Source organism: Arthrobacter sp. 10T425 (assembly GCF_056393985.1).
Map to the genome: position 1 here is coordinate 57,672 of NZ_JBFTGZ010000005.1, position 57,671 is coordinate 115,342.

Below are 57,671 nucleotides of genomic sequence, written 5' to 3' on the forward strand. Positions count from 1 at the left end.
CGTGGCCTACGCCGACGGCGAGCGGATCGGGGCGCTCCCGATGACCATTGAGGTCGTTCCGCGGGCCGTCTGCGTCCTGGCGTAGTGGCGTGGCCCGGCGTCTTCGCCCAGCTGCCGGGACCAGTTGCCGGGACCCGCCGTCTGGCCTAGCTGCCTGGCGTCGCGGCCGGCACGGCCTTGCGCGGGGACAGCCTGTTCAGCGCCAGGGCACCCACGAGCAGCCCGAAGTCACGCAGAGCGACATCGTAGAAGCCGCCGAGGACGATCAGGTTGATGATGATGCCCAGCAGCCAGGCGGCCACGAGCACCGATCCGAAGCGCGGGCGCAGCGCCACCGCCACGCCGGCGACGATTTCCACCACGCCAACGATGTACATGATCGTCTGGGCCGGCAGCGGGACCACCTGGGTCACCACGGGCGCCAGGTACATCGTCCAGTCGGTCAAGAGGTTCGTGAACTTGTCCAGGCCGAACAGGATCGGCGCAACCGTAAAGACGGTCCGCAGCAGCAGGAAGGCCTGACGGTCCGCCGTGAGCTGCTGTGCGGGATTGGCGAGGGCTGGGGAAACTTTCATGGCATTGCTCCTTCTAAAAATAGATATCTCGATTTTAGAGGGCCCCGCAGCAATTAAGCAATGATTCTTGTTTTTAGAGATATTCTTGTGTCATGACCAAGCTTCCGTGGAACCACAGGCTGGCGGCGGTCGCGTCGCTGGGAGACGAGAGCCGCAGGAGGCTGTTTGACTTCGTCGCCTCAGCGGCAGATGCCGTTGGCCGGGACGATGCCGCGCAGGCCGTGGGCCTGGCGCGGAGCACTGCCTCGTTCCATCTGGACCGGCTCGTGAAAGACGGGCTGCTGGCCGTGGAGTTCCGCAAGCTCGGAGGGCGGGAGGGCCCGGGGTCCGGCCGGCCCGCCAAGCTGTACCGGGCCGCCGTGGATGAGGTCGCGGCCTCGGTGCCCGATCGCCACTATGATCTCGCCGCCGAGCTGCTGGTGTCCGCGATCGAGGACGCAACCAGCGGCGGCGGTTCGCCGCGGGAGGCCCTGCTTCGGGCTGCCCGCGCGAGGGGGCAGTCGGCGGGTGAGTCGGCAGCCCGCGCAGCCGGCCGCGAGCCGGCGGGGGCCACCGGGGCGGAGCCTGCGGACTCCGCCGGCAGCCCCGATGGCGCCGGCCCGTTCGAGGACTTCCTGGCGGGGCAGGGCTATTGCCCGGCGGACGACGGCGGCGGGGGACTGGTGCTGCTGAACTGCCCGTTCCATCGCCTCGCCGCCGGGCACGCAGACGTGGTGTGTGCCATGAACGGAGCCTTTCTCGGCGGGGCCTCAATGGCCCTGGGGATCGAACCGGGCCGGATCGAAGCCCTCGCCATCGAAGATCTCAGGGAGCAGGGCGGCGCGCGGCCCGGGCAGTGCTGTGCCCGTATTCTTCCATCGTGACCGGACTGCCTGCGTGAGCCTGCCCGCCTGCAGCGGCGGCGGGCGGCCCGGCTTGGGCCCTGCCGGCGGGGTGGCCGGCGTTGCGGGCCTGGCCCTTGATTCCGGTCAGCAGCACGCCGGCGATCACCAGGAGGCCGCCTGCGATCTGCACGAGGGTGAGCGGGGTCCCGAACAGCACGGTGATGATCGCGGTGAAGACCACCATCAGGTTGAGGTAGTTTCCGGCGGTCCCGGACGGGGTGGTTTTCAGCGCCAGGTTCCAGAGGAGATAGGAACCAAGGGACGGGAACAGGGCGATATACGCCATCGACCAGCCTTCGGCCGCGGTATCGGGAAACCGCACGTTCATGGCGAGAGCAAACGGCGCCAGAGTCACGGTTGCGATCACCACCTGCACCGCTGTGGCCGCGACGGGCGGCACATCCAGCCGGCGGGCAACGATGGTGTAGAAGCCCCAGACGATGATCGCGCCAATCATCATGAGCTCACCGGTGTTGATGGCGAGGCTGACCACGCGGGCCAGCTCGCCCTGGGTCAGGACCAGCAGCACACCCAGCAGGCCAAGGCAGATGCCGAGCCAGCCCAGCCGTGTGGTCTTCTCACCGAGCAGGACGATCGCCATGACCACAATGAGGGCCGGGTTTGCGGCCGTCACCAGCGAGGCGTTCATCGCGGACGTGAATCCGAGCGCGCCGTAGAGCAGCAGTGTGTAGCCGCTCATGCCCAGGACACTCAGCAGCAGAAGCACGGGCCAGCGGCGCAGCACCGCGCCCCAGTCGGGCCGTTCAATGAGGTGGGCCAGGATCAGCAGCGGCACGGCGGCCAGGCTCCAGCGCCAGAAGGTCAGGTCCAGCGGTGTCATTGAGGCTCTGGCGGTCTGTCCGACGACGAAATTGCCGGACCAGAACAAGGTGGCCAGCACAAGGCAGAGTGGCGCTTTCACCGCTTGAATGTACACCAGCCCCGGGTGCTTCACTGTGCCCTTCACTGTGCCTCCGGCCGGTGCCTTCGCCCTGACACTGTGCCTCTGCCCTGAGACTGTGCCTTCGCCCTGGCACCGCGGCAGCCCGGGCGCGCGCAGGTAGAATTGGGCTGTGCCTGTCTACCTCGATCACGCCGCCACCACCACCCTCGCCCCGGAAGCGCTGGCCGCGCTGACGCGCGAACTGGCCCGGACCGGCAACCCGTCCTCGCTGCATGGATCGGGCCGCCGTGCCCGGCGCTCCGTGGAGGACGCGCGGGAAGTACTCGCGGCGGCCGCCGGCGCCCATCCCTCGGAGGTCATCTTCACCTCCGGCGGGACCGAGGCGGACAACCTGGCGGTCAAGGGCCTGTACTGGGCCCGCCGTGCCGAGGACCCGGCGCGGACCCGCATCCTCTGTTCCGCCGTCGAACACCACGCGGTGCTGGACACCGTCGAATGGCTCGAACGGCATGAAGGCGCTGACGTGTGCTGGCTCCCCGTGGATGAGGCGGGCGTCGTGGACCTGGCCGTGCTCGAAGCCGAGCTGTCCCGGGATCCGGGCTCGATCGCACTGGTGAGCGTCATGTGGGCCAACAACGAGGTCGGCACCATCCAGCCCGTCGCCCGGGTTGTGGAACTGGCACACGCCGCCGGCGTACCCGTCCACTCCGACGCCGTCCAGGCCTTCGGCTCCCTGCCCGTTGACTTCCGCGGGACGGGCCTGGACGCCATGTCCGTCTCCGGGCACAAGATCGGCGGACCGGTCGGCGTGGGCGCGCTGATCCTGGGCCGGGCGGTGAAGCTGACCCCGGTGCAGCACGGCGGCGGGCAGGAACGCGACGTCCGCTCCGGGACGCTGGACACCGCCTCGATCGCCGCGTTTGCCGCGGCCGCCGAGGCCGTTGCCGCGAAACTCCCCGAGGAAGCCGCCAGGATCGCGGCCCTTCGGGACCGGCTGATTGAGGGGGTCCGTGCGGCCGTCCCCGAAGCCGTCCTGCGGGGCGCCCCGGGCCCCGGGCGGTTGCCAGGCAATGCGCATTTCACGTTCCCCGGCTGCGAAGGGGACTCGCTGCTGTTCCTGCTGGACCTCGCCGGCGTCGAATCCTCCACGGGCTCCGCCTGCACCGCCGGTGTTCCGAGGCCCTCCCATGTGCTGCTGGCGATGGGCCTGGACGAGGACACGGCGAGGGGGGCGCAGCGATTTACGCTCGGGCATTCCTCAACCGACGCCGACGTCGATGCCCTGCTCGCGGCGTTGCCGGGCGCCTACGCGCGGGGCCGCCAGGCCGGCATGGCCGGGCATGAGTCCAGCATCCAGACCGCCGGAACGGTCGCGCGCGAGGCCGCCCGTCAGGCTTCCGGCAGGAGCTGATCCAGGAGCTAATCCAGGAGCTGATCCAGGGGTACCGACGAGTCGGCAAGCAGGTCCGGGCTCACGGCGGTGCGGGCGTTGATGAGCGCCTTGATCGCCTTCTGCGGCTTGGCGGCGCGGGGCCAGTTGACATTCATTCCGGCGATCACCTGGCCCTCGCGCTGCCAGAAGGCAATGAACTCCTTGTCCGCAAGCGAGCCGCGGATGACCGGCGGGCCGGCAACGAGCGTCGGGAAGCCCGAGTACTCCATGCTGACGTCGTACTGGTCCGTGTAGAAGTACGGGATGGTCTCCAGCGTGGCGTCGAGGCCGAGCATCGCCTTGGCTGCCACCTTGCCGCCATTGAGGGCATTGGACCAGTGCTCGCTGCGGTGGTGTTCCCCGGTGAACGGGTGCAGGGCGTTGGCGACGTCGCCTGCGGCGAAGATCCCGGGCGCCGAGGTCCGCAGCGACGCGTCGGTGAGGATGCCGTTGCGGATCCCGAGCCCGGCCGCCTCGGCCAACCCGACCTCCGGCACAACGCCGACGGCGATGACCACGAGGTCGGCGGGCAGGACTTCGCCCGAGTCGGTGACCACTGCCGTCGCCCGACCAAACCACCCCTGAATCTCGGCAGCGGACGCCGGAAGCCTGAACCGTACCCCGTGGGCCTCGTGCAGCCCGCGGAAGAAACCGCCCAGGTCCGGGCCAATCGCCGCGCCCAGCGGCACGTCCTCCAGCCCCATCAGGGTGACGGTGTTTCCAAAGGTGCTGGCGGCAGCGGCCAGTTCCATCCCGATCCAGCCGGACCCGACCATGACCACGTGCAAACCGCCGCCGGCAAGGCGGGCGTGCAGGCGCCGGCTGTCCTCGACCGTCCGGAACGTGCTGACGCCCTCGAGACCGCTGCCGGGCAGCGGGATGGTCCTGGGCCGCGCTCCCGTGGCAAGCAGGAGCGAGCCGTACTCCAGCCGCCGCCCGTCATCCAGAACCACAGCCCGGGCAGCCGGGTCCACCGCCGTGACCTGGACGCCGAGCCTGAGGTCGACGTCGTTCGCGTCGTACCAGTCCTCGGGCACCACAGGCAGGGCGTCGTCGCCGGCCTTGCCCAGCAGGTACTCCTTGGACAGCGGCGGGCGCAGGTACGGCTGGTGGGACTCGGCGGCCACCAGCACCACCGGACCGCTGAAGCCCTCCGCCCGCAATGTTTTGGCGGCGGTGGCGCCGGCCAGCCCGCCGCCCACGATCACGATGTTCCCGACAGCCATGTCCGCTCGATTCCCGCGTCGGTGCGCTTCCGTTTTCTAAAACCGCTTGTCCTGACGCTAGAAGGGGGAGGCGGTCCCGTCAAGGCCTTTTGGGGAGGATTCGGCGTGGCGATAGAATGGCGGGGCAGGCATTGTGCTATTTCCGGGGGCCAGCAGTAGCACTGCGGTTCAACCCAGCAGTGAAAGCCCGGCAGTAGCCCAGCACTAAAAGCCCAGCAGCACCGCAGCTGCGAACAGCAGCCCCGGGGCCTGTGACCCCCGAACCCTAGAGAAAGCCAGTATGCGAGTTCTTGCAGCCATGAGTGGCGGCGTCGATTCCGCCGTTGCCGCCGCCCGCGCCGTCGAGGCGGGGCACGACGTCGTCGGCGTCCACCTCGCGCTGTCCCGGATGCCGGGCACCCTGCGAACCGGCAGCCGCGGCTGCTGCACGATCGAGGACTCCCGCGACGCCTGGCGTGCGTGCGACATCCTCGGGATCCCGTACTACGTCTGGGACTTTTCCGAACGGTTCAAGGAAGATGTCGTCCAGGACTTCATCGATGAGTACGCCGCGGGCCGCACCCCCAATCCCTGCATGCGCTGCAACGAGCGGATCAAGTTCGCCGCCCTGCTGGAGAAGGCCATCGCCCTGGGCTTCGATGCCGTATGCACCGGCCACTACGCGAAGGTCATCACGGACGCCGACGGCAACCCCGAACTGCACCGCGCTGCGGACTGGGCCAAGGACCAGAGCTATGTGCTGGGGGTGCTGACCCATGAGCAACTCAAGCACTCGATGTTCCCGCTGGCCGAGACGCCGTCCAAGGCCGAGGTCCGCGCGGAGGCGGAGCGCCGCGGCCTCTCCGTGGCGAACAAGCCGGACAGCCACGACATCTGTTTCATTCCCGACGGCGACACCGCCGGCTGGCTCGCAGAGAAGATTGAAATGACCACGGGGGACATCGTGGACGAATCCGGCGCGAAGGTCGGCGAGCACCCGGGCGCCAACGCGTTCACCGTGGGCCAGCGCCGCGGGCTGAAGCTCGGCACCCCGGCCGCGGACGGCAAGCCGAGGTTCGTGCTGGAGATCCGGCCCAAGGAGAACAAGGTGGTGGTGGGCCCGGAGGCCCTGCTCGCCATTGACGAAATCCGAGGCATCAAGGTCTCCTGGGCGGGGCTGCCCATCGCCGAGGTGGCGACCGGAGAAGAGTTTGACTGCTACGCCCAGGTCCGCGCCCACGGCGACCCCGTCCCTGCCCGCGCGCATATGGCGGACGACGAGCTTGTGGTCACGCTCACCGAGCCGCTGCGCGGCGTGGCCCCCGGCCAGACGGTGGTGCTCTACCAGGGCAGCCGCGTGCTCGGCCAGGCCACGATCGATGCCGCGCGCTCGCTGCAGCGGGCCGCGCTCTAGCTGCCCGCCCCACCGACTCCAGCGAAGGGTCCCGCCAGTTGGCGGGGCCCTTCGTCGTCTGTACCCTCCGTCGTCGTCAGACTACCCGGCCGTCCACGGTGCCCGGATGCGCAGGACCCTGCCGAAGATCCGGGCGGAATCCTGCAGAAAATGAGAGAAACCTTCGAATCGTGTAAATTTTGTGTCTCAACTCACAAAATGCAACGTTTCACCGAATGATCGTCTGGTTGAATCTAGGAATCAGCAAAGCGTGCCGCCCGACGAGTCAGTCGTTTCACTTCGGGCTGCGCTAGAACGCATCGAACAGAAAGTTCACAGATGGCAATGAACAAAAAGGCCTGGCACAGCGTCATCGCGCTGGCCGGGGTTTCCGCCTTTGCACTGACGGCCTGCACAGGGCCGACCGGGGGCGCTGGCGGGTCATCAGCCGCAGCTAGCGGTCCGATCGCCTACGGCACCACGGACAAGGTCACTGCCTTGGATCCGGCGGGCGCGTATGACAACGGTTCGTTCATGGTGATGAACCAGATCTACTCCTTCCTCCTCAACTCGAAGCCCGGCAGCGCAGATCCCATGCCGGACCTGGCCGAGTCCGCGTCCTTCACCTCGCCGAACGAGTACACGGTCAAGCTCAAGCCGGGCCTCAAGTGGGCCAACGGCCACACGCTCGACTCCAAGGACGTCAAGTTCTCCTTCGACCGGCAGACCAAGATCAACGATCCCGCCGGTCCCGCAAGCCTGCTGACCAACATCGAAAGCATCACCGCCCCCGATGCCAACACCGTGGTCTTCAAGCTGAAGCAGGCGAACGACCAGACCTTCGCTCAGATCCTCAGCAGCCCCGCCGCGCCGATCGTAGACGATGAAGTCTTCCCGGCCGACAAACTGCTTGACGACGACTCGATCGTCAAGGCCAAGGCGTTCTACGGCCAGTACGTGATCGACACGTACAAGAAGAACGAGCTGGTCAGCTTCAAGGCATTCCCTGACTACCAGGGGGTTCTCGGCAAGCCGGCCAACGACGCCGCCACGATCAAGTACTACGCCGACCCCACCAACATGAAGCTGGACATCCAGCAGGGCAACATCGACGTCGCGAACCGCAGCCTGAGCGCCACCGACGTCGATGACCTCAAGAAGGACTCCAAGGTCAAGGTCAACGTTGGCCCCGGCGGCGAAATCCGCTACATCACGTTCAACTTCGACACGATGCCGTTCGGTGCCAAGGCTGCCGACGCCGATCCGGCCAAGGCGCTCGCCGTCCGCCAGGCCATCGCGAACCTCGTTGACCGCCAGTCCATCGCGGACCAGGTCTACAAGGGCACCTACCTGCCGCTGTACTCCAACGTTCCCAACGGCTTCCTGGGCGCCAACGAATCGTTCAAGGACGCCTACGGCGACGCCGGCAAGCCGAGCCTGGACAAGGCCAAGAAGGTCCTCGCCGACGCCGGTGTGACGACCCCCGTCTCGATGAACCTTCAGTACAACCCGGACCACTACGGCAAGTCCTCCGGCGATGAGTACGCCATGATCAAGGACCAGCTGGAGAAGTCCGGTTTGTTCAAGGTCAACCTGCAGTCCACGGAATGGGTCACCTACAGCAAGGCCAGCCGCGCCGACGAATACCCGCTGTTCCAGTTTGGCTGGTTCCCCGACTTCAGTGACGCCGACAACTACCTGACCCCGTTCTTCCCGGAGGGCGGCTTCCTGAAGAACCACTACAACAACCCCACCGTCAACGACCTGATCAGCAAGCAGCTCACCACCGTCGATAAGACTGAACGCGAGTCCACGATCAAGGATGCGCAGAATGCCCTCGCCAAGGACATCTCCACGCTTCCGTTGCTCCAGGGCGCGCAGGTTGCCATTTCCGGCAGCGGTGTCAAGGGTGTCGATTCCACCCTCGATGCCTCCTTCAAGTTCCGTTTGGGAACTCTTTCCAAGTAAGGCTGCAGCCCTGCTGTCCTGACCAGCCTGCGAGGCGGGGCGCCCTCGAGGCGCCCCGCCTTTGCTGGTCATTGCCGCATCCTGCAGTTCACGCCGGCCCGCCCAAGGCCGCGACAGCACAATCTTAGGTACCAATGACAACATTGACTGAGGCGCCGCTAAACGACGCCGACGGACTTCTTCCGTCCAAGAAAAAATCCTCGGGTGGGGGCTTGGGGACCTACATCCTGATCCGGTTCTTCCTGATCATTCCGACCATTTTCATTCTGGTGACTTTGGTCTTCTTCCTGATGCGGGTCATCGGCGACCCCATCACCGCAGCCCAGGGCGGCAGGCTTCCGCCGGAGGCGCTCGCGCAGCGCATCCACGACGCCGGCTACGACCGCCCGATCCTCGTGCAGTACCTCGAATACGTTGGCCAGGTGGCGACCGGCAACTTCGGCACCACCATCACCGACCGCCGCCCTGTGGTCGAAATGATCATCACGTTTGGCACGGCAACCCTGGAACTGGCCATCAATGCCCTCATCGTGGCGCTGGTGGTCGGCATCCCGCTCGGCCTGATCGCCGCCTACCGGCGCGACAAGGCCCCGGACGCCTTCCTGCGGTTCTTCGCCATCCTCTGCTACGCGACCCCGGTGTTCTTCGCCGGCCTGCTGATGAAGCTGGCCTTCTCCGTCTGGCTGGGCTGGCTGCCCGTCGCAGGACGGGCCTCCACCAGGACCGAGCTGGCCATGGGAAGCCTGGCCGCACCGACCGGGATCTACTGGCTGGATGCCTTGCGCAGCGGCAACATGGCCGCGTTCGGCGATGTCGCGGCCCATTCAGTCCTCCCCGCACTCACCCTGGGGCTTTTGACGGCAGGGGTCTTCCTGCGGCTGGTCCGCACCAACGTCATCGGCACGCTCGGCAAGGATTACGTCGAGGCCGGCAGGTCCCGTGGCGTCAGTAATTACAGGCTCGTGACCAAGCATGCCTACAAGCCTGCCCTCATCCCGATCATCACTGTCATGGGGCTTCAGATTGCCCTCCTGCTCGGCGGCGCCGTCCTCACGGAGTCCACCTTCGAGTGGAAGGGCCTCGGCTACCAGCTGGTGCAATACCTGAACGCCCGCGACTTCGTCGCCGTCCAGGGAATCGTCGTGATGCTGGCGGTCATCGTTGCCGTCACGAACTTCATCGTGGACGTCGTCGCAGCCCTGATCGACCCGCGAGTGAGGTACTAGCCATGAATGCAACCAAAGTAAGCGGGCGCAAGCAGCCCCTCATCTACCGGCTGCCGGTGATCTCGCATTTCCGCTCGAGCGTCGGGCTGCAACGCGGCATGCTCGTCACGGGCATGGTGCTGGCCGCCGTCTTCCTGCTCGTCGCCGTGTTTGCGCCGTGGATCGCGCCCTACGGGTTTGCCCAGCTCAGCGACGCCGCCGGTCCCTTCCCGACACAGCAGCCCCCCAGCCCGGCCCACATCTGGGGCACCACGGTTGGTGGCTATGACGTCTATTCCCGGGTGCTCTGGGGTGCCCAGACGGCCGCCGTGGTGATCATCGTGGCCGTCGCGATGTCGATCTTCCTCGGCGTAGCCCTCGGCCTCGTCAGCGGCTACTTCGGCGGCTGGCTGGACCGGGTGTTCGTGGTGATCGCCGATGCGATCTACGCTTTCCCGTCCCTGCTGCTGGCCATCGTGATGTCAATCGTCATCAGCCACGGCCAGTCCAGTTTCTGGGGAGGCATTGTTGCCTGCTCCATCTCCATCTCGGTGGTGTTCGTCCCGCAGTACTTCCGCGTCATCCGGGCCGAGACCATCCGGCTAAAGGCGGAGCCGTACGTCGAGTCAGCCAAGGTGGTGGGTGCCTCCAGCATTCGCATCATGGGCCGGCACATCTTCAAGAACGCAACCCGCACGCTGCCCTTGATTTTCACGCTGAACGCGTCCGAGGCCATCCTGACCCTGGCGGGCCTCGGCTTCCTGGGCTTCGGCATCGAACCGACCTCCGCCGCCGAGTGGGGGTACGACCTGAACAAGGCCATAGCAGACGCCTCCTCGGGCATCTGGTGGACCGGTGTCTACCCCGGTACAGCGATCGTCCTGACCGTGCTTGGGCTGACCCTCGTCGGTGAGAGCATCAACGACCTCAACGATCCCCGCCTGCGGGGCCGCAAGAAGGCTGTGGCAGGCAAGGGTGGACCGGACTCAACCGCCGGTGCCCAGGCTGCACTCGAAGCAGAATCGAGAGTTCTATGACCATCAACATCGACAAACCCGGCGCAGGCACAGGCCCGGTCCTTGACATCGACCGCCTTAAAGTCACCTTCGCCACCGACGCCGGGGATGTGTATGCCGTCAAGGACGTCAGCCTCACTGTCAACCCCGGCGAGGTCGTGGCCATCGTTGGCGAATCGGGATCCGGCAAGACTGTGACGGCCAAGACCATCCTGGGACTGCTGCCGGAGACGGCCATCAGCCAGGGCGCGGTCCTGATCAACGGCAACAACGTCATCAGCGTCAGCGAGGCGAAACTGCGGGAGATCCGGGGCCGCGATGTGGCCATGGTGTTCCAGGAACCATCCACCGCACTTAACCCGGTCTTCACCGTGGGCTGGCAGATCGCCGAAGGAATCCGCGCACACGCCGGCTCTGGCGGCCGCAGCAAGGTCTCGGCCAAGGAAGCCAAAGCGCGGGCAATTGAAGCCCTCCGCAAAGTGGGCATCCCGGACCCGGAAACGCGGGTCAACTACTACCCGCACCAGTTCTCGGGCGGCCAGAAACAGCGCGTCGTGATTGCCGCAGCGCTGGCCCTGAACCCTGGCCTCATCGTGGCCGACGAGCCGACGACTGCCCTGGACGTCACCGTGCAGGCCGAGATCCTTGAACTGCTGCGGGACCTGCGCGACAACTACGGAACGTCCATCGTGCTGATTACGCACAATATGGGCGTTGTCGCCGACCTCGCCGACCGCGTCGTGGTCATGTACCAGGGCGACGTTGTGGAGGAGGCATCCTCACGGGTGCTCTTCGCCCAGCCCAGGGAGGACTACACCAAGAAGCTCCTCGCCGCCGTCCCGCACCTGGGCCGCAACTCCGCCTCGGAGGGCATGGTCGAACGCGCCCACCAGGGCGGCAAGGTGCTGGTCGAGGCCAAGAACCTGACCATCGAGTATCCGGGGCGGCTCGGCAGCCCGGCGTTCAAGGCCGTCGACGGCGTCAGCTTCACCGTGTCCGAAGGCGAAGTCTTCGGCCTCGTGGGGGAGTCCGGCTCCGGCAAAACCACCATCGGCCGGGCGATCGCCGGCCTGAACCGCACCACGGGCGGCAGCCTGAATGTGCTGGGCTACGAGATGCTGAACTTCAAGGAGCGCACCTTCAAGCCGCTCCGCAAGGAGATCGGCTTCGTTTTCCAGGACCCGGCGGCCTCGTTCAACCCGCAGCTGACCATCGGCGATTGCGTGGCGGAACCGCTGATCATCCACTCCAACCCGACCGCGGCCGAGGCACGCAAGAAGGTCGGGGAGCTGCTCGAGTCCGTGCAGCTGCCGGCGTCGTACGCTGACCGGTTCCCGCACGAACTCTCCGGCGGGCAGCGCCAGCGCGCCTCCCTGGCGCGGGCGCTCATCCTGAACCCGAAGCTGCTCATCGCCGACGAGCCGACCTCGGCCCTGGACGTGTCCGTGCAGGCCGTCGTGCTGGAGCTGTTCAAGGAGATCCAGCAGGAGTTCGGCTTCGCGTGCCTGTTCATCAGCCACGACCTCGCCGTGGTGGACATGCTCGCCCACTGGGTCGGCGTGCTCTACAAGGGCAAGATGGTGGAGCAGGGCCTCGGCAACCAGGTGATGGGCAACCCGCAGCACGACTACACGAAGAAACTCATCGCCTCCCTGCCTGTTCCGGACCCCGACGAACAGGCCAGGCGCCGCGAGGCGTTCAAGGCCGTGCTCCACAGCTAACTGCCGGAACCGGGCACCTGCCCGATCCGGCGCGGCCCGATCCTGCGCCGGCCAGGGCTCCGGCAGGGCCACAGCCAAGGGGCATGCCCACCGTTCGCCACGAACGGTGGGCATGCCCCTTGGTGTCTCCGCGGGCGCCTGCAACGGTGCTTAACAGCGGGAGGCATTGGCCGCGGAACCCCTAGACTGGGTCAATGACCGAGCAGAACCCCACTCTTCCCGAAACCGATTCCTACGACCCGGCGGCAAGCTCCCTGGCCGGTTCCGTGGATCCCGCGGTCATGGCGGAGCTGCTGTCGATCCGCTCCAGCATAGACAACATCGATGCCACCCTCGTCTTCCTCCTCGCCGAACGCTTCAAAGCCACCCAGAAGGTCGGCTTCCTCAAGGCCGCGCACCAACTTCCCGCCGGGGACCCGGGCCGTGAAACGGCGCAGATCGCCCGGCTGCGGCACCTCGCCGCCGAAGCCCACCTGGACCCGGCCTTCGCGGAGAAATTCCTGAACTTCATCATCGGCGAGGTCATCCGCCACCACGAGGCCATCGCCGAGGACCACCAGGCCGCCCAGGCCTCCGGCTCCGCGGACGCCGCCCGCGCCGCAGACGCCTAGCCATGGCAGCACCAGACGCGCCCGCACCGGGCCAGGTGACCGCGACCGCCCTTGGCCCCTGGCCGGGCGAGGACCCGGCCGAGGCCGCCCGCATCATCCGCGGTGAACTGGGCAGCCCGCACCTGCCGTTCCTCGCCGAGCTTCCCGATCGCGGCGTCGGCTCCGATGCCCTGGGCCGGACCGCCTCTTTGCTCGTCGAACTAGCCGTCGACGTCCAGCCGCATGGATGGCGGTTCGTGGACCGGCCCGGCAAGGACCTGCAGCGGGCCAAGTCGGCCCTGTCCACCGACATCAACATCCTGGCGGACGTGATCGGCGTCGAGGAAGTGCCGTCGGACGATATCAAGATCCAGCTGCGCGGGCCGCTCAGCCTTGCCGCCGGGCTGCACCTGCACAACGGCGAGCGGGCCCTGATCGACTACGGTGCCCGCCGGGACATCGCGGATTCGCTCGCAGCGGGCGTGGAAGGCTACCTCAAGCGGGTGGCGGCGGCTGCCCCCGGTGCCCGGATCGTCGTCCAGATCGATGAACCTGAAATTGCGTCGGTGCTGGCCGGCACCATTCCCACCGCCAGCGGTTACCGGACCCTGCGTTCGGTGCCGGGCCGGGAAGTGACCGAGTCCTGGCAATTGGTGATCGACGCGCTCCGGGCCGCGGGCGCCGTCGAGACCGTTGTGGCCGTCTCCGAGGTCGAGGCGCCGTTCGAGCGGATCCTGGCGGCAGGCGCGGATGGAATCGCCGTGCCGCTTCGGGCCCTGACCTCGCGCCAGTGGGAACAACTCGCGGGCGCGGTGGAGGCCGGCAAGCGGCTCTGGGCCGGCGCGCTGGACGTGGCTGATCCTGCCGCGTCACTGCCAAGGGTCCGCGACGTCGTGGAAAACGTATGGCGCCCATGGCGGCAGCTGGGTCTGCCGGCGTCCACGCTGGGGGCGCTCCGGGTCACGCCGTCCGAGGGCTTGGAGCGGCACTCACCCGCCGCTGCAGGGGCGGCCCTGACCCGGCTGACCCAGGTGGCGGACGGGCTCAACCAGCTCGCCCTCGGCTAGCGCGGCACCTTCGGCCGCCGGCGGCCCGGGCGCAACCGTGCCCGCGGTGCCTCCGCTGTGCCCTGCTGGCCCCGGTCAGACCCTGCTTTCCCAGGCGTCCGGTCGGGCGTGCCCTGGCAGGTAGCCCGGCGCCGCAATACCGCCGGGGTAGGGCTCGAGCCGGTAGTCGAAATGGCCGGCGTAGACCAGCACCAGCCCGAGCTGGGGCTGGATCACCTTGACCTGGATCCGGTGCCTGCCGCCGTCCTGCGGCTCCCACCACTGCTCGGCGTAGGCCTTGGCGTCGAGGGCCGCCGGCAGCGGAATCCGGAGCGGTCCCACGAACAGCCGCGACGCCTCGGACACGCCGCGCAGCCGGCCCTCCGGCGTGACGCTGAGATTGAGGTCGGTGACGAGCCGCCGGTACCGGCCCACGTAGTCCACGAGCCCGGGCCCGAGCCCGCCGTTATCGCGCCCGCCGTCATCAAAGCTGGTCGTGTCCTGGAACAGCCGGGTGGTGCCCGGGAAGAAGATTTCCCGGCGGGCCGTCAGGCTGGACCTGCCGAACGGGTCCAGGTGGGCGTGGTTCTCGATCCGGAAGCGGACGCCCTCGCCGTACTCGGGGAAGAAGGCCTGCTCGCCGGTGGTGAGCCGCAGCAGGGGACGCAGCCAGGCCTGCCGGCAGCCGACGACGTCGAACACCCCCTCGCCGACGCCGTAGTGGCCGGATCCCGGTGCCAAAGCAAAGTATTCTTGAAGCTCCGGCTGTAGTCGGGCAAAGTCGCTGCCAAGGGCTCGCTGGTAGATCGGGGTGTTCACGGGTTCCTCCTGCGGTCCGGGCCGGTTCACTGGGCCTTTCCACAGCATGCAGGACAACGCGGCAATTGTCACAGCGTCCCGTGCATCGGCGCGGTTCCGGGCCGGTTCCGGCGGGGTTCCGGCGGCCGTGGCAGGCCCGGTTGCACCATGCCGGCGGGCCGCCCGATACGACAAAGCCAATTCAATGGGGGAATATATAACTATGAAGGCACGCATTCTGGTAGTGGATGATGACGAGGCTCTGGCCGAGATGATCGGTATTGTGCTGCGCAATGACGGCTTCGAACCCGTCTTCTGCGCGGACGGCGCACAGGCGCTGGACGTGTTCCGCTCCTCCAAGCCGGACCTGGTCCTACTCGACCTCATGCTGCCGGGGATGGACGGCATTGAAGTCTGCCGCCAGGTCCGAGCCGAGTCCGACGTCCCGATCGTGATGCTCACGGCCAAGGCGGATACCTCGGATGTGGTCCGCGGCCTCGAGTCCGGTGCCGATGACTATGTGCCCAAGCCGTTCAAACCCGCCGAGCTCGTCGCCCGGGTCCGGGCCAGGCTCCGCCCGGGTGACCAGAAGGCACCGGAAACCCTGCGGATCGCCGATGTCACGATCGACGTGGCCGGCCACCTGGTCAGCCGCGGCAACGACCGGATCTCCTTGACGCCGCTGGAATTCGACCTCCTCGTCGCCCTGGCCCGCAAGCCGTGGCAGGTGTTCACGCGCGAACTGCTCCTGGAGCAGGTCTGGGGCTACCGGCACGCCGCCGACACCCGGCTGGTCAATGTCCATGTCCAGCGGTTGAGGTCCAAGATCGAACGCGACCCGGAAGCCCCCGAAGTTGTATTGACGGTCCGTGGTGTCGGCTATAAAGCAGGTTCCTGAGCCTGCGGACCGCAGTGTCCGGCAGTCCATAGCAACGGATACGGCGGCGCCGGCCGAGTCGTCCGCGCCGGCCGACTCATCTGCGCCGCCGTCGGCCGAGTTATCCGCGCCGCCGGCAGAGTCATCGGCGGCCTCATCGCCGGAGACGTCCATGCCCCGCGCGCCCGAAACGCCCCGCGGCGGCCCGGGCCCGTGGCGGCGTCTGGCCTTCCGGACCCGTTTGTGGGCCAAACGCGCGAGGATCGTTGGCGTCCGGGTCGCGCGGCTGGTCCGCACCGGGATGCAGCGCCTGTGGCCCGGCATCCTGTACCTGCTCCGGGCGGTACAGCGGAAGTGGCGGCGTTCGCTGCAGTTCCGGACGGTCCTGACCACGCTGATGCTGGCCATGGGCTCGTTCGCGGTGGTGGGCGCCTACTTGTCCAACCAGATCGCCAACAACCTGTTCCAGGAACGGCTCGCCCAGGCCGAATCGGAGACGCGGTACAACGTCAAGCAGGTCCAGGACACGTTCGACGGCGCCCAGGTCACCGACCAGTCCAGCGTCATCACCCTGGTCTATGACACCCTGAACGCGGTCGAAGGCCGCGGATCCGTGATCCAGCGGCGCTACGTCTTCGAGGCCATGCCGGAGCAGACCAAGCCGCGCAACCGTTGGGTTGAATCCCGGGCCTCGGACCAACTCACCATCGGCGTCATCCCCCCGGACCTGCGCAAGGCTGTGCAGGACTCGGGCAAGGACCAGTACTGGGCGTCCACCCAGTTCCCTGTAGGGACCGAAGACCGGCCCGGCATCGCCGTCGGCAACAAGGTGACCTTCAACGGCACCGTCTACGAGCTCTACCTCATCTATGACCTCAACACGGCGCAGAAGACCCTCGACGAGATCCAGAATGTCCTGCTGGCCGGCGGCGCGCTGCTGGTGCTCATGATCGGCGGCGTCGCCTGGTATGTGACCCGCAACGTGGTCAGCCCGGTCAGCCATGCCGCCGTCGTCTCCGAGAAGCTCGCCGCCGGCCAGCTGCAGGAGCGCATGGTGGTCAAAGGCGAGGACGAGGTTGCCCGCCTCGGCGCGTCGTTCAACCACATGGCCGCAAGCCTCCAGGAACAAATCACCCAGCTGGCCACGCTGTCCCAGATGCAGCAGCGGTTCGTCTCCGATGTCTCCCACGAGCTCCGCACCCCGCTCACCACGGTGCGCATGGCCGCCGAAGTCCTTTATGACGCCCGCGAGGACTTCGACCCCATCAACAAGCGCTCCGCGGAGCTGCTGTACAACCAGGTGGAACGCTTCCAGTCGCTCCTGGCGGACCTGCTGGAAATCTCCCGCTTTGACGCCGGCGCCGCCACCCTGGACGCCGAGCCCACCGACATCGTCCAGCTTGTCGCGCATGTCATCGAGGGGGTGGCGCCCGTCGCCGCCGAATACGGGTCCGCCGTCACCCTCAACGCCCCGGCCGGCAGCGTCATTGTCGACATGGACGACCGCAGGATCGACCGGATCCTGCGCAACCTGATTCTGAACGCCCTCGAACACGGCGAGGGCCGGCCGGTCAACGTTTCCGTGGCCGCCAGCGGCACCGCCGTGGCCGTGGCCGTACGGGATCACGGAATCGGCATGACCCCGGCTGAGGCGGCGCGCGTCTTCGACCGCTTCTGGCGCGCCGATCCGGCCCGGGCCCGCACCACGGGCGGCAGCGGGCTGGGACTGTCCATTGCCGCCGAGGACACCAAGCTCCACGACGGCTGGCTGCAGGCCTGGGGGAGCAAGGGAGAAGGGTCGAACTTCCGCCTGACCCTTCCCCTGCGCCGCGACGAGCCGATCACCAGGTCCCCGCTCCAGCTCGAACCGGTCAACGTCGGGCTCCCCGAGGCAGGCCGCCAGCGCACCGTGGTGTTGCTGGACCCGCTCCGGACCGCGGGCCGCGGGACCGGTGTTGAGGGTTCCTCGGACGGATTCGCAGACGGCTTCGATGACGACTTTTCTGACGACGGCGGCAGCGGTGCCGCCGGCGGGGCTATCCCGGACGGCGGCCCGGCCGGCCCCCGGGGGACCGGGACGGAGGGCAGGGCATGAGTGGGGTTTCGGGCAGGTTTACCCGCGTGGGGGCTGCGCTGCTGGCGCTCATCCTGCTTCTGTTGACCTCGTGCGCCCAGATTCCGCGCTCGGGGCCGGTGGGCAAGAGCACGGACGAGAGTGCGGGAAACCCGAACGCCCCGGTCTTCTTTCCGGCCGCGCCGCGTCCCGGCGCCGGACCCGAAGCGGTGATCGAAGACTTCTACCTCGCCGGCAGCGGCTACGAGGACGACTACGCCGTGGCCCGGCAGTACCTCACCCAGGGTTCGTCGGTGACGTGGAAGCCGGACCAGCGGGCGCTCGTGTTCCGCAAGGCCACGGTGGTGGCCACCGGCGTCGAAAATGTCTTCAACTACCAGCTCGACCTCGCCTATTCGGTGGACGCCGACGGCGTGGCCACGCAGCTTCCCGAGGGCACCACCGAAAACATACCCGTCACCGTGACCCAGGTGGACGGCGAATGGCGAATCTCCGATCTTCCTGACGGCACGGCCATTCCGGAAGAAACCTTCAAGGTCATTTACGGCGCGTTCCCGATCTACTTCTACGACCCCACGTTCACCTACGCAGTGCCCGACGTCCGGTGGTTCATCCGCAAGAAGACCGTCAAAGCCATGACGAGCGCGCTCCTGGGCGGACCCGCCCCCTACCTCAAGGGCGCCGTCGTCAGCGCGTTCCCTTCAGGCATCAAGCTGGCCCGCGAATCAGTGCCCGTGGTGTCCGGCGCCGCGCAGGTGGATCTCACCGCCAAGGACCTGGTCGAGGCCTCCAACGAGGACCGGCTGCGGATGCAGACGCAGCTTGCCCTGACGTTCCGCAGCCAGCCGGATGTGATCAACGTTGAGCTCCGGGCCAACCAGGACCTGGTGCGCGTCGAGGACAACGGCACGGTCCTGCCTCCGGTCCAGGACGAAAGCGTCCCGGCTTACCAGATCGCCGTCAGCAACAATGACCTGGTCCGGTACGAAAACAACAGGATTTCACCGCTCCCGGACGTCCGGTCCGTCGCAGCCCTCTCACCCCGGGCGCCTGCGGAGTCCACCGAGTCGCAGGCGGCCGCGTTCCTGAACGCCGCCCGCACCACGCTGTACTCGATCGTTCCGGGCCAGCCCGCCAGGGCGCTGACCACGCGGGCCGCGCTGTCCCGGCCTTCGTTCGGCCGCTATGACTGGGTCTGGACTGCCGGGCCGGGTGCCGGCGGCGCCACCGAGGTGGTGGCCTACCGGCCGGTCGGTGTGGCGGAGAACGCCAGCGTACCCACCGTGACCCTGTCGCCGGGATGGCTCGCGGGCCGGACGGTGAAGGAGTTCCGGATTTCCCGGGACGGCACGCGGGCCCTCGTCATTTCGCAGCAGAACGGCAAGAGCAAGGTCCAGATCACCGGGATCATCCGGAACGCGGACGGCACCCCGAGGGACCTGACCGTGCCCCTGACGCTCCTGACCCCCCGGGATCCGGACCAAGGGGTCTGGGTGGATGACACCACAGTCGCGGTCATGAAGGCCTCCGCCAGCGATGCCGTCACCCCCGAGCTGTTGTCGCTGACCTCGGCACAGCCGCAGCAGCTGGCGCCGTGGCCTGGGCTGACGGCCCTCAGCGCGGGCAACGGACCGGCCGAGATCTACGGCCAGTCCGCGGAAGGGATCTTCCAGCGGCTGGGCAACGGCTGGTCACCGCAGCTCAAGGGCCCCATCGACCCCTCGTTCCCCGGCTGACCGGCGTCCCCTCGTTCCCCGGCTGACCGGCGCCCTCGGACAACGGCGACGACGACGGCGGTGCGGCCGTCACCCGGATCCGGTGAAGGTTCCGCGAAGGTTCCGGCCGGGGTGTTGTCCACATAGCGGCCCGCCGGGCTACTACGGGGGGCGCACCCGGTCCAGGATCGGAGGATGGGCAGCCACACCACCCGGGTCCCGGCAGCGGACCCTGACCTTGCCCCGGCCGCGGCCAGGGCGGCGCGACACCGCGGGAGCTACGCGTGGCCGCTGGCGAGGCTGGGCGACCGGACAGCCGAAGCGGCGGCTGAGGTGCTCGCCCTGGCCATTCCAGTGGACTGCGTCTGCTGCGGGGCGGAGGACTCGGCACTCTGCGGCGCGTGCTCCCGTAAGCTGCGCCTGCTGACGCTCCGGCCGTTCCGGGCAGAGGCCCAGGCTCCGGCCCTGATGGACATGGACGGCTCCGTGCTGCTGCCCGTGGTGGCGGCCGGGCCATACCGGGCCGAGCTGGCGCAGTGCCTGCTGTCCTTCAAAAGCCACGGGCAGGCCCGGCTGGGCGCCGAGCTGGCCCGGGGACTGGCGCGCGCCCTCCACGCCGCGTCCGGGCCCGGGCAGGGACTCGTCCTCGTCCCCGTGCCCACGAGCGCCGCCGCTTACCGCAGGCGGGGCTTCAGCCCCGTCCATATCCTGCTCCGCCGGCTCGTCCGCGGGGACGAAATCCCAGGGTTCACCGTCGCGGACGCGCTGCGGAAATCCGTGCCGCCCGCGCGGAACACGAAACCGCCGGCTTTGCCCCTGTGGGGCCGGTTGCGGGACGGCCCCACAGGGGCCGGCTCCCTGTCCGGCGGACAGAAGGGATTGGGCCGGGGTGAGCGCGCCCGGCGCGTGCGCGGATCCATGCGGGCCAGGTCCGGTCGGTGGCCTGCGCGAGTCGAAGGACGTGTCTGCATCATCGTCGATGACGTGCTGACCACCGGCGCCACCCTGGCGGAGGCGGCCCGTGCGCTCCGGGCCGCGGGGGCCATTGTCAGCGGCGCCGTCGTGCTGGCCGCGACACGCCCGCCGGCCGCCGCCGATGTCGGCGCCGCCATCCCCGCGGCGGCGCGGATGATCGGTGGGAGCTAAAAAAATAAACCGTAAAAGGATGAATAACAGGTGTCTATGAACTAACGTCGAAGATGGGTACCAAGAACAGATGTACCTGTCGATAGCGGCTCGGAAAGGGGCTCGACTGTCAGTCAGATCGGCCCCCGGGAAGTACCGCCGTCGTGTCACCGAAGTCATTTGGAGGGCACCATGGAGTTCATGATCAGCGGACGCAACTTGACGGTCTCAGACCGGTTCCGCGAATATGCCGACGACAAGATCTCAAAGATCGCGTCGTTGGGAGACAAGGTCCAGAGGGTAGACGCGAAGGTCACCAAAGAGACCAAAGCCCGCCAGACCGCCGAATCGCTCACGGTTGAGCTGACAGTCCTGGGACGCGGCCCAGTAATCCGCGCAGAAGCGAGTGCCGCCGACAAGTTCGCTGCGTTCGATCTCGCTTACAACAAGCTTCTTGAACGCCTCCGCAGGGCCAGGGACCGCAGAAAGGTCCACCACGGCCGGCATACCCCGAAGTCCGTCACCGAGGCGACGGCAGCCCTGGAGCCGGCCAGCCCCAGCGAACCCCTCTATGTGGAGGCGGCGCAGCAGCAGGAGACCCAGGCGACGGCGGCAGAGAAGTCGCCGTATGAGGTCGAGAACGATATTCCGGCCGGCGACTCGCCTGTACTGATCCGCCGGAAGGTGTTCGCCGCGTCCCAGCTCACCCTCGATGACGCCGTCGACAACATGGAACTTGTGGGTCACGACTTCTATCTTTTCGTGGACAAGGAGACCAAGGCGCCGTCGGTCGTCTACCGCCGTGACGGCTGGACCTACGGGGTCATCTCCCTGGACCAGACGTGCGAGCCCGGACATTCGAGTCTGGAAGACAAAATCCTGGCCTACCGTTCAGAGGATGAGCCCGCCAGCGCATAAGCTGGTGCAGACTTTTCCGACGAAGGGACTAACGTGCAAGCATCGCTGAGCCTGGCACAGGCACGGCGGATCGCGTTGGCAGCCCAGGGACTGGAGAAGGAACGGCCCGCCGGACCCGTGAGTGCACGGGGGGTGGGCCGTACCTTTGCCCGGCTGCACCTGGTTCAGATCGACTCCGTCAATGTGGTGTCCCGCAGCCACTTCCTGCCCTTCTTCTCGCGGCTCGGCAACTACGACCGCACCATCCTGGCGCGCATGGCGGGGACCCACCCGCGCCGGATGATGGAGTACTGGGCCCACGAAGCCTGCTTCATCCGCCCGGACCATTTCCACGATCTCGTGCAGTGGCAGAGCCGCAAATGGGTGGGCGCGCACGCGATGGACCCCGAACTGCGCAACGGGGTGGCGGCCAAGGTCCTGGAAACCCTGGCCGGCGGGAAGCCGCTGACCGCCGCCGAACTGACAGCCCGGCTAGGCCACGTGGAAGACCAGCAGCGGGACAACTGGGGCTGGAACTGGAACGCCGTCAAAAGGGTGCTGGAACATCTCTTCGAAGAGGGCCTTGTCTCCGCATCCTCGCGGACCGACTCCTTCGAACGGCGCTACACCCTCACCGCCCGGGTGCTCCCCGGACCGGGCAAGGAAGCGGTGGCACCCGAACCGGATGCGGCCGCGGCCATGGACCGGCTGATCGACGCCGCGGCCCAGGCCCACGGTATAGGGACGGTGCGATGCTTCGCCGACTACTTCCGGACACCGCAGAAGGACGCCGCCGTCGCCGTCCGGAACCTCGTGGACAGCGGCCGGCTGCAGCCGGTCACGGTATCCGGCTGGGACCGGCCCCTGTACCGCCACGTGGAGGCGAAACTGCCGCGCTCGGCCACCGGCCGGGCGCTCCTGAGCCCCTTCGACTCCCTCGTGTTCGAACGCCGGCGGCTCGAGGAGCTCTTCGGATTCCACTACCGGATCGAGATCTACACGCCCGAGCCGAAGCGGAAGTACGGCTACTACGTCCTGCCGTTCCTGCTCCGCGACGCGATCGTCGCACGGGTCGACCTCAAAGCGGACCGGGCCGGCGGGCGGCTCCTGGCCAGGGCCGCCCACGCCGAACCCGGCGCGCCGGAGGACACCGCCGTCGAACTCGCCGCGGAACTGCAGCTCATGGCAGAGTGGCTGGGACTGGACGACGTAGTTGTCTCGCCAACGGGGAACCTTGCGCCGGCGCTCGCCGAAGCCGTGGCTGCCCGGTAAACCGCACTATCCGCTGTGAGGGAACAGGCGCCACCGGCCTTGCGTCTCTCCCGTAGACTAAACACGCCAGAATTCGGCAGCTTGAGACTGGGAGCAACTTCACGTGGCATCACTTATCGAAAAACTTCTCCGCACGGGTGACAAAAAAACCCTGCGGCAACTGCGGAACTATGCCGATTCCATCAATGCCCTGGAGAGCTCCTTCCAGACCTTCACGGACGCCGAGCTCCGTGAAGAAACTGACCGGCTGCGCGAACGCCACCAGGCCGGCGAGAAGCTCGACGATCTGCTGCCCGAAGCGTTCGCGGCCGTACGCGAGGCCTCGTCCCGTACCCTCGGCATGCGCCACTTCGATGTCCAGCTCATGGGCGGCGCCGCCCTGCACCTGGGCAACATCGCGGAAATGAAGACCGGTGAAGGCAAGACCCTGGTGGCCACCGCTCCGGCCTACCTCAACGCCCTCACCGGCAAGGGCGTCCACGTCGTCACCGTGAACGACTACCTCGCCGAATACCAGTCAGACCTCATGGGCCGCGTGTACCGTTTCCTCGGCCTCACCAGCGGCTGCATCCTCTCCAACCAGGACCCTGCGCTGCGCCGCGAACAGTACGCCGCGGACATCACGTACGGAACGAACAACGAATTCGGCTTCGACTACCTGCGCGACAACATGGCGTGGGACAGCTCGGAACTGGTCCAGCGCGGCCACCATTTCGCCATCGTCGACGAAGTGGACTCGATCCTCATCGACGAGGCACGCACCCCGCTCATCATCTCCGGTCCGGCCCAGGGGGACACCAACCGCTGGTACAGCGAATTCGCCAAGGTGGTCACACGCCTGCAGGCCGAGACTGACTACGAGGTCGATGAGAAGAAGCGTACCGTCGGTGTCCTCGAGGCCGGCATTGAAAAGGTCGAGGACTACCTCGGCATCCACAACCTCTACGAGTCCGCCAATACGCCCCTGATCGGCTTCCTGAACAACGCCATCAAGGCCAAGGAGCTGTTCAAGCGCGACAAGGACTACGTCATCCTCGACGGCGAGGTGCTGATCGTCGATGAGCACACCGGCCGCATTCTCGCCGGCCGCCGCTACAACGAAGGCATGCACCAGGCCATCGAAGCCAAGGAAGGCGTCGAGATCAAGGCCGAGAACCAGACGCTCGCCACCGTGACGCTGCAGAACTACTTCCGCATGTACGACAAGCTCGCGGGCATGACCGGCACGGCCGAGACCGAGGCCGCCGAGTTCATGAGCACCTACAAGCTCGGCGTCGTTGCCATCCCGACCAACCGCGACATGACACGGATCGACCAGGCCGACCTTGTCTACAAGAACGAGACCGTCAAATTCGACGCAGTCGTCAAGGACATCGCCGAACGCCACGAAAACGGCCAGCCTGTCCTCGTCGGCACCACCAGCGTCGAGAAGAGCGAATACCTCTCCCGGCTGCTGGCCAAGGAAGGCGTCCGGCACGAGGTCCTGAACGCCAAGAACCATGCCCGTGAAGCGTCCATCGTGGCCCAGGCCGGCCGCAAGGCCGCCGTCACAGTCGCGACCAACATGGCCGGCCGCGGTACCGACATCATGCTCGGCGGCAACGCGGAATTCACCGCCGTCGCCGAAATGGCCAAGCGCGGCCTGGACCCGGAGGAGAACTCCGAGGAATACGAGGCCGCGTGGCCCGAGGTGTTCGAATCCGCCAAGCAGTCCGTCAAGGACGAACACGAGGAAGTCCTGAACCTGGGCGGACTCTACGTGCTCGGCACCGAAAGGCACGAGTCCCGCCGCATCGACAACCAGCTCCGCGGCCGTTCCGGACGCCAGGGCGACCCCGGCGAGTCCCGGTTCTACCTCTCGCTGACCGATGATCTGATGCGCCTGTTCAACTCCGGCGCAGCCGAACGGCTCATGAACAGCTCGGTGCCCGACGACGTCGCACTCGAATCCAAGCTCGTCTCGCGCGCCATCGCCTCGGCCCAGGGCCAGGTGGAAGGCCGCAACGCCGAACAGCGCAAGAACGTGCTGAAGTACGACGACGTCCTGAACCGCCAGCGCGAGGCAATCTACGGCGACCGGCGCCGCATCCTCGAAGGCGATGACCTCCACGAGAAGGTCCAGTACTTCCTGGAAGACACCATCAACGCCTTCATCGACGAAGCTACAGCCGAGGGCACCGGCGACGACTGGGACTTCAACCTCCTGTGGTCCAACCTCAAGACCCTGTACCCCGTGAGCTTCACCCCTCGCGACGTCATTGACGAGGCCGGCGGCAAGTCCCGGATCACGACCGAGTTCCTCCGGGAAGAGATCCTTTCCGATGCCCGTCTGGTCTACCAGGCCAGGGAGCAGGCGATTGGCTCCGAGAGCATGCGCGAACTGGAGCGCCGGGTGGTCCTTTCCGTCATCGGGCGCAAGTGGCAGGAACACCTCTACGAGATGGACTATCTCAAGGAGGGCATCGGGCTGCGCGCCATGGCCCAGCGTGACCCCCTGGTGGAGTACCAGCGCGAGGGCTTCATCATGTTCCAGGCCATGATGGAGGCCATCCGCGAAGAGAGCGTCGGCTTCCTGTTCAACCTCGACGTCGAAGTGACGCCGGCCGAAGACGTTGTGGTGGCGGACGCCGAGGGCCAGCACACCGAACACCACGAGCCGCAGATCCATGCCGCCGGGCTCGAAGCCCCGGAGAAACCCGCGCAGCTGCAGTACACCGCCCCTGGCGAGGACGGTGCCGCCCAGACCCGGATCGAGGCGAAGGTCTCCGGACGTTCGGGAAACCCGGCCAAGGCCGCGGCGCAGGACATCGGCCGCCGCGCTGCGAAGAAGAAGCGGCGCTAGGCACGACGCAAACACGGGAGGACCGGAGCATTTGCTCCGGTCCTTCCGTGTTTGCGCCTCCTTTCCCTCACATGCCGGGCATTCCCTTGCAGACCGGGCCCGGTTCCGCAGGTTCGTGCCCGTCGCTGCCCTCGGCGGCGACTGGCTTCTGCCGGTTCTCTGCCTGTCTGTTGCCGGCTTTCTGCCTGTTTTCTGCGGACTCTCTGCCTGTTTTGTGCCTCCGGCCCTGCCGTTCAGCCGATCTCCAGCACTGTGACGCGCCAGGCCGCCGTGCCGCGCTCCAGCCGCAGCGCGACCGCGCGAACCCGTGATTCCTCGACCACCACGGCGCTGGCCTCGTAGACGTCATCCGACACTCGGCAGGCCCGGACGGACCTGACGGACGGGTTGCGGTGCAGCCTGCCCGCCGTCGGCGAGCTGCCGGAGGCAACCCGGCGGGTCAATGCGGCTCGGTGCTGCAGGGCCGCCAGACAGCGCGGGTCCAGGCGCCGGGAGAGCTGCTGTGCGGGCCGCGTCCCGGCCAGCACCTCGATCGCCGCCTGCACGGTGCTCCGGGAAATCGCACAAATCTCTCGGGCCTCGTCAACAACGCGCAGCGGCGGCGGGGCCGCAGTGGCGTGGTTGGCCGGTGGTGTAGCCGTGCCGGACACAACCCTGAGAGCGGGGGCATGCGGGACGGGGGTCGCCGCGGCTGAGCGGATCCCGGTGACTGCGTTCATGACGGTTCCTTTGCTGATGGCTGGTGCGGGTGGCTTGCGGCTGGTGCGGGTGGCTGGAACCGGGCGAATCTTCCGACCGGCTTGTCCTGTGGTCTTCGGTGGGCCGGGGCCAGGGCCGGGGCCGGCGCTGCGGCCCGGCCTGTGGTGCGGCGGCCCCTAGCGCGGCGGCGGGAGGACCAGGACCTGTCCGGGCCGCAGGAAGTGCGGGTCGGCTCCGATAGCGTCGCGGTTGCCCGCATAGAGCCGGGGCCACTCTCTGGCGATGTCGGCGTCGGAAGCCAACGGCCCCAGAGCGGCCGCGGCGATGCTCCACAGCGAATCGCCGGACCGGACCGTGACCTCCCTGCGGGCGCCGGGGAAGTCCTGTGTGCGCACATGGCGTGCAGCCAGCGGTCCGGCATCCACGATCGGGCTCAGCGGCTTCCACCGCGGATCCAGCGCGGAACCGGCTCCCGGTCCGTGTGGCTCCGGTGCCAAGGCCTCCCCGGGTGACGGAGTCCAGGATGCCGCTACCGCTGCCGGACCGGGTCTTTCCGGTCCGGGCCCGCCAGGCGCAGTGGCCGCGCTGGCCAGCGGCGCCGTCAGCAGCTGCAGTCCGACGGCGGCGAGCACCAGCCGCCGCATGAACGCCGGGCTGAACCGGCCCGTGGCGGCCGCCGCGCGGGTCCGGCCGAGGCGGTCCAGCAGTGCCGCCGCGACGGCGAAAGCGAGCGACATCACCCACCAGGTGATGACAATCAGCCCGGCTGTATTTGCCACGATCCCGAGCTGGTCCTCGAAGGACAGCGACTGCCGGCGTGCCGAGCCGGACTGCCAGCGCTGAATCAGGAAACTTCCCGTAGCTGCGAGGAAGATCCCGAGCAACAGGATGGCGGCGGCCATGGCGGCGTCGGCCCGGACTGTTTGTCTGGGCATGGGGACGGGCAGGGGCCGGTCCGCGGGTTGCGGCGTCACTGTCCGGTCCATGGGCTGTTCCTCCAGTCGAAATGTGTACCGTTTGATAGTGTTTAATGCCATTTGATAACTTTTAAGCCTGTTTAACTGAGTCTGATCCTCTTGTGCCCCGTTTGTCTAGACGCAGTCCGAGCCTGTGGATAGGGGAGGCCTCGGATTGACCAGTGCGGGAGGGCCGCCTACGCTGGCGCAATGCGGTGGGACGCCTTGTTTGAGGACATGGAGGCACAGCTGGCCGCGCGCCAGCGGCTGGAATTAGAGGCTGAAATAGCCGAGCGTGCACTCGTGGACTCGGCGGGAGTGCAGCTCGCGGACCGGCTCCGCGGGTCCCTCGGGCTCAGTATCCGCGTGCATTTGTCCTTGGGGCGGGTGTTCGAGGGAGTGCTGAGCCACGCGGGCAGCGAGGCGCTGGTCCTTGATGAGCCCCAACACCAGGTACTCATTCCCTACGCCGCGGCCGCGCACTATGGGGGTCTTTCGCGGGTGGCGGTCTCCGAGCCGTCAATCGTCCGCCGGCGGCTCGGTTTGGGCAGCGCCCTCCGGGGACTCGCCAGGAACCGTGCACGGGTGACGATCTTTGCCGGTCACGGGAGGGCAGATGCGGGGCTCCACGGCATCATCGACACGGTCGGCAGGGACTTCCTGGACCTGGCCGTGACACGGGACGGCGGGGAACGGCCTCCGGCGAACGCCCGGCAGGTGATTGCCATCCCCTTCGGCGCCCTCGCGGGCATCAGGTCCGTAGGTGCCGCGGGCGGCTAGTCAGCCCGCCTGGTTCAGCTTCCGGCGGACTTCGCCTTGGCCTCTTCGATCATGCGGCTGGCCTCGGCATAGCGCTCCTGGATGTACTGCTCGAGCATCTTCTCCTCGACGCGCCACTGGCCGCGTCCGCCCACCTGGATTGCCTTCAGCTCTCCGCTGCGAACGAGCGCGTAGGCGGCCGGAGAGTTGATCTGGAGCTGCTCGGCAACGTCAGCGAGAGTCAGGAATCGGGGCATGAATCCATTTTGCCACCGTTGAGGCCTACTGGTGCCGTTATCCACAGTTTGCGCCTGTTTGGTCCCGGATCTTCCACCCGGGCGGCCCGGGCGCAACAATAGGGGTGCCCGGCATCCGGGAATGGACGGCGACGACAGGGGGAGCGGACGCATGAGTGGAAGCGCGGCAGCCGAAGGGGCCCGTTTGAAAAGGCCGTCCTGGAAAGACCCCCGGCTCCTCGTCGGAATCCTGCTGGTCCTGGCATCCGTCGTTGGCGTGGTCTCGCTGGTCGGCGCCGCGGACCAGACCACGGAAGCGTACGCGGCGCGGGAGCCGATCGCCGTCGGCGAGACGCTGACAACTGACAAGCTGCACCGGGTCAAGGTGCGGCTCGGCGAAGTGGAACAGCACTACCTGACCCCGGAGGCCGGCCTGGATGCCGGACTTGTGGCCGTGCAGCGGATCGGCAAGGACCAGCTGCTGCCGCGTGAGAGTGTCGGGCAGCTCGACGGGCTAGACCGCAAGCCCGTGGCTGTCACCGTCGAGGAGACCCTTCCCGCCCAGGCCGTGGCGGGCTCGCGCGTGGATGTCTGGGTGGCGTTGCCGGATACCCGCAACGGCTTCAGCGAGCCCTCCCTGCTCCTCTCCGGCGCCGAAATTGCCCAGATCACCCCGGGCAGCACAGCCCTGGGCTCCTCACGTTCCACGGTGGTCATGGTGCTCGTTCCCGACGCCCAGATGCCCAAGTTGCTGGGGGCCCAGGCCAACAAAGCAAAGATCGCGGTCGTGTGGAACCCGGGCGGTACCTCGCGATGAGCATTCCCGTGGTGACTGTGGGGGACTCCCGCGATGACCTGGTCGGCGGACTGGAGCGGCTGCACGGGCCCGTGTCCGTTGTCCGGCGGTGCAGCGAGCTGGCGGAACTGCTGGCCGCCTGCCAGAGCGGGTTGGCCCGCGCCGCCGTCGTAGCGGCCGGCAGCGAAGAGCTGACGGCCTCGCTGGTGGACCGGCTGTCCGCCGTCGGCGTCGTCGTCATCGCCTTGACCGACAATCCGGAGGAAATTGTCCGCCTGCGGACCATTGGCGTGGCAGCGGAAGCCCGGGCCGTTGACGCCGCGGCCCTGGCGGCCCGGATTTCCGCAGCGGTGGCGCAGCTCAGTGGCACCGGAGAGGGCCCGGGACCGGCCGCGGGTGACGGCGCCGCGCCCGTCGCCGCCGCAGGGCAGGTGCCGCGGTCTTCCGGGGCGCACACCGTCACCGCAAGCCCAGGCGCGAAGGGTCGGATCATTGCGGTCTGGGGTCCGGCCGGCGCGCCGGGCCGGACCCTGGTGGCCGCCAACATCGCGGGGGAGCTGGCCGCGGAAGGCCATTCCGTGCTGCTGGTCGACGCCGACAGCTACGGTGCCAGCGTGGCCGCCCTCCTGGGTCTGCTTGACGAGGCCGCCGGGCTGGCCCAGGCCTGCCGGCTGGCAGACCAGGGCCTGCTTGACGCCGATGCCCTGCTCAGGATCGCCACGACCGTGCCGACCAAGGCCGGCGCGCTGCGGGTGCTCACCGGGATTACGCGGGCGGACCGCTGGACGGAACTGCGCGCCGCGGCCCTCACACTGGTGCTGGAGCGGGCCCGGGAGATTGCGGATGTCACTGTGGTGGACACCGGCTTCTGCCTCGAAGCCGATGACGAGATTGGCTTTGACAGTGGCGCGCCGCGCCGCAACGCCGCGACCCTGCGAAGCCTGGAGCTGGCCGACACGGTCTTTGCCGTCGGGGCGGCGGACTCCATCGGGGTGCCGAGGCTCGTCCGCGGCCTCGCCGAGCTTCGGGCGGCCGTCCCGCAGGCGGCGCCGCAAGTGGTCCTGAACAAAGTCAGGACCTCCGCCGTTGGGCGCTCGCCCGAACGCCAGCTGCGGGCCGCCTGGGAGCGGTACGGCCCCTCGGCGCCGTTGTCGGCGTTCCTGCCGTCCGACCCCGCGGCGAGCGACGCCGCCCTCCTGTCCGGGGCACTTTTGCTCGAATCCGCCCCTGAATCCGAGTTGAGGCACGCGATCGCCATTTTGGTTTGTGCACCTGCCCAGCGAAATAAGAAATCCTTTGTCTTTTCTTCCACAGCACGACGCCGGGCAAAGGGTTAGGGTCAACGTAAGGGCCGCAAAGAGGCGGCTGTGAACTTCTTTTATGGAGGCGTTTCGATGTCGTCTGGGTCCAGCGTGGAGGATCAGCCCGTTTCGATCGGTAGCAGCGAAAGCTACCTCGGGGATTACTACGAGCACCTCGCGGAGGAGGATTTCCGGGCCTATCCCCAGGAAGTCCTGACGGCAAGGACCGAAACCCACCGCCAGATCGCGGCGACGCGGAAGCCGGGCATCGCGAACATCGACCTTCGTGACGAGGCAGACTGCAGCGTCCTGTACATCGTCACCGACGATATGCCCTTCCTCGTGGACTCCGTCAACGCCGAGCTGGTCCGCCAGAACGCGCCCATCCACCTCGTGCTGCACCCGCTTTTCGTGGTGACCCGCAACCGGGAGACGGGCAACCTCGTCAAGGTGGCCCGCGTCCCCTCCCACCTGGGCATCTCCAGCGGTGACACGGCGGCCATGCCGAACCTCTCCCACCTGATCGCCGAGGGCGACAACGCCTCGCACATGGAATCCTGGATCGCCGTCGAGATCGACCTCGTCGGCGAGGAGAAGCGCGCGGAGCTGGTCAAGGGAATCTCCCGCGTGCTTGGCGACGTCCGCGCCGCCGTCGAAGACTGGCCGAAGATGCGCACGAAAGCCCTTGAAATTTCCGCGGATCTGGACCGGGTGGCCAACCGGGCGCAGATTGCCGAGCTGCGCCAGGCCCAGGACCTGCTCCGCTGGCTCGATGACGGGAACTTCACCTTCCTCGGCTACCGCGAATACGACCTCGTGAACGAATCCGGCGAGGATGTCCTGGAACTGCGCGAGGAAAGCGGCCTCGGCCTGCTCCGCGCCGGCGCGGACACCCGCCAGGTCCAGCACCTCACCGAGGCCGGCCGGAAGAAGGCCCGCGAGAAGCGCGCACTCGTGATCACGAAGGCGAACTCCCGCTCCACCGTGCACCGCCCGGCGTACCTGGACTACATCGGCGTTAAAAGCTTCGACGCGGCCGGCAACGTCAACGGCGAACGCCGCTTCATCGGCCTGTTCGCCACAACCGCCTACGCCGGTTCCGTCCGCGATATCCCCGTAGTCCGGGAGAAAGTCGCCGCTGTTCTCAGCGACGCCGGCTTCCCGCCGGACTCGCACTCGGGCAAGGACCTCCTCGGCATCCTTGAAACCTATCCGCGCGATGAGCTCTTCCAGATCGAAATCCCGGACCTCGCCGCCATCGCCACCGGCATCCAGCGGCTGCAGGAACGCCGCCGGACGCGGCTCTTCCTCCGCCCCGACATCTACGGCCGCTTCATGTCCGCCGTCGTCTACCTGCCCCGCGACCGCTACACCACCAACGTCCGCCTGCGCATTGAGCAGGAACTGCGGGAGACCTTCAACGCCGTCTCCATCGACTATGAGGCGCGCATGACAGAGTCCGCTCTGGCCCGCCTCTTCTTCCGGATCCGGCTGCCCAAGGACGCCGACGTCAGCAATGTCAACAGCGACGAACTGGAGAAGCGGCTGGTCCGGGCCGCCCGTTCCTGGGGCGAAGGCATTTCCGAAGTTCTGCGCGCCCGCGGCGACGGCGGCACCAAGGAGGACGGCGCCAAGGAACTGGCAGCGGTCTGGGCCGAGGCGTTCCCGGCCGGATACCGGGTGGACTACGAGATCGAAGACGCGCTGCAGGACATCGACCGCTTCGAAAAGTACGGTGCCGCGGCCGAACGGGCCGGCGAAGCCGTCAAGGAGCACCCGGGCGTCCACGTGTACCTCCCCGACGGCGCCGGAGCCACACTGGAAGAGGACGCCCGCGTCAAGCTCTACATGCTGGAGCCGAAGAGCCTGAGCCAGATCCTGCCGTACTTCCACAACCTCGGCCTCGAGGTCCTGGACGAACGCCCGTTCGAGATCGAGACCGCGGATCACCGGGACTTCTTCCTCTACGACCTCGGCCTCAAGTACCCCGCCGGCGTGGATCCCCAAGCCACCGGCCAGCTGCTGGGCGAGTTCTTCGGCGCCGCCGTGACCGGCGCCGTGGAATCCGACAGCTTCGACCGGCTGGTACTGCGGGAGGGCATGCACTGGCGCCAGGTTGTCGTACTGCGCGCTTACGCCAAGTACATGCGGCAAATGGGCAACACCAACTCCTTCGGATTCCTGGCTGACACCCTGCTGGCGAACCCGGACGTCACCCGGGGACTCAGCGCCCTGTTCACAGCGCGGTTCGACCCGGCGCTCAGCGACTCCGACCGCGTGCTCAGGGAGGTAGAGGTCCTCGCCGGACTGGATGCAGCGATCGAGCAGGTCGCGACCCTCGATGCCGACCGCCTGCTGCGCACGTTCAAGAACCTGATCCAGGCCACGCTCCGCACGAACTACTTCCAGAACAAGCCCCACCTGAGCTTCAAACTGGATCCGTCCCTGATCGGGGGCCTGCCCTTCCCGCGGCCGATGTTCGAGATCTGGGTCTACTCGCCCCGGGTCGAGGGCGTGCACCTGCGCTTCGGCAAGGTGGCCCGCGGCGGCCTGCGCTGGTCGGACCGGCGCGAGGACTTCCGCACTGAAATCCTGGGCCTGGTGAAGGCGCAGACCGTCAAGAACGCCGTCATTGTTCCGACGGGCGCCAAGGGCGGCTTCTACGCCAAGCAGCTCCCGGACCCCGCGGCAGACCGCAGCGCCTGGATGGCCGAAGGTGTTGAGAGCTACAAAACGTTCATCCGCGGACTCCTGGACATCACGGACAACCTGATCGTGACGCCCGAGGGCGAAACCGTCCGGCCCCCGGCCGACGTCGTGCGCCATGACGACGACGATTCCTACCTTGTGGTCGCGGCCGACAAGGGTACGGCGTCATTCTCCGACATCGCCAACGGACTGGCCGGCGAATACGGGTTCTGGCTCGGCGACGCCTTCGCCTCCGGCGGCTCCGTCGGCTACGACCACAAGGCCATGGGCATCACCGCCCGCGGCGCGTGGGAGTCGGTCAAGCGCCACTTCAGCGAACTGGACCTCGACACCCAGGCCGAGCCCTTCACCGTGGTGGGCGTCGGCGACATGTCCGGCGACGTGTTCGGCAACGGCATGCTGCTCTCCAAGCACATCCGCCTGCTGGCTGCCTTCGACCACCGGCACATTTTCCTCGACCCCACCCCTAACGAGGCAACGTCCTACGCGGAACGCCAGCGGCTCTTCGAACTGCCCCGGTCCTCCTGGGATGACTACGACAAATCGCTCATCAGCGAAGGCGGCGGCGTCTTTGCCCGGCAGGCCAAGTCGATCCCCGTGTCCGCGCAGATCCGGACCGCCCTCGGCCTCCCGGAGGGCACCACAGAACTCAGCCCGCCGGAGCTACTGCGCGCCATCCTCCTCGCCCCGGCCGACCTGCTCTACAACGGCGGCATCGGCACCTACGTCAAGGCCAGCACCGAAACGAATGCCGAGGTCGGCGACAAGGCCAATGACGCCATCCGCGTTGACGGCCGCGAACTGCGGGTCAAGGTGGTTGGGGAAGGCGGAAACCTGGGGATGACCCAGCGCGGACGCATCGAGGCCGCGCTGCAGGGCGTCATCCTCAACACGGACGCGATCGACAACTCGGCCGGCGTCGACTGCTCGGACCACGAGGTCAACATCAAGATCTTCGTGGACCGGATGGTGGCGGCAGGCAAGCTTGAGCCCGCCGAGCGTGCGGACTTCCTGGCCTCCATGACCGACGAGGTCGGCCGGCTGGTGCTCGAGGACAACATCGACCAGAACATCCTGCTCCTCAACGACCGGATGCGGGTTTCCGAATGGAGCCCGAGCTACGAACGGCTGATGGACTGGCTGGAAAAGTCGGCGGACCTCAAGCGGGACCTCGAGGCCCTGCCCACCACGGACACGCTGCGCGAGCGCCTGGAACAGGGCCAGGGGCTGACCTCCCCGGAGCTGTCGGTCCTGGCCGCCTACGCCAAGATCGAACTTGCCACCGCTTTGCGCGACAGCGACCTCGCCGATGACCCGTGGTTCCGCATGACGCTGCGGGCCTACTTCCCGGAGCAGCTGCGGGAGAGGTTCGACGCCGAACTGGACACCCACCCGCTGCGCCGGGAGATCATCGCGACCGTGGTTGCCAACGACATGATCAACCTCGGCGGCATCACCTTCGCGTTCCGTGCCATCGAGGAAACCTCGGCCACGGAGGCCGCCGTCGCCAAGGCGTTCGTGGCCCTCCGCGAGGTCTACGAGCTCGACATCATGGTCAAGGAACTCAACGAACTGCCGGCGTCGTTCCCGACCGAACACTGGAGCACCGTCCACCTGGACATCCGGCGGCTGCTGGACCGCGCCGTCCGGTGGCTCCTCGGCCAGGGGTCGGCGTCCCGTCCGATCGCCGAGATCGTGGCCGAATTCAAACCGCTGATGGATCCCATGCGGGCCCGGCTGCTCGACTACCTCCGGGGTGACGACCGCGCCCGCGTGGCCGAATGGCTGGAGAAGGCGCGCAGCTGGGACCTTCCGGAAGACCTGGCACACCGCTGGGCGGAACTGTTCGAGAGCTTCGTGCTCCTGGACATCGCCAAGATCGTCCACGGCAGCAAGGAATCCGTGGCCGATATTGCCCACGTGTACTACACGGTCTTCAACCGCTTCCATGCAGATTCCCTGCTCGAACGCATCACCAAGCTGCCGAGGGAGGACCGCTGGCAGGCCCTGGCCCGCGCAGCCCTGCGTGATGACCTCTACTCCACCGTCTCGGACATGACGACGGCGGTGCTCGAGTGCACGCCGGCCGGGACTCCCGCCGAGGAGCGTCTTGCGGTCTGGGAGGGCCAGAACGCGGAGCAGCTGGGCCGGGCGAAGTCAATGTTTGATGAGGTCAATGCGCTCGAGGCCGATGACATGGCCTCACTGTCGGTAGCATTGAGGCTCTTGAGGTCAATCGTCCGACGCTAAGGGGCTGCCGTCCCTGGCGTCGCAAATGGAGGTGCTGTGGCAATCTTTACGGACCCAATCAGGGAACATGCTGATTTTGGCCCGGGGGATGCCGAATGGCTGCATCTCCTGGTCGGCGACTGGCAGATGGTCGCCGACCTCGCATTCGCCGACCTGGCCCTGTGGTTTCCGCACCCGGAGTTCGGTTATGTGGCACTGGCCCACGTCCGCCCCTCCACCACGCACACGGTGTTCCACGCCGACTTCGTGGGGGAGGGGATCCGGTCGGACCTGCAGCCGCTGGTCGACAAGGCGTGGGAGAGCCGCGCGATCGAACGCTCCAACGAGACCAACTGGAGCAGCGACATGGCCCTGCGGGTCGAGGCGGTTCCGATGGTCCGCAACGGCCGCACCCTGGCGATCGTGACCTCCCATATGGACCTGTCGAGTTCGCGGATGCCCTCGCGGCTCGAGCTAACGTACCGGCAATGCGCCTACGATTTGCTGCGCATGGGAACCCTGGGCCTGTGGCCGGACTTCGCGTCGCCCACAGGCTCGCGCCGCGGCGCGCCGCGTGTGGGGGACGGTCTGATCAGGCTCGACGCCGAGGGGATCGTGCAGTATGCCAGCCCCAACGGGGTCTCCGCGTTCCGCCGCCTCGGCGACGGCGAGTCCCTCGAGGGCCGGTCCCTCGCCGAGGTCACTGCCGGGCTTCTGCGGGACCGGCGCATGGTCGATGAAACCCTGCCGCTCGTCGTCACGGGCCGGATGCCGTGGCGCAGCGAAATCGAGTCACGCGGCGTGAGTCTTTCGCTGCGCGCGATCCCGCTGCGCGACGAGCAGCAGCGGTTCGGCGCCCTGGTCCTGTGCCGGGACGTCTCGGAGCTGCGCCGCCGGGAGATGGAGCTGGTCACCAAGGACGCCACGATCCGCGAGATCCACCACCGGGTGAAAAACAACCTGCAGACTGTCGCCGCCCTCTTGCGGATGCAGTCGCGGCGCATGGTCAGCGACGAGGCCAAACAGGGGCTCGAGCAGGCCATGCGGCGGGTGGCGACCATTGCCCTCGTGCATGAGACGCTCTCGCAGGGCCTGACCCAGAGCGTTGATTTTGACGAGCTCATCGGCCGCCAGTTCCGGCTCTCTGCCGAGGTCGCCTCGCCCTCGCAGCAGGTCAAGACACAGCGTTCCGGGCTCTTCGGCGACCTGCCGAGCGACTTCGCCACCCCGTTGGCCCTGGTCATCAACGAGCTGGTCACGAACGCGGTCGAGCACGGGCTGGAGGGGCGCACCGGTACTGTCTGGCTCATCGCCGACCGGTCGGAGAGCGAGGACGGGGATGAACTTCTCACCGTGACGGTGGAGGACGACGGCGTCGGACTGCCGGACACGCCGTACGTCGAGGGCCTGGGCCTGCAGATTGTCCGCACGCTGGTCATGAGTGAACTCGGTGGCACTATCCACTGGCAGGGAAGGGACGGCGGGGGAACCGCAGTCCAGATTGTCCTGAGCCTGACGCCGCGCTGACAGCCTGACGCCGCACTGATGCCGGGCGCACCGCCGGCTCCGGGCGCACCGGCTTAAACGGACAATGGCCGCGGACCTGTGGGTCCGCGGCCATTGCTGCAGGGTCGTGCGATCGTTGCCGGCACCGTAGCTATCGGTGCTTGGGCAGCAGAATTAGGAGGCGCGCCGTGCCCGTGCTGCGCGGCGCTTGAGGGCGCGGCGCTCGTCCTCGCTCATCCCGCCCCACACTCCGGCATCCTGGCCGGACTCCAATGCCCACTGCAGGCAGGTGTCCACGACCGGGCAGCGCCGGCAAACACTTTTCGCTTCCTCGATCTGCAGGAGGGCAGGGCCGGTGTTTCCTACGGGGAAGAACAGCTCCGGGTCCTTGTCAAGGCAGGCTGCGCGGTTACGCCAATCCATGCTGATCAGTCACTCCATTCCTGGGAACTCGTTAAATGCCTTTGTGAAATTATTCACTAGAGGCTTCATAAGAAAAGGGCCCATTGGGGCCCCCTCGGTCATCTGGATTAAGCGTGTCATGTTAACGCTGTGTAAACAAGGGGTAATAGAGGCCAAGATGCCTCGAGACCGTGAGCGATGCATCACATTCAGTGGCGGCGTCCTCACATCTAGACGACTATGTCCGGTAGTGTGCCAGTGTGTCAAGGCCCCCTGTGAACCCTGAAGATCCCCGTGAAAATGCCGGCGAAAACCCCGGTGAGAATCCCCGCGAAAACCCCGGTGAGAGTCTCCCTGAAAATGCCGGCGGGCCTCCCGAAGCAAATTCACTGCCGAATCCGGGCGAAGCCCCTGGCAGTGGCCTTGTGCGGCCTCGGGGAATTGTTGTCATCGCTGTGGTCGTGGCACTGGAAGCCACGGCGCTGCTCGTGGCTGCCGTCTGGTACGGGACCCAGCTTCTGACCGGGGCGCCGGTACTCTCTTTTTGGGGTGCCGTCTTTACGCTCTGCCTGCTGCTGGCCTTCTCCGTGTGGCTCTTTGCCGTCGCACGCTTCCTGCTGCGGGGGTTCCGCTGGCCGCGGGCCGGTGCCCTGGTGGCCCAAATCTTTGTGCTGACCATTGGCTTCCCCACCCTGACCGGCGGCTATCCGTTGGCCGGACTGGCCATGCTGATCCCCGCTGTGACGGCGATCGTGCTTCTGTTCGACAAGCGGGTCATAGCGTTCGCCTCACGGGCTGCCGGAGCCCCTCCCGCCCTGTAGAGGTCCGTCCCGTGCGGCGTGCCGCCCGGGGGAGATGTGGTCCGGGCCGCCGGCGGCGCGGAGGAGTGCCGCCCGGCCGGCCGGGCGGAGCGCAGCCAGCTGGACGGGCGTCGCGCGGCCGTCGGAAATGACGACGGCGCGTCCCGGCGGAGGACTGTGCTCCGGTTCGAACCGGACCCCGAACGGCTCACTGTCCATGAGCCCGCGCGGACGTATCAGGACCGCCCGCCCCTGGCCGCGCGCGATGGCAGCGAGATCCACCCGTTGCCCAAAGCCCGGGCCAAATCCCGCGGTGAGGATCACCCTCCAGCCCAGGCTGTTCAGGGACGCCAAGGCCCTGTTGGCCTCGGGTGAGAGCAGATCGGCGTCATCTGCGAGCGCAATCGCTGTCCGGTCCAAGGTGCCCGCGAGCGCGCTGGCGTGGAGCCCGGACCAGTACTGGCCGGAAGCGGTTCCCGGCCGCGGCGCGAGCCAGGCGCAAGCAGGGTTCATCCCCGGCAGCGCAGCCAGCAGCGTGCTTTTGCCCGAGCCGGGGCCGCCGAGGACCGCGAGAACGCCGCCGGAGGGCAACTGGATCCCCTGCGGGCGCAGTTCGTCGCCGCCGACCCCGAGGACCAAAGCAACCGCCGGGACCGGGACATCAGCCGGGCCGGGCATGGCGCCGGGCGCGGCAGCAGGCGCCGGAATCCTCTGCCCTGGACCGGAGCCGCACCGGGCCAGCACCTCGTCCACGGTCACCGACCCGGGCAGCGCGTCCACCCGGAAGGGCCTCGTCGAGACGGCCCCACTCGTGGGACGCAGCCCGTCCGCGGCCGCTGGTTCGAACAGCTGGGCCGCATGCCCGGTCGCCACAGGCGCGGGAACAAAAGCGCCGAACACGGCCACGCGGCCGGGGAGAGGCTCCAGCGCGGGAAGCCGCGGCCATGCAAGGCGGCCTTCGTCGGTAGAGCCTAAAGGGAAGAAAATCCGGTTGGGCAGGCCAGCGAAGAACCTCGCGGTCACGAGCTCACGCCCGCCGGAGACGAGGACAGTGATCCCTGCCCGGGAACCGTCCCGCACGATGTCATGAACGAGGTCTTCTGCCCAGGCCAGCGGCCCGGACCGGAATGCCGAAACCCAGGCGCCCCAGCCGCTGACCACCAGGACCAGCCCGGGCCGCGGCCGGCCCGCAGGCGCACCGAGCCGTGACGTGGCTTCTTCGGCAATCCGCCGCAGCACCCTGGCAGCCCGGCGCACTTCGTGCAGGCCGGCTACGGCGCCGACCCGGGATTCCGCTGCGGCGCCGCTGAAAGCGCCGGCGGCGTCAAGTATGTACAGGTGCGACTCCACCCTGCCGGCCAGAAGCTGATCAACCGCGAGGGCCAATACTCGGTCCCCGGCACCTGCTTCAGCGCCGACAAGGCCCAGATGCCCATGCCCGGCGGGACTCCAGCCCAGCTCCGTGACGCGTTGGAGCTCCGGCAGGTCCACCCGCCCCAGCCGGACCATGTCCCGCCCGGCGTGCCCGGAACCTGGGTGCGGCAGCAGGGCCGGCAGCGGATCTGCCACCGGCCGGCGGGGCCTTCGTGTGCCGAGACCCTGCCACACGGCCGCAGCGGCGTCGATCAACGCCGCCGCCCCCTGCGCCGGAGTCAAGGCCGGAGCCAGCGCCGGAGCCGGAACCGGTGCCAGGGCCGCGCCGTCGTCTGCTTCGCGTCCGGCGGAGCCGTCGGCCCGGAAACCGGCGGCTGCCGGTGGCCGGGTCAGCTCGTCCGTGGCCGTGCGAACCGCGACCGTCCCGTCTGACCGCGGGCCGGCCCGGGGCGTCAGGGTGGCTGTCTGGAATTTCTCCGGAGCTTGTGCACCGCGGACCAGGAACGCCCGCCCGGGGCGTGCGATGGGAATCGCGGCCGCGAGCCCGGAGCCCATAACGTCGAAGGATTCGGGGCCGGACTGGACCCGGAGCGCGATGCAGGTGGTGACATTGGCCCTGATGTCGGCGTTCAGGGCTCCCTGCGGGCGCTGGGTGGCCATGATGAGGTGGATCCCCAGTGACCGGCCGATGGCGGCAATCCTCATAAGTTCGGTGAGGGCGCCGGGCGCTTCGTCCACCAGGATCCTGAACTCGTCAACGATGATGACCAGAGAGGGGACGGGCGGTCCGGCGGCCGGTGACGCCTCGTAGGCCGCGAGATCCGGGGCATTGGCCCGGGCGAGCAGTTCCTCCCTCCGGCGGACCTCGGCCCGCAGGGAAACCAATGTGCGCTCCACCTGCGCAGCGCCCAGATCGGTCAGCATGCCGACGCAGTGTGGGAGGCCGGTGAGCGGACCCAAGCCGGAGCCGCCCTTGAAATCTATGAAGAGCAAGTTGACCCGGTCCGGCGGATGGCTGGCCGCGAGGCCGGCAGCAAGAGTCCGCAACAACTCCGACTTTCCGGAACCCGTGGTCCCCGCGACCAGGAAGTGCGGACCGTCAGCCTTCAGGTCGATCCGCACGGCACCCCGGGCCGCCACGCCGACGGGCGTACCCAGCCCGGCCTCCGCGCCGCTCCGGGACCAGCGCCGGGAGATGTCCTCTGCCGCGAGGGGAAGGACGTCGGCCAGGCTGCAATGCCGGGGGATAGCCGGCGGGGGAGCCGGCGGCGTACGCCGTGCGGCGCTGAACCCACGGCAAAAGCGGTCAAAGACCTCGGCCGGGACCAGATCCGGCACGAAGTCCACGGGCGGGGACCCAACCCTGATCAGGGCGCCGCGCCGGCCGAGGACAATGCCGGGGTGTACGCCGGGACCGGGCTCCGGCGAGCACTCGATCACCCTCCACCCATGCGCCGCCGCCATTGCCCTGAATGCCGGGCCGGCGCCAGCAGCGCCGGGACCGGGCGCGGCGCCTGACTGCGCCGGAGTGTCCCAAAGAATGAGGACGCCGCGGTCAAATCCCCCGCCATGACCCGGAGGACCGCCGGGACCGCCGGGATCGCCGGGGCCGCCGGGGCGGCCGGGACCGCCTGGACCGCCTGGACCGCCTGGACCGTCGGGAGCGCCTGGACCGTCGGGAGCGGCGGAACCGGCGGCCAGCACGGCCGCAGTGGTGGCGTCATTCGCGGACAGTGTGACGCCGGGCAGGAAGCGCGCCGGCAACGGCACCGTGTCCGCAGGGCCATGCAGCAGCAGTCGGGTGCTGTCCGCCAGGGGATAGGCGGCCAATTGCAGGATGAACGAGCGCATCAGTCCGGCCGTCGCGGGCGCGGGGCCGTGGACGGTCACCACCGCCGGGACCGGGTCCAAGGTCAGGGGCACCTGGCCGAGCGACGGTGGCCGAAAGCCGGCGTCGGGTGGTTCGGGCCGGATATTCGCGCTCTGTTCCGCCAGCCCGAGCCGCAGGCAGATTTCCGGCGGCTCCCCGCCAGGCGCACGGGCTGCCGGGGGCACCGCAGCCGCGCAACCAATGGTCAGGTCAGCCGCGGAAGGTGCGGCGTGCCGGCGTCGTTCCCTGTCCTGCAGGGCGGCCTCCGCCACAGCGGCCTGGAACTCGCGACGCTGGCGGCGGCCCGAGAGGAACGGGACCAGGACGGACACGCCAGAGACTGCGGTGAAGGCCAGGAACATCCACATGCCGGTGAGAAATGCCACGCCGACGCCGACCAGGAGCGGCAGCACCGCGGCCAGCGCCATGGCGGCCCGGTGGCCTTGGGCGGCGGTGCCGCGGACAACCAGCGGCGCGGCAACGCTGGAGCCTGCCAGCACCGTCACGGCGTCCGGGGCAGCACGGGGCACGCCCGATGGCCCGAGCCGGAGCGAGATAGTGGAATCGCCGCATCGGATCGAGGACGCCGTGGTCACCGGGGCCGTTCGCACGCTCCGGCCATCGACGCTGGTGCCGTTCGCACTGCCGAGGTCCATGATCGTGACGTCCGAGTCCCCGACGTCCAGGCGCGCGTGCTCCCGGGAGAGCGCGGCATCAGGGATCACGACCTCGGTGCCCCCGCGTCCGATCCGGAAGCTTCCCCGCCGCAGGGCGACCAGCGTGCCCGCGCCGGGACCGCTGTCCACGGCGAGCAGCAACGTGGCAGTGTGCCGTCGGCCCGGCCCGGAGCTGAATCCCGCCCCCGATCCCGGCACGAGCCCAGCACCCTCAACCAGCACAGCACCCTCAACCGGCACAGCACCCTCAACCAGCACAGCACCCTGGACCAGGGGAGGCATGCCAACGGTCATGGCGGCGACCGGCGCTCCGCGGACCGACAGCTCACCGGTCCCGTAGCACCGGGCGACGGCAGCCTCCAGGTCCGCGCCCGGGCACGGGTCGGGGACCTCGACGGACAGCTCAATGAGCTGCCCGTCCGGCGTCGTACCTGCTGCGGGGGCGCTCTGCATCAGGCTGCTGGGCGCGAGAGTGCAGTGGTAAATCATCCGCGGCATCCTTTCCGAGCGGCCGTCCTGTTCCCCGGGTCCGGTTCCCCGGGTCCGGTTCCAGAGTAGGGAGGCTCCGGCCCGGCAGCGCCGGGGAAAATGATCCATGTGGAAAACGCTTCGCAGCGGCGCCGCTGCCCCCGCCATGCGGGGCTCCCGGACCCGTGACGGGGGTGGCATCTGATCGCGGGGCCAGCCGCGATTCGCCGGTACCCACAGGGTCTCAGGTAGGCTAGACCAGCAGACAATGCACAACATTGCGCTGCCCGCATTCGAACCAGGAGAGTTTGTGACCGCTGACCTCGTCATCGTAGGGTCGGGCTTTTTCGGCCTGACAATCGCAGAACAGGCCGCCACTGAGCTGGGCTTGAAGGTAGTCGTCATCGACCGCCGGCACCACATTGGCGGCAACGCCTACAGCGAAAAGGAAGAGCAGACCGGCATTGAGGTGCACCGCTACGGTGCCCACCTCTTCCACACGTCCAACGACCGCGTGTGGGAGTACGTAAACCGCTTCACGACGTTCACGAACTACGTCCACAAGGTCTACGGCGTGCACAAGGGCGAGGTCTACTCCCTGCCCATCAACCTGGCCACGATCAACCAGTTCTTCAGGGCCAACCTCACCCCCGGGCAGGCCCAGGAACTGATCAAGGAGCAGGCCGGCGAACTGGCCGGCACCGATCCGCAGAACCTGAACGACAAGGGCATCCAGCTGATCGGCCGCCCGCTCTACGAGGCGTTCATCAAGCACTACACCGGCAAGCAGTGGCAGACGGATCCGAAGGACCTGCCCGCGGGCATCATCTCCCGCCTTCCGGTGCGCTACAACTACGACAACCGGTACTTCAACGACAAGTACGAGGGCCTTCCGACCAACGGCTACACGGCGTGGATAGAGAAGATGGCCGAACACCCCAACATCGAGGTGCGGCTCAACACGGACTTCTTCGATGAGTCCCACGAGTACAGCAAGGGCAAGGTGGTCGGCAACATCCCGGTCGTCTACACCGGACCTGTTGACCGCTACTTCGACTACGCCGAAGGCGATCTGTCCTGGCGCACCATCGACTTCGAAGAAGAAGTGCTCGACGTCGGGGACTTCCAGGGCACGTCGGTAGTGAACTACAACGACGAAGACGTTGCGTACACCCGCATTATCGAGCCGCGCCACTTCCACCCGGAGCGCGACTACCAGACGGAGAAGACCGTCGTTATGCGCGAGTTCTCCCGTGCCGCGGAGAAGGGCGACGAGCCCTACTACCCGATCAACACGCCCACGGACCGCGATCGGCTCCTGAAGTACCGCGACCTTGCCGCGGCCGAGCAGGATGTCCTCTTCGGCGGCCGCCTCGGTACCTATAAGTACCTGGACATGCACATGGCGATCGGCTCGGCCCTGACCATGTTCGACAACAAGATCCGCCCGCACTTCGAAGGCGGCGCAAAGATTGAAAGCGGAGGAGTGGACGCATGAGCGCCGCAACCGACACCCAGGTAGATTCCGCCCAGCAGTGGGACACCCTGCAGCGGGTCATCCTGCCCAACGCCAGCCAGATGGACACGGTTCCCCTGTACATGGACATGGGCACCGCGACCGGCATCCAGCTTCCGACGGTCGGCAGCGGCGACGGCAAGAAGGCCCGGGCACAGTCCTTCAGCAGCTCCACCAAGGAAGCCCACGTTGAAGACTTCCTGTCCCGCAGCTCCACCAAGGTCCGTTCGGGGGAGCGGGTATCGTTCGGCAGCTACTTCAACGCCTTCCCGGCGAGCTACTGGCGGCGCTGGACGTCGGTGGACAAGGTCCGCCTTCAGGTCCGCACCCAGGGCGCCGGATCCGTCATCGTCTACAAGTCCAACGCCCGCGGATCCCTGCAGCGCGTCGACACGCGGCGCGTCGAGGGTTCGGCGGAGAACACCTTTGAGCTGTCCCTTGCGCCCTTCGGCGACGGCGGCTGGTACTGGTTCGACCTCGTGGCGGGCTCCGAACCGCTTGTCATGGTCGACGCCGAATGGCAGGGCCCCGCTGTTGAGAGCACGCCCGGGTCTGTCACCCTGCAGATCACGACGCTGAACAAGACGGACTTCTGCCTCAACAATCTTCGGCTGCTGGCCGAGAACCCGGATGCCCTCAAGCATGTCCAGGAGATCCTGCTGGTTGACCAGGGCACGCAGAAGGTCGAGGACGCGGACGGCTTCGCCGAAGTCCGTGAATCTCTTGGCGGCAAGCTGCGGATCATCAACCAGTCGAACCTCGGCGGCTCCGGCGGCTTTGCCCGGGGCATGTTCGAGGCCGTCGAAAACGGCAGTGACTACGTCCTGCTCATGGACGACGACATCGTGGTTGAGCCTGAAAGCATCATCCGCCTGCTCACGTTCGCGGACCGCTGCAAGACGCCGACGATCGTCGGCGGCCACATGTTCGACCTCTACAACCGGACGGTTCTCCACACGTTCGGCGAGGTGGTCAACCCCTACCGCTTCCAGCCGTCATTGCCGAGCGAGGACATGGTCCTTGGGCATGATTTCCTGTCCTCGAACCTGCGCCAGACCTCCTGGCTGCATCGCCGCTGCGATGTGGACTACAACGGCTGGTGGATGTGTCTGATCCCGACCTCGGTTATCCGGGAAATCGGCCTCTCGCTTCCGCTCTTCATCAAGTGGGACGACTCGGAATACGGGCTGCGCGCCAAGGCGCACGGCTTCCCGACAGTTTCCCTGCCGGGTTCGGCCGTATGGCATGTGTCCTGGATCGACAAAGACGACCTCGTGGGCTGGCAGGCCTACTTCCACGCCCGCAACCGGATCGTGGCGGCGCTGCTCCACAGCCCCTACGAGCACGGCGGCCGCGTGGTGCGCGAATCGCAGTATGCGGACATCAAGCACCTCGTGTCGATGCAGTATGCGACCGCGCACGGCCGTGGCTGGGCGCTTGAGGATGTTCTCAAGGGCCCGACCGACCTGCCGGACCTGCTGCCCTCGAAGCTGCCCGAGATCCGGAAGATGATGGCCGGCTACTCGGACTCGATTTTCCAGGCCGACGCGGACGATTTCCCGACGCCCAAGATGGACAAGCCGCCGCGCCGCGGGCACGGCGTGTCGCAGCCGTCCAGGGTCACCCTCCTTCCTTGGGCTGCCAAGACGGTCGCACGCCAGTTGTTCCGCCCGGTCACCAAGACGAGTGCGGAACGTCCGCAGACCAACATTGCGCACCAGGACAACCGCTGGTGGCGGATCGCGCAGTTCGACAGCGCCATCGTCTCCAACGCTGAAGGAACCGGGGCTTCCTGGTACAAGCGGGACCCCAAGCGCGTGCGGGAAATGCTCACCGAGAGCAGCCGCCTGCACGCTGCCCTGCTCAAGGACTGGCAGTCGCTGAGCAAGCAGTACAAGGCGGCGATGCCGGAACTTACGTCCCTGGATTCCTGGAAGAAAATCTTCGAAGAACACACCCAGAGCGAAGTGAAATAGCGTGACAACCACGATTTCCGGGGAATTGACCCGCCCGGGTCTCGGTGGTGGATTTCGGGATCTTCGCCAGTCCAGTTTTCTGCTGAAACTGCTGGTCCGCAAGGAACTGAAAGTCCGCTACCGCGGCTCCGTTCTGGGTCTCCTTTGGTCCTATGTGAAGCCCGCTGTGCAGTTTCTCGTGTTCTATGTGGCCTTGGGCGTCTTCCTGGGCCTGGAACGCAGTGCACGGAACCCGGACGGCCTCTCGAACTATGCCGTGTATCTCTTCTCCGGAATCGTGCTGATCAACTTCTTCTCCGAAGCCCTCGGGAACTCCGCGCGATCGATCGTGAACAACGGCAACCTGATTAAGAAGATCTATCTTCCCCGGGAGCTGTTTCCGGTGGCGTCGGTCTGGGTATCGGCCGTGCATTTCTTCCCCCAACTCGTTGTCCTGGTAATCGGATGCGTCGTCGCCGGGTGGCACCCGGACGCGTTCCAGCTCCTGGCGGCGGTAGGCGGATTCGCCATTGTGGGCTTCCTGGCCACCGGGCTCGGGCTGTTGTTCGGGGCCGCCAACGTGTATTTCCGTGATTCGGAAAACCTCGTTGACATGCTCCTGATGGTGGCGACCTGGGCATCGCCCGTCATGTACTCCTGGACCATGGTGGAATCAAAGCTGGGACCCGGGCTCTTCGCCCTCTACCAGGCAAACCCCATCACGGTCGGCGTCGAGTTGTTCCACTATGCCTTCTGGTACCCCACAACTGACGGTTCTGCCGCGATGCCGCCGAACCTGTTCAGCCTGTGGCTGCCGGTCGGCATGATCATTTCGCTGGTGGTCCTGGCACTGGGACAGCTAACTTTTCGGCGGCTTGAAGGCCGCTTTGCCCAGGAGCTCTAGATGGCAAACGCGATTGAAGTTTCCAATGTCAGCAAGGAGTTCGTGCTCCGCCACACCCGTTCCATCAAAGAGGCGGTTGTCTGGCTCGTGAAGGGCCGCAAGGGGGATCTTTCCAAGAAGTTCCACGCCCTGAAGGACGTCTCCCTGATGGTGGAAACGGGGGAGACCGTGGCGCTGCTCGGCCTCAACGGCTCCGGCAAGTCCACGCTGCTCAAGCACATCTCCGGCGTGATGCTCCCGGATTCCGGCAGTGTCTATACACGCGGCCGCGTGGCCGGGCTGATCGAGGTCGGGGCGGGTTTCCATCCTGACCTGTCCGGCCGCGACAACGTGTACCTCAATGGAGCGATCCTGGGGATGACAGAGAAGCAAATCAACGAACGCTTCGACGCGATCATCGAATTCTCCGAGATCGGCGAATTCATCGACACGGAAGTCAAGTTCTATTCGTCCGGCATGTACCTGCGCCTGGCGTTTTCCGTGGCAGTCCACACCGACCCCGAGGTCTTCCTGATCGACGAAATCCTCGCCGTCGGAGATGAGCCGTTCCAGCGCAAATGCATAGCCAAGATTCAGGAACTGGCCCAGCAGGGCAAGACTCTGGTGGTTGTCAGCCACGACCTTGACCTGGTGTCGCGGATCTGTTCCCGGGGTGTCTATCTCGAGCATGGCAACGTATTATTCGACGGACCTATTCATGAGGCCGTTGCCCGCCTCCGGGCCTAGGCAGTGCCGCGGCCGGTATCGGCAGCGCATCTGTTGGGACCATGTCCACTGGACATGGTCCCAACAGGTTCCAGGCAAGCGCACACAGCGCAAAATACCGATGACGTTGTTTGAAAACTGAAAGAGAACTGTGACCTCTGTGCCGTCGGCGGCTGTCCTGACCCAGCCCCAGGGCTCCCCCGAGCGGGCCAGGCCCGCCAGCAACACGGGCACTTCCAGGGCGGGAAGGAACGGCCGGCGACTGGACATCCAGGGGCTGCGCACCCTGGCCGTGGGCATGGTGATCATCTATCACGTCTGGCCCGGCATTCTCCCCGGCGGTTTTGTCGGGGTCGACGTCTTTTTCGTCATCTCCGGCTTCCTGATCGTGGGATCGCTCGTCCAGGAACTGGCGCGTACCGGACACATCCGGCTCTCTACCTTCTACGCGAAACGGATCAGGCGCCTGCTGCCGGCTGCCACCACGGTTCTGCTGGCGACCATGCTGGGCGCCGTGGTCCTGCTGCCGCAGAACCGCTGGCAATCCATTTCCCTGGACGTCATCATGTCCGCCCTGCAAGTGCAGAACTGGAACCAGGCCTTCAGCGTGGACAGTTACGCCGCGGCGACCGCCCTGGTGTCCCCGGTGCAGCACTTCTGGTCCCTGGCCGTGGAAGAGCAGTTCTACCTGATCATTCCCGTCATCCTGCTGGCGGGAGTGGCCGTCACCGTGAAACGGCGCCTCCGGATCGAAACCGTCTCCTTATGGATCCTGGCGGTGGTGTCACTGGCGTCGTTCGTCCACAGCGTCGCCTTCTCGTCCTCCCAGCACGACATGGCCTACTTTGCGACCACCACGCGGATCTGGGAGCTGGGCGCCGGGGGCATCGGCGCCCTGCTGATTCCCAAATTGCGCCTGGGCCCGGTGCGGGCCTGGCTTTCGGGCTGGATCGGCCTGGGCGTGATCGTCTATTCCGCGATGGCACTCTCCGTTGCGATGGACTTCCCGGGCAGCATCGCCCTCCTGCCCGTCGCGGGGACATTGCTGCTGCTCACCGCGGGTTCGCCGGCGGCCGAACCGGCCACTCCGGGCAGCCCTGCCGGTTACTCGGCAAGCCGGGTCCTCAGCCTGCGGCCAGTGACCTACATCGGCGATCTCTCATATTCCCTCTACCTGTGGCATTGGCCCGTCGTCGTGATCTACGTCTTCCACCTCGGGCGGGCTCCGGGCGTCATCCAGGGAACCGCCATGGTGGCCATCAGCCTGGCCCTGGCGGTCGCTTCCTACCACCTCGTCGAGCAGAAGTTCCGGCACGGAAGCCCAGCCGCCCAAGGATCGACGCCCGGACGGTGGGGATTGCTGCGCCGGAATGCCTTCGTCCTGGCAGCAGGACTGATCGTGGCGTCGACGGTGGCAGCGGCGGTGCCGTGGGGCGTCGTGGAAGCCAAGTCGCAGCAGCTGAACGCGGCCATGAACCTGCGCGACTATCCCGGCGCGACGGCATTTGATCCCGTCCGGCCCGCCGCCGTCCCCGACGGCGTGCCCGTCCGGCCCGATCCCGCCGTCGCCATGAAGGATGTGCCACTGACCTGGACGGAGACGTGCGGGAAGTTCAACCCGGCCGTCACCGGGGTTGACCAATGCGTTTTCGGCGCGCCGGAGGCCACCCAGACGGTGGTCGTCGTCGGGGACTCACACGCCGCGCAGTACGTGGATCCGCTAGTGATTGCCGGCGCAGACGGGGGCTGGAAAGTACAGGCCATGGTCCGGAACGGATGCCCCTTCACGGCAGCGCCGGCCGCCAATGGCACCACGGTGTACCGCAGTTGCTCGGAACAGAACAAGGCCACATTGCAGCGCATCCTGACGCTGCGTCCACGGTTGGTGGTGGTATCGGGAATGGCGCCGGCCGGCTACCGCGAAGCCCTCAACTGGACGTGGGGCAGCCCGGAAGAACTCGTCAACGGCTATGTCCAGCTCCTGAAGCCGCTCCGGGAAGCCGGGATCCGCGTGGCCGTCGTGCCCGACACGCCGTATCCGGAATTTTCGGCACCGGACTGCGTCCAGGCCAATGGACCAGGCTCGCCCGCGTGCCAGTTCAGCGCATCCGACGCCGGCACCGCCGCAGACCCCCTGCAGCTGGCCGGAGCACGCGTGCCCGGCGTCGAGGTTCTGGATATGTCCGCCTATTTTTGCCGGCAGGGGATCTGCCCGGCCGTGATCGGCAACGTGCTCGTGTACCGGGACAACCACATGACCAACACCTTTGCCAAGACGCTGGCACCGGCACTGGCCCGGCAACTCAGTTTCTAGGCAGCGGCCGCGGAGGTGCCCCCGGAGCCTGCCCCGCGGGCCAGGGACCGGCGCAGCCTGCGGGCAGGTTGCGGGCAAGGTGCCGCTGCAGGCTGCGGAACCTGCCCCGCAGCCTGCAGCACGCCGGGGTTCAGTTCCCGCAGGCCGTGACCTTGTAGAGCTTCGCCTCGCCCTGGCTGTCAATGAGCTGCACACCGGGGTTCGCTGCGAGATTCCGCAGCCCGGCGGGAGTGTGGTCTCCGCCGTGGACTTCGACCGGGCCGAAGTCCAGGATGTAGTAGGCATTCGCCGCGCGGACTGCCTGGCAGACGCTGGCGTCCGTCGTCACGTTGCCCATCGAATCGTAGATCCGCTTCACATCCGGAGAGACGTAGCTCATGACATGCAGCTGGGCCGACTTCCGCTCGCCCAGCGCGTAGGACAGCGCCGCACCGGTGTAGGGATTATCGATCAGCAGGGCATTTTCGGGGACAGTCTGGGGCAGGCGCTTCATGAGCTGGAGCTCGTCGGTGGAGACCAGCGGCGAATCGGCGGCGAGCCTGTAGTTCCTCGAGCCCTGCTCAACCTCCAGCTCCAGGCCGCCCTGCTGTCCCAGGGCGATGGCGGCCAGCACGACGGCGGCGATGCCCACGGTCCGGTAGGCCGCGGTTCCGGCGCGCCCCCAGCGCGGAGAGCCGTCAAGGGCCACCGCGAGGGCCTTGGACCGGCCGCGCACCGTCAGGATGCGGCGCCCTGCCCAGTCAATGCCGACGGCGACCAGCAGGACCGCAACCAGCGGCAGCAGGGCGGCAATCCGGTAGCTGTCGTTGTACCAGACGCCGGTGAGGAAGTCCCGGGTTTCCGACCTGGTGAAGCCGGAGACCACAACGAACAGATAGCTGAACAAGGCGAAGACGGCGGCGATCCACACACGCTGCCAGCGGTCCTGGAAGCACGCCCAGAGGCCGAGGAATACCAGCGGGGCCACGAGCCAGGCCAATGCCAGGCCATCGGGGGAGATGGTGACGGCTTCGCCGATGGCCTTCGGAATGCTCTGGTAGGGGCCCCAGAACGAAGCCTCCAAGGGCGGGCGCAGATTGGTCCACAGCAGGTCGAACGCGACGGCGTACCCGGCGACCGGCAACGCCAGCCTCAAGACGTACGAGCGGGCGCGGGCCTGCTTCCGCCGAAGGGCAGCCGCAGAGCGCCACACCAGCGTCACCACCATGGGCAGTGTCCACGTCAGCCAGGCCATGAACGTCGTGGGATGGGCGACAATCAGGCCGGTGAGCGCCAGCAGCAGGGCAAGTATCGACGCGAGATCGCGGCGGACCAGTCCGGGCGCCAACCCGGCACACGCCGCCGCCAGGGCGACGCTGGAGGGCAACACGCTAATGGCCAGCAGATTGGGATACAGGACCCCAAAGTCCATCATGAGCAGCGGGAAGGCACCCAGCGACGCCGCCGCAATGCCTGCGGCGACCAGCGCGGCCGGGCGTCCCCCCACCACGGACCGCGCCAACAGGAGGCATCCCAACGGCCAGAACACGGCCGCAAGGACGATGCTGGTGATATTGACGGCGAGCGGGACGCTCGCGCCCGTTGCCATGGCGACGAGGGTGGCTACAGCGTTCCAGCCGGCCGGGTAGGCGCCGCCGCCGGTCATCGCACCCAGGGTCAACGACGACGCCTGGCCGGTATCCAGGGCAAACCTGACCGAATTCAGGTGGAAGACGGCGTCATACGTCTGGGAAATGGCCTGCGGGCTGCCGATGAGGTGGACGGTGTGGACGGCGAGGAGCCCGCCGGCGATGACGGCTCCGGCCAGCGCCGCGAGGTCGCCGCGGACGTCCGGCACCCTCAACGGATTCAGGCCGGTTGCGGCCGGGCCGGAGGGCCGGAACCGCGCCGCCCACAAACCGAGCAGGGACAGAGCCACCGCCACCACGGCCACGGGGAGCAGCCCGAACTTAACCTTTAGGAACGGGGCCAACGTGGAGGTGATGACCACAACACCCACGGTCAGTGCAGGGGCCAGCGCCAGGGCGCTGAATCCCCTGAATCGCAGGGCAACGGAGATGATCAGCCCGGGCAGGACCAGGACAGCGCAGGCGATCAGGACCTGCGGTAAGACGGACATCCACATGAAGGGTTACGGCTCCAGGAGTTCGAGGAGGTACGCGCCGTACCCGCTCTTGACCAGCGGCTCGGCGCGCTGGCGGAGTTCATCGTCGCTCAGGAAGCCCTGGCGCCAGGCGATCTCCTCCGGGGCGCCGATCTTCAGGCCCTGCCGGTTCTCGACCGTCCGGATGAAGTTCGACGCGTCGTTGAGGTCATCGAAGGTTCCGGTGTCCAGCCAGGCCGTGCCGCGGGGCAGGATTTCGACGCGGAGCTTGCCCCTTTCGAGGTAGGTCCGGTTGACGTCGGTGATTTCCAGCTCGCCGCGGGGCGAGGGCTTCAGGTCCTTGGCGATCCCGACGACGTCGTTGTCGTAGAAGTACAGGCCGGGCACGGCGTAGTGGGACTTGGGCCGCTCCGGCTTTTCCTCCAGCGAGACGGCCTGGCCGGCGTCGTCGAACTCCACGACACCGTAGGCTTTGGGGTTCTTGACCCAGTAGCCGAAGACGGCACCGCCGTCGATGTTTTCATGCTTGCGCAGCTGGGTTCCCATCCCCTGGCCGTAGAAGATGTTGTCACCCAGCACCAGGGCAACCGTCTCGTTGCCGATGTGCTCCTCGCCGAGGATGAAGGCCTGCGCCAGTCCGTCGGGGGAGGCCTGCTGGACGTAGCTGAGGTTGATGCCGAACTGCGAACCGTCGCCGAGGAGGCGCTTGAACTGCTCGGCGTCATGCGGGGTGGTGATGATCAGGATGTCCCGGATGCCGGCCAGGATCAGCGTCGACAGCGGGTAGTAGATCATCGGCTTGTCGTATACCGGGACGAGCTGCTTGCTGATGCCGTGGGTGATGGGATGAAGACGAGAACCGGTCCCGCCGGCAAGAATTATTCCGCGCATGGTATACATACTCTCCTACCGGTCTGCACTCGGCCAAACCCGTGGAGGCCCTGCCGGCCCGCGTGCCCGGTGGTGTCAGGCCGAATGCCGGCGCCCGGTCCGTCCGCGGAGGCCGTCGGCGGTGCCGCGGAGCGCCGAGCCGAGCCGGGCGGTGCGGCCGGGCGCCAGCAGGGTCACGATCAGCAGGTGCCGCAGATCGCCCCACATCCCGCCGGCCACCCAGGCGGGATACCGCACCGCGTACCGGCGGCCCGTGACGAGGCGGTTCCTGAAGATGTAGTAGTAGCGCCAGGTCGCGGCGGTGCGCACCTGCAGCGGGCGGCCGCCCGCCGGGACGGGCCGGCCGAACACCTTGGCCTCCACCATCGTTCCCAGGGAGTGGTCGAACTCCGCCGCCGCGAGGACGGTGGGCAGGCCCGCGGCGAGTGCGCGGTAATAGTACTCGGTGTCGACCAGGTCGATGAAGAGCTCTTCCCAGAACCCGCCAAGGGCGTCCAGCGTGCCGGCCGGGATCAGGAGGCCCGACTGGATCGGCTCCCGGCCCAGGGCGACGCCGTTCCGGGTCCCGGCGCGCAGCACCGGGTTTCCGTGGATCCTGGACGGGGAGATGAGACCGGGCTCGAGGCCGGCGGCCCGCGCGTCCGCAGCGGCACGGCGCAGCGCCTGCACATAACCCGCGGGCAGCAGGGAGTCCTGGTCCACGGTCAGGATGAAGTCCGGGTTCCCGTGCCGGCGTGCCGTGCGGATGCCGGCGTTCAAGGCGGCGCCGATGCCGGCGTTCTCCGGGAGGCGCACCACTTCTGCGCCGGCCGCGGCCAACGCGGCGAAGATCGGCTCGAAGCCGGGGCCGCCGCCGTCGTCAACCACCACGACGGCGTCCACCTGCTCCCGCAGCGATTCGACGTTGCCGATCAGCGCCGCCGTGGGCCGGAACGCGGTGACGACGCCGGTGACGCCGGTGGCGCCCGTGGCAGGGACGGGGGACTCGCCGGTCACGTGGGGTTCGCTCACTTTCCGAAGGAATGCCGCAGGAGGATGCCGAGCGTCCCGGAGGCACTTTGCCGGAGCGTGCCGGCGAGGATCAGGAGTGCGTGCGCACGGGACGTGAGCCGCAGCCGGGCCGCGCGGGCCGCCTTGCGCCAGCCCTTCGCCGTGCACAGCGCCGCGGCCAGGTCGAAGAAGTCGCGCTCACCGATGAAGCGGGACCCGTCGACGAGTTTCGCGGACGACGCGCTGTGAGTGTGCCGGCGGTATTCGAAGCAGATATCCGGGACGATCAGCAGCTCGGCCCCGCCAAGCACCATGTCCATGACGAGGGCGAGATCCTGGATGACGGGGAAACCGTCACGGAAATCGTAGTCCCGGATCCGGTCGCGGCGGAAGGCCAGGGAGGGCCAGTAGAGCCAGTCGCCGTGCAGGAGGCTGACCGCCAGCCGCTCGCCGCCCACGAGCCGGGACCCGGTGCCGCGCGGTTTGACCAGCCGCTGCTTGACGATGTCCACCAGGGGAACGGAGGGTTTGCCGTCCTCGTCGATGATCTGGACGCCGGGCTGGATAATCCAGGCGTCGGGGAATTCGGCGTGGGCGCGGAGCACGACGTCCACGAAGTTCGGCAGCAGAAGGTCGTCGCATCCCATGACCACCAGGACGTCCTGGCTGGCCAGCGAGACGCAGGTCCTGAAGTTCTCGGTGATGCCCTCGTTCTTGTCCTTGCGGATATACGTGATCCGGGGATCGTCCGCGGCCTCGACGTAGCGTCTGACGTCGTCGCCCGGGTAAGCGTCGTCAACCACCGTCAGGCGCCAGTCCGGGCTGGTCTGGGCCAGGACGCTGTCGACGGCCAGTTTCATGTAGTTAACGTCGCCCCAGTAGGGGATAAAGATGTCCAGTGCCACCGGGGCCTCCTACTTCGTCGTCGGCGTCGCCGGAGCGTCGCCGTCCCGGGAGGACATGTCCTCGACCATGGTCCGGAGGATGGCCACTTCCTCCGCGAGGGTGCGGGTCTCGTCCTCGACCACGGACAGCTCCCAGGACAAGTGCAGGCAGACACCGAGCAGCAGCAGGATGCTGATGATGAACAGCAGATTGGACGGCAGCTGGACGCCGACGCGTTCGGCCACGATCGTCAGCAGGCTCGGAAACGCGGCCAGAACCAGCGTGCCGATGCCCACGAAGAGCCAGAGTGCTGCGTATTTCTCGCGAAGCTTCTTCCGGCGGAGCATCTCGAAGACGACGCCGACGATCGCCAGGGCAAGGAAAAAGGCGGGCCAGTTGCCCATTAGACGGCTCCTTTGGCGGCCAGTGCGGGGTCGGAAATGGTGGACCGCTTGCGGGTCAGCGCGAACATGAGGGCGAAGACGGACCGGCCGAGGTAGACGGCGGACTTGACGGGGTTGTGACTGGGAGTCCCGCCTTGGCGCGGGCGCATTTCCACCGGGACCTGGGTGACCCGGCAGCCGGAGCGGATCGCCACCACCAGGGAGTCGATGGTGTCACCCAGATACTCCGCAGGGTAGTGGTCCAGGTACTGGTTGATGGCGCGCCCGTTCGCGGCCCGGAAGCCGCTGGTCACGTCCGTGAGCCGGGTCTTGGCCAGTCCTGAGATGACCTTGGCGAGGAGCTGCATGGCCCACTTGCGGGGTCCGCTGACCGAATAGTCGCCGCGGTCGGCAAAGCGGGCACCGATGGAGATGTCCGCGTGCTCCAGGCCTGCCAGGACCTCGTGGATATTGCGGGGATCGTGCTGTCCGTCGGCGTCCACCTGGATCACGCGCTGGTAACCGAGGCGCTGGGCGTACTTGAAACCGGCCCTCATGGCACCGCCGACGCCCAGGTTGAACGGCAGCGTCAGGACGGTGGCGCCAGCGTCTTTCGCGACCGTCGCGGTGGCATCCGCAGAGCCATCATTGACCACCAGGACATCGTAGGGCCGGCCGACGCTGAGCACTTCCCGGACGGTATTCCCCACGGACTCGGCTTCGTTCCACGCCGGCATTATGACCAGCACACGGGTCGAGTCAAGAATTTTCATAGTTCTCCAATATATCAACGGCCCGGAGGCGGCTGACGGAGTGGGCGGCGTCCGGCTCGGGATTCGTGATCACCCGGGGGCATGCGGTGTTGACGGCGGCGACCGGCCGCGGGCATCCGGCGATCACGCTGCTGATCCTACCTTCCGGCCCCGGCCGCGGGCGCCCGCTGGCAGGATCCGGAGGGAAGGGCGCAGCAGGCCCAGGAACAGGAGGGCCTCGCTCACTGCCATGCCCAGGGCGATGCCGGGAACGTTGGCCGCCAGCCCGGCCGCCACCATGAGCAGCACGCCGACGACGGCGGAAACCGCGGTCCACATCAGCACCGACTTCTGGCGCTGGGCCGGGATCAGCACATTCCGGATCAGGGGCGTCGATGAGGAGATGAAGAAGAAGGACACCCCGTAGAACAGGCAGGTCAGGGTGTCCGCGCGGACAGCTTCGCCGAACATCACGCCGGAGACCCACGGGCCGAACAGTGTGAGGAAGATCCCGCCCGCGAGCCCCAGGGCCGCGTGGGCAGCCATGGCCGCGAAGTGGCGGCGGCGCGGGTCGGCGGCATCGTGCTCCAGGGTCCAGCCCTGGAACGTGTTGCCGAGCGCCACGATCGTGAAGAGCCCCAGGCGGTAGATGGCGTCCGCCGAGGCGAAACCGGCCGTGGCAGCGGCCGACGGCACCGTCGCGGTGGCGATCGGAACCGGGGACGAGCCGTAGGCGCTTCCCGTGAAGTTGATGCCGGCCGTACCCGCGGTGGGCACGATCTCCCGCACGACGGTCCGCGGGCTCCGGGGCAGCCAGGTCCGGGGTTCGCCGAACCGGCGGTGGAATGCGATCAATGCCACGAGCGTCGTAAAGACCGAGACCAGCCCGTAGGTCCAGACTTGTCCGGTGAGCAGGATGACCGGGGCGCTGATGATGGCCGCGAAGAAGCGGGGGAGGGTGTCGTAGACGGCGAGGATCCGGGGCTGGCCGGTGCCGATGCCGTACCACGCCGGCGAGAAACCGGTCAGCGCCGTGGCCCAGGCCATGGTGATGGCATCGAGGCGGAAACCCTCCCGGGCCACGAGCGCGACGATCACGCTCATGACGGGCAGCACGACGACCGCGAGCAGGATCCGCGAACGGACGCTCCTGGAATAAAGTGCCGCCCGCAGCGGGAAGGCGCCGGCACGGGCAATCTCGACCGGGCCGGAGATGTTCCAGCTCCAGAGAATGATGGTCGACGCAAAGATGCCAATGGCCTGGCCGGAGGTGATGCTGGACCAACCGGCGGCCCCCACGACGCGCGAAACGACCGGGAGGAGCAGGAACGGCAAGACCAGTGCCAGCAGCGGCAACAGGGTGAAGCCTGCAAGCCTGAACAGAACGGGTCTCATGCGGTACGGTCCTCGTGCTGGGGGGCTTGACCTAACGATGATACGCGATTGCCCCGCACCGGCCCCTGGCCCAGGAGTCGCCTAGAGTGGTTCGCATGAACGACGAGAATGGCCCCGGCGTGCCGAAGATCAGGGCTAGCGTGTGCATGGCCACCTACAAGGGTGCGGCCTTTGTCCGGGAGCAGATAGCGTCCATCCTCGCCGAGTTGGGTCCCGACGACGAGCTCGTCGTGGTCGATGATGCGTCCCCCGACGAGACTGCCGCGATCGTGGAGGGGATCGATGATCCGCGGATCCGCCTCGTCCGCTCGCCTGTCAACCGGGGGTACGTGCGCAGCTTCGAGGAAGCGATCCGGCTGAGCCGGGGGGAGTACGTGTTCCTGTCCGACCAGGACGATGTCTGGATTCCGGGCCGGCTGGAGCTGATGCTCGCTGCCTTGTCCGGTTCTATGGTGGTCGCCAGCAATTTCGACATGCTGGGCGGCGGGAGCCGGCCCTGGATTCCGCGGCTGAAGTCCGCGGACTCGCGGCGGCACGTGGCAAACTTGTTCGCCAT

Annotated in this window: 45 protein-coding genes (2 of these 45 cut by a window edge); 29 read left to right on the forward strand and 16 right to left on the reverse strand. The window is 67.4% G+C overall.

Features of this window, described 5'->3' with window-relative positions; all coding sequences use genetic code 11:
* A protein-coding gene (locus tag AC1DDH_RS07615) for a diacylglycerol/lipid kinase family protein (RefSeq protein WP_476871335.1) crosses the window boundary here: on the forward strand, nt 1-85 show its final stretch. It extends 833 nt beyond the left edge of the window; only the last 85 of its 918 coding nucleotides appear in the window; its start codon lies off the left edge, out of view; it ends in the stop codon at nt 83-85.
* Between the two features lie 61 nt (nt 86-146).
* Here AC1DDH_RS07615 and AC1DDH_RS07620 read toward each other — a convergent pair whose 3' ends face one another.
* Nucleotides 147-575, reverse strand: coding sequence for a hypothetical protein (locus tag AC1DDH_RS07620; RefSeq protein ID WP_476856673.1), 429 nt, complete (start codon nt 573-575; stop codon nt 147-149).
* A 92-nt stretch (nt 576-667) separates the two neighbouring features.
* Here AC1DDH_RS07620 and AC1DDH_RS07625 point away from each other — a divergent pair, with 92 nt between their 5' ends.
* Nucleotides 668-1,438 (forward strand): helix-turn-helix transcriptional regulator, encoded by a 771-nt coding sequence (locus AC1DDH_RS07625; protein ID WP_476946868.1) that lies wholly within the window; start codon nt 668-670, stop codon nt 1,436-1,438.
* Here AC1DDH_RS07625 and AC1DDH_RS07630 read toward each other — a convergent pair.
* Complete coding sequence (locus tag AC1DDH_RS07630; RefSeq protein ID WP_476848775.1) at nt 1,380-2,381, reverse strand: DMT family transporter; 1,002 nt, start codon at nt 2,379-2,381, stop codon at nt 1,380-1,382. The two genes, AC1DDH_RS07625 and AC1DDH_RS07630, sit on opposite strands and share 59 nt — an antisense overlap.
* A 151-nt stretch (nt 2,382-2,532) precedes the next feature.
* Here AC1DDH_RS07630 and AC1DDH_RS07635 point away from each other — a divergent pair, with 151 nt between their 5' ends.
* Complete coding sequence (locus AC1DDH_RS07635) at nt 2,533-3,774, forward strand: cysteine desulfurase family protein (protein WP_230009524.1); 1,242 nt, start codon at nt 2,533-2,535, stop codon at nt 3,772-3,774.
* Between the two features lie 8 nt (nt 3,775-3,782).
* Here the strand turns inward: AC1DDH_RS07635 and AC1DDH_RS07640 are convergent, their stop codons facing one another.
* On the reverse strand, nt 3,783-5,021 hold the full coding sequence (locus AC1DDH_RS07640; protein WP_476848776.1) for an NAD(P)/FAD-dependent oxidoreductase: 1,239 nt from the start codon (nt 5,019-5,021) through the stop codon (nt 3,783-3,785).
* Between the two features lie 280 nt (nt 5,022-5,301).
* Between AC1DDH_RS07640 and mnmA the strand changes: the two genes are divergently transcribed.
* The 7 genes from mnmA (at nt 5,302) to AC1DDH_RS07675 (ending at nt 13,960) form a co-directional block, all read left to right on the forward strand.
* Nucleotides 5,302-6,414: a tRNA 2-thiouridine(34) synthase MnmA gene (mnmA, locus tag AC1DDH_RS07645; protein ID WP_476856678.1), complete on the forward strand. Its 1,113-nt coding sequence runs from the start codon at nt 5,302-5,304 to the stop codon at nt 6,412-6,414.
* Between the two features lie 318 nt (nt 6,415-6,732).
* A complete protein-coding gene (locus tag AC1DDH_RS07650; RefSeq protein WP_476955180.1) occupies nt 6,733-8,361 on the forward strand; it encodes an ABC transporter substrate-binding protein in 1,629 nt (542 codons plus the stop codon).
* A 134-nt stretch (nt 8,362-8,495) separates the two neighbouring features.
* Nucleotides 8,496-9,587, forward strand: coding sequence for an ABC transporter permease (locus tag AC1DDH_RS07655; RefSeq protein ID WP_476858887.1), 1,092 nt, complete (start codon nt 8,496-8,498; stop codon nt 9,585-9,587).
* Nucleotides 9,588-9,589: 2 nt separating this feature from the next.
* Nucleotides 9,590-10,603, forward strand: coding sequence for an ABC transporter permease (locus AC1DDH_RS07660; RefSeq protein WP_476946870.1), 1,014 nt, complete (start codon nt 9,590-9,592; stop codon nt 10,601-10,603).
* On the forward strand, nt 10,600-12,303 hold the full coding sequence (locus AC1DDH_RS07665) for an ABC transporter ATP-binding protein (protein ID WP_476955181.1): 1,704 nt from the start codon (nt 10,600-10,602) through the stop codon (nt 12,301-12,303). Before AC1DDH_RS07660 ends, AC1DDH_RS07665 begins: the two co-directional genes overlap by 4 nt.
* 194 nt (nt 12,304-12,497) lie before the next feature.
* Complete coding sequence (locus tag AC1DDH_RS07670) at nt 12,498-12,914, forward strand: chorismate mutase (protein ID WP_230011813.1); 417 nt, start codon at nt 12,498-12,500, stop codon at nt 12,912-12,914.
* A gap of 2 nt (nt 12,915-12,916) precedes the next feature.
* A complete protein-coding gene (locus AC1DDH_RS07675; RefSeq protein WP_476858884.1) occupies nt 12,917-13,960 on the forward strand; it encodes a uroporphyrinogen decarboxylase/cobalamine-independent methonine synthase family protein in 1,044 nt (347 codons plus the stop codon).
* A gap of 75 nt (nt 13,961-14,035) precedes the next feature.
* Here AC1DDH_RS07675 and AC1DDH_RS07680 read toward each other — a convergent pair whose 3' ends face one another.
* Nucleotides 14,036-14,758: a DUF4166 domain-containing protein gene (locus AC1DDH_RS07680; protein ID WP_476858883.1), complete on the reverse strand. Its 723-nt coding sequence runs from the start codon at nt 14,756-14,758 to the stop codon at nt 14,036-14,038.
* Nucleotides 14,759-14,960: 202 nt separating this feature from the next.
* Between AC1DDH_RS07680 and mtrA the strand changes: the two genes are divergently transcribed.
* From mtrA to secA, 7 genes are all read left to right on the forward strand, one after another.
* Nucleotides 14,961-15,635, forward strand: a complete 675-nt coding sequence (gene mtrA / locus AC1DDH_RS07685) for an MtrAB system response regulator MtrA (protein ID WP_026538469.1) — start codon at nt 14,961-14,963, stop codon at nt 15,633-15,635.
* Nucleotides 15,636-15,786: 151 nt separating this feature from the next.
* Nucleotides 15,787-17,709 (forward strand): MtrAB system histidine kinase MtrB, encoded by a 1,923-nt coding sequence (gene mtrB, locus AC1DDH_RS07690; RefSeq protein WP_476873213.1) that lies wholly within the window; start codon nt 15,787-15,789, stop codon nt 17,707-17,709.
* Nucleotides 17,706-19,424, forward strand: a complete 1,719-nt coding sequence (locus tag AC1DDH_RS07695) for an LpqB family beta-propeller domain-containing protein (protein WP_476858881.1) — start codon at nt 17,706-17,708, stop codon at nt 19,422-19,424. Before mtrB ends, AC1DDH_RS07695 begins: the two co-directional genes overlap by 4 nt.
* Before the next feature lie 174 nt (nt 19,425-19,598).
* A complete protein-coding gene (locus tag AC1DDH_RS07700; protein ID WP_476955182.1) occupies nt 19,599-20,549 on the forward strand; it encodes a ComF family protein in 951 nt (316 codons plus the stop codon).
* Between the two features lie 171 nt (nt 20,550-20,720).
* Nucleotides 20,721-21,446, forward strand: coding sequence for a ribosome hibernation-promoting factor, HPF/YfiA family (gene hpf, locus AC1DDH_RS07705; protein ID WP_028276003.1), 726 nt, complete (start codon nt 20,721-20,723; stop codon nt 21,444-21,446).
* A gap of 33 nt (nt 21,447-21,479) precedes the next feature.
* The gene (locus AC1DDH_RS07710; RefSeq protein ID WP_476955183.1) at nt 21,480-22,697 is read left to right on the forward strand and encodes a winged helix-turn-helix domain-containing protein; all 1,218 of its coding nucleotides are present in this window, start codon (nt 21,480-21,482) and stop codon (nt 22,695-22,697) included.
* A 103-nt stretch (nt 22,698-22,800) separates the two neighbouring features.
* Complete coding sequence (secA, locus tag AC1DDH_RS07715) at nt 22,801-25,539, forward strand: preprotein translocase subunit SecA (protein WP_028276005.1); 2,739 nt, start codon at nt 22,801-22,803, stop codon at nt 25,537-25,539.
* Between the two features lie 233 nt (nt 25,540-25,772).
* Here secA and AC1DDH_RS07720 read toward each other — a convergent pair whose 3' ends face one another.
* Together AC1DDH_RS07720 and AC1DDH_RS07725 are read right to left on the reverse strand one after the other, a co-directional pair.
* On the reverse strand, nt 25,773-26,258 hold the full coding sequence (locus AC1DDH_RS07720; protein WP_230008799.1) for an Rv3235 family protein: 486 nt from the start codon (nt 26,256-26,258) through the stop codon (nt 25,773-25,775).
* Between the two features lie 156 nt (nt 26,259-26,414).
* On the reverse strand, nt 26,415-27,275 hold the full coding sequence (locus tag AC1DDH_RS07725; protein ID WP_476858878.1) for a LysM peptidoglycan-binding domain-containing protein: 861 nt from the start codon (nt 27,273-27,275) through the stop codon (nt 26,415-26,417).
* A 129-nt stretch (nt 27,276-27,404) separates the two neighbouring features.
* Between AC1DDH_RS07725 and AC1DDH_RS07730 the strand changes: the two genes are divergently transcribed.
* Nucleotides 27,405-27,974 carry a hypothetical protein gene (locus AC1DDH_RS07730; protein WP_476946876.1) on the forward strand — a complete coding sequence of 190 codons (570 nt, stop codon included), beginning with the start codon at nt 27,405-27,407 and terminating at the stop codon, nt 27,972-27,974.
* A 14-nt stretch (nt 27,975-27,988) separates the two neighbouring features.
* Here AC1DDH_RS07730 and AC1DDH_RS07735 read toward each other — a convergent pair whose 3' ends face one another.
* Entirely contained in the window at nt 27,989-28,210 is a 222-nt protein-coding gene (locus tag AC1DDH_RS07735; RefSeq protein ID WP_018775212.1) for a helix-turn-helix domain-containing protein, read from the reverse strand.
* A gap of 151 nt (nt 28,211-28,361) precedes the next feature.
* On the opposite strand from AC1DDH_RS07735, the gene AC1DDH_RS07740 reads away from it, so the two are divergent.
* From AC1DDH_RS07740 to AC1DDH_RS07755, 4 genes are read left to right on the forward strand one after another with little or no spacing between them, the layout of a single operon-like run.
* On the forward strand, nt 28,362-29,006 hold the full coding sequence (locus AC1DDH_RS07740; RefSeq protein WP_230008166.1) for a CpaB family protein: 645 nt from the start codon (nt 28,362-28,364) through the stop codon (nt 29,004-29,006).
* Nucleotides 29,003-30,322, forward strand: a complete 1,320-nt coding sequence (locus tag AC1DDH_RS07745) for a CpaE/TadZ family protein (protein ID WP_476955248.1) — start codon at nt 29,003-29,005, stop codon at nt 30,320-30,322. Before AC1DDH_RS07740 ends, AC1DDH_RS07745 begins: the two co-directional genes overlap by 4 nt.
* Nucleotides 30,323-30,379: 57 nt before the next feature.
* Nucleotides 30,380-35,245: an NAD-glutamate dehydrogenase gene (locus tag AC1DDH_RS07750; RefSeq protein ID WP_476955184.1), complete on the forward strand. Its 4,866-nt coding sequence runs from the start codon at nt 30,380-30,382 to the stop codon at nt 35,243-35,245.
* Nucleotides 35,246-35,281: 36 nt separating this feature from the next.
* Nucleotides 35,282-36,751: a sensor histidine kinase gene (locus AC1DDH_RS07755; RefSeq protein WP_223916150.1), complete on the forward strand. Its 1,470-nt coding sequence runs from the start codon at nt 35,282-35,284 to the stop codon at nt 36,749-36,751.
* A gap of 153 nt (nt 36,752-36,904) precedes the next feature.
* Here the strand turns inward: AC1DDH_RS07755 and AC1DDH_RS07760 are convergent, their stop codons facing one another.
* Complete coding sequence (locus AC1DDH_RS07760) at nt 36,905-37,153, reverse strand: WhiB family transcriptional regulator (RefSeq protein ID WP_003804966.1); 249 nt, start codon at nt 37,151-37,153, stop codon at nt 36,905-36,907.
* A 440-nt stretch (nt 37,154-37,593) separates the two neighbouring features.
* On the opposite strand from AC1DDH_RS07760, the gene AC1DDH_RS07765 reads away from it, so the two are divergent.
* A complete protein-coding gene (locus tag AC1DDH_RS07765) occupies nt 37,594-37,953 on the forward strand; it encodes a hypothetical protein (protein ID WP_476856692.1) in 360 nt (119 codons plus the stop codon).
* Here the strand turns inward: AC1DDH_RS07765 and AC1DDH_RS07770 are convergent.
* Nucleotides 37,921-42,342, reverse strand: a complete 4,422-nt coding sequence (locus AC1DDH_RS07770; RefSeq protein ID WP_476955185.1) for an FtsK/SpoIIIE domain-containing protein — start codon at nt 42,340-42,342, stop codon at nt 37,921-37,923. The genes AC1DDH_RS07765 and AC1DDH_RS07770 overlap by 33 nt on opposite strands.
* Before the next feature lie 289 nt (nt 42,343-42,631).
* Between AC1DDH_RS07770 and glf the strand changes: the two genes are divergently transcribed.
* The 5 genes from glf (at nt 42,632) to AC1DDH_RS07795 (ending at nt 49,715) form a co-directional block, all read left to right on the forward strand.
* Nucleotides 42,632-43,819, forward strand: a complete 1,188-nt coding sequence (gene glf / locus AC1DDH_RS07775) for a UDP-galactopyranose mutase (RefSeq protein WP_223916143.1) — start codon at nt 42,632-42,634, stop codon at nt 43,817-43,819.
* Nucleotides 43,816-45,813: a glycosyltransferase gene (locus AC1DDH_RS07780; protein WP_476848793.1), complete on the forward strand. Its 1,998-nt coding sequence runs from the start codon at nt 43,816-43,818 to the stop codon at nt 45,811-45,813. Before glf ends, AC1DDH_RS07780 begins: the two co-directional genes overlap by 4 nt.
* A 1-nt stretch (nt 45,814) precedes the next feature.
* Complete coding sequence (locus AC1DDH_RS07785) at nt 45,815-46,696, forward strand: ABC transporter permease (protein WP_476848794.1); 882 nt, start codon at nt 45,815-45,817, stop codon at nt 46,694-46,696.
* The gene (locus AC1DDH_RS07790) at nt 46,697-47,422 is read left to right on the forward strand and encodes an ABC transporter ATP-binding protein (RefSeq protein ID WP_243181203.1); all 726 of its coding nucleotides are present in this window, start codon (nt 46,697-46,699) and stop codon (nt 47,420-47,422) included.
* 130 nt (nt 47,423-47,552) lie between these two features.
* Nucleotides 47,553-49,715: an acyltransferase family protein gene (locus AC1DDH_RS07795; RefSeq protein ID WP_476856694.1), complete on the forward strand. Its 2,163-nt coding sequence runs from the start codon at nt 47,553-47,555 to the stop codon at nt 49,713-49,715.
* Between the two features lie 130 nt (nt 49,716-49,845).
* Here AC1DDH_RS07795 and AC1DDH_RS07800 read toward each other — a convergent pair whose 3' ends face one another.
* The 7 genes from AC1DDH_RS07800 to AC1DDH_RS07830 form a co-directional block, all read right to left on the reverse strand.
* Complete coding sequence (locus AC1DDH_RS07800; protein WP_476955186.1) at nt 49,846-51,834, reverse strand: DUF6541 family protein; 1,989 nt, start codon at nt 51,832-51,834, stop codon at nt 49,846-49,848.
* 12 nt (nt 51,835-51,846) lie between these two features.
* Nucleotides 51,847-52,710, reverse strand: coding sequence for a glucose-1-phosphate thymidylyltransferase RfbA (rfbA, locus tag AC1DDH_RS07805; RefSeq protein WP_028276020.1), 864 nt, complete (start codon nt 52,708-52,710; stop codon nt 51,847-51,849).
* Nucleotides 52,711-52,785: 75 nt separating this feature from the next.
* A complete protein-coding gene (locus AC1DDH_RS07810) occupies nt 52,786-53,721 on the reverse strand; it encodes a glycosyltransferase (RefSeq protein WP_476856696.1) in 936 nt (311 codons plus the stop codon).
* The gene (locus tag AC1DDH_RS07815) at nt 53,718-54,605 is read right to left on the reverse strand and encodes a glycosyltransferase (RefSeq protein ID WP_476856697.1); all 888 of its coding nucleotides are present in this window, start codon (nt 54,603-54,605) and stop codon (nt 53,718-53,720) included. Before AC1DDH_RS07815 ends, AC1DDH_RS07810 begins: the two co-directional genes overlap by 4 nt.
* A gap of 9 nt (nt 54,606-54,614) precedes the next feature.
* Nucleotides 54,615-54,989 carry a DUF2304 domain-containing protein gene (locus AC1DDH_RS07820; protein WP_043435190.1) on the reverse strand — a complete coding sequence of 125 codons (375 nt, stop codon included), beginning with the start codon at nt 54,987-54,989 and terminating at the stop codon, nt 54,615-54,617.
* On the reverse strand, nt 54,989-55,741 hold the full coding sequence (locus AC1DDH_RS07825) for a glycosyltransferase family 2 protein (RefSeq protein WP_476848800.1): 753 nt from the start codon (nt 55,739-55,741) through the stop codon (nt 54,989-54,991). Before AC1DDH_RS07825 ends, AC1DDH_RS07820 begins: the two co-directional genes overlap by 1 nt.
* A gap of 123 nt (nt 55,742-55,864) precedes the next feature.
* On the reverse strand, nt 55,865-57,115 hold the full coding sequence (locus AC1DDH_RS07830) for a polysaccharide biosynthesis protein (protein WP_476858867.1): 1,251 nt from the start codon (nt 57,113-57,115) through the stop codon (nt 55,865-55,867).
* 95 nt (nt 57,116-57,210) lie between these two features.
* Between AC1DDH_RS07830 and AC1DDH_RS07835 the strand changes: the two genes are divergently transcribed.
* Nucleotides 57,211-57,671, forward strand: partial view of a glycosyltransferase family 2 protein gene (locus AC1DDH_RS07835; protein ID WP_476856699.1) — the 5' portion only. It continues 295 nt past the right edge of the window; only the first 461 of its 756 coding nucleotides appear in the window; it begins with the start codon at nt 57,211-57,213; its stop codon lies off the right edge, out of view.

Coding starts and splice junctions, on each gene's coding strand:
- AC1DDH_RS07620 (WP_476856673.1), bottom strand. CDS start 575: ATGAAAGTTTCCCCAGCCCTCGCCAATCCCGCACAGCAGCTCACGGCG.
- AC1DDH_RS07625 (WP_476946868.1), top strand. CDS start 668: ATGACCAAGCTTCCGTGGAACCACAGGCTGGCGGCGGTCGCGTCGCTG.
- AC1DDH_RS07640 (WP_476848776.1), bottom strand. CDS start 5,021: ATGGCTGTCGGGAACATCGTGATCGTGGGCGGCGGGCTGGCCGGCGCC.
- mnmA (WP_476856678.1), top strand. CDS start 5,302: ATGCGAGTTCTTGCAGCCATGAGTGGCGGCGTCGATTCCGCCGTTGCC.
- AC1DDH_RS07650 (WP_476955180.1), top strand. CDS start 6,733: ATGGCAATGAACAAAAAGGCCTGGCACAGCGTCATCGCGCTGGCCGGG.
- AC1DDH_RS07655 (WP_476858887.1), top strand. CDS start 8,496: ATGACAACATTGACTGAGGCGCCGCTAAACGACGCCGACGGACTTCTT.
- AC1DDH_RS07660 (WP_476946870.1), top strand. CDS start 9,590: ATGAATGCAACCAAAGTAAGCGGGCGCAAGCAGCCCCTCATCTACCGG.
- AC1DDH_RS07665 (WP_476955181.1), top strand. CDS start 10,600: ATGACCATCAACATCGACAAACCCGGCGCAGGCACAGGCCCGGTCCTT.
- AC1DDH_RS07670 (WP_230011813.1), top strand. CDS start 12,498: ATGACCGAGCAGAACCCCACTCTTCCCGAAACCGATTCCTACGACCCG.
- AC1DDH_RS07675 (WP_476858884.1), top strand. CDS start 12,917: ATGGCAGCACCAGACGCGCCCGCACCGGGCCAGGTGACCGCGACCGCC.
- mtrA (WP_026538469.1), top strand. CDS start 14,961: ATGAAGGCACGCATTCTGGTAGTGGATGATGACGAGGCTCTGGCCGAG.
- mtrB (WP_476873213.1), top strand. CDS start 15,787: ATGCCCCGCGCGCCCGAAACGCCCCGCGGCGGCCCGGGCCCGTGGCGG.
- AC1DDH_RS07695 (WP_476858881.1), top strand. CDS start 17,706: ATGAGTGGGGTTTCGGGCAGGTTTACCCGCGTGGGGGCTGCGCTGCTG.
- AC1DDH_RS07700 (WP_476955182.1), top strand. CDS start 19,599: ATGGGCAGCCACACCACCCGGGTCCCGGCAGCGGACCCTGACCTTGCC.
- hpf (WP_028276003.1), top strand. CDS start 20,721: ATGGAGTTCATGATCAGCGGACGCAACTTGACGGTCTCAGACCGGTTC.
- AC1DDH_RS07720 (WP_230008799.1), bottom strand. CDS start 26,258: ATGAACGCAGTCACCGGGATCCGCTCAGCCGCGGCGACCCCCGTCCCG.
- AC1DDH_RS07725 (WP_476858878.1), bottom strand. CDS start 27,275: ATGGCATTAAACACTATCAAACGGTACACATTTCGACTGGAGGAACAG.
- AC1DDH_RS07730 (WP_476946876.1), top strand. CDS start 27,405: ATGCGGTGGGACGCCTTGTTTGAGGACATGGAGGCACAGCTGGCCGCG.
- AC1DDH_RS07735 (WP_018775212.1), bottom strand. CDS start 28,210: ATGCCCCGATTCCTGACTCTCGCTGACGTTGCCGAGCAGCTCCAGATC.
- AC1DDH_RS07740 (WP_230008166.1), top strand. CDS start 28,362: ATGAGTGGAAGCGCGGCAGCCGAAGGGGCCCGTTTGAAAAGGCCGTCC.
- AC1DDH_RS07745 (WP_476955248.1), top strand. CDS start 29,003: ATGAGCATTCCCGTGGTGACTGTGGGGGACTCCCGCGATGACCTGGTC.
- AC1DDH_RS07750 (WP_476955184.1), top strand. CDS start 30,380: ATGTCGTCTGGGTCCAGCGTGGAGGATCAGCCCGTTTCGATCGGTAGC.
- AC1DDH_RS07760 (WP_003804966.1), bottom strand. CDS start 37,153: ATGGATTGGCGTAACCGCGCAGCCTGCCTTGACAAGGACCCGGAGCTG.
- AC1DDH_RS07770 (WP_476955185.1), bottom strand. CDS start 42,342: ATGATTTACCACTGCACTCTCGCGCCCAGCAGCCTGATGCAGAGCGCC.
- AC1DDH_RS07780 (WP_476848793.1), top strand. CDS start 43,816: ATGAGCGCCGCAACCGACACCCAGGTAGATTCCGCCCAGCAGTGGGAC.
- AC1DDH_RS07790 (WP_243181203.1), top strand. CDS start 46,697: ATGGCAAACGCGATTGAAGTTTCCAATGTCAGCAAGGAGTTCGTGCTC.
- AC1DDH_RS07800 (WP_476955186.1), bottom strand. CDS start 51,834: ATGTCCGTCTTACCGCAGGTCCTGATCGCCTGCGCTGTCCTGGTCCTG.
- rfbA (WP_028276020.1), bottom strand. CDS start 52,710: ATGCGCGGAATAATTCTTGCCGGCGGGACCGGTTCTCGTCTTCATCCC.
- AC1DDH_RS07820 (WP_043435190.1), bottom strand. CDS start 54,989: ATGGGCAACTGGCCCGCCTTTTTCCTTGCCCTGGCGATCGTCGGCGTC.
- AC1DDH_RS07825 (WP_476848800.1), bottom strand. CDS start 55,741: ATGAAAATTCTTGACTCGACCCGTGTGCTGGTCATAATGCCGGCGTGG.
- AC1DDH_RS07830 (WP_476858867.1), bottom strand. CDS start 57,115: ATGAGACCCGTTCTGTTCAGGCTTGCAGGCTTCACCCTGTTGCCGCTG.